This is a genomic window from Mesorhizobium sp. M7A.F.Ce.TU.012.03.2.1 (assembly GCF_004006095.1).
Lineage (GTDB): Bacteria > Pseudomonadota > Alphaproteobacteria > Rhizobiales > Rhizobiaceae > Mesorhizobium.
Genome location: NZ_CP034779.1, coordinates 5,440,330 through 5,495,098 on the forward strand (window position 1 = coordinate 5,440,330; position 54,769 = coordinate 5,495,098).

61 protein-coding genes and 1 pseudogene (2 of these 62 running past the window's edge) are annotated in these 54,769 nt (G+C 62.6%); 29 read left to right on the top strand and 33 right to left on the bottom strand.

Annotated elements, in window-relative coordinates:
- Positions 1-172 carry the 3' end of a DUF1176 domain-containing protein gene (locus tag EJ079_RS26980; protein ID WP_127810632.1) on the top strand. The gene continues 881 nt to the left of window position 1, outside the view, so only the last 172 of its 1,053 coding nucleotides appear in the window; the start codon falls outside the window, past its left edge; the stop codon is at positions 170-172.
- A gap of 29 nt (positions 173-201) precedes the next feature.
- On the opposite strand, the gene EJ079_RS26985 is transcribed toward EJ079_RS26980, so the two are convergent.
- The 7 genes from EJ079_RS26985 to EJ079_RS27015 all read right to left on the bottom strand — a co-directional run bounded on the left by EJ079_RS26985 (position 202) and on the right by EJ079_RS27015 (position 6,645).
- Entirely contained in the window at positions 202-1,092 is an 891-nt protein-coding gene (locus EJ079_RS26985) for an alpha/beta fold hydrolase (RefSeq protein ID WP_127396332.1), read from the bottom strand.
- Between the two features lie 32 nt (positions 1,093-1,124).
- On the bottom strand, positions 1,125-2,735 hold the full coding sequence (locus EJ079_RS26990; protein WP_127396331.1) for a molybdopterin-binding/glycosyltransferase family 2 protein: 1,611 nt from the start codon (positions 2,733-2,735) through the stop codon (positions 1,125-1,127).
- Positions 2,736-2,801: 66 nt separating this feature from the next.
- Complete coding sequence (locus EJ079_RS26995) at positions 2,802-3,539, bottom strand: XdhC family protein (RefSeq protein ID WP_127396330.1); 738 nt, start codon at positions 3,537-3,539, stop codon at positions 2,802-2,804.
- Positions 3,540-3,545: 6 nt separating this feature from the next.
- On the bottom strand, positions 3,546-3,884 hold the full coding sequence (locus EJ079_RS27000) for an XdhC family protein (protein WP_013532112.1): 339 nt from the start codon (positions 3,882-3,884) through the stop codon (positions 3,546-3,548).
- A 59-nt stretch (positions 3,885-3,943) separates the two neighbouring features.
- A complete protein-coding gene (locus EJ079_RS27005; RefSeq protein WP_127810633.1) occupies positions 3,944-5,188 on the bottom strand; it encodes a VWA domain-containing protein in 1,245 nt (414 codons plus the stop codon).
- A 3-nt stretch (positions 5,189-5,191) separates the two neighbouring features.
- Positions 5,192-6,121 carry a MoxR family ATPase gene (locus tag EJ079_RS27010; protein ID WP_023810354.1) on the bottom strand — a complete coding sequence of 310 codons (930 nt, stop codon included), beginning with the start codon at positions 6,119-6,121 and terminating at the stop codon, positions 5,192-5,194.
- Positions 6,118-6,645, bottom strand: coding sequence for a flavin reductase (locus EJ079_RS27015; RefSeq protein WP_095791541.1), 528 nt, complete (start codon positions 6,643-6,645; stop codon positions 6,118-6,120). Before EJ079_RS27015 ends, EJ079_RS27010 begins: the two co-directional genes overlap by 4 nt.
- A gap of 178 nt (positions 6,646-6,823) precedes the next feature.
- On the opposite strand from EJ079_RS27015, the gene EJ079_RS27020 reads away from it, so the two are divergent.
- Positions 6,824-7,897: an ABC transporter substrate-binding protein gene (locus EJ079_RS27020; protein WP_127810634.1), complete on the top strand. Its 1,074-nt coding sequence runs from the start codon at positions 6,824-6,826 to the stop codon at positions 7,895-7,897.
- Entirely contained in the window at positions 7,897-8,922 is a 1,026-nt protein-coding gene (locus EJ079_RS27025; protein WP_127810635.1) for a P1 family peptidase, read from the top strand. The genes EJ079_RS27020 and EJ079_RS27025 overlap by 1 nt, the downstream gene beginning before the upstream one ends.
- Positions 8,923-8,930: 8 nt before the next feature.
- On the opposite strand, the gene EJ079_RS27030 is transcribed toward EJ079_RS27025, so the two are convergent.
- A complete protein-coding gene (locus EJ079_RS27030) occupies positions 8,931-9,185 on the bottom strand; it encodes a DUF2171 domain-containing protein (RefSeq protein WP_127810636.1) in 255 nt (84 codons plus the stop codon).
- Positions 9,186-9,313: 128 nt separating this feature from the next.
- On the opposite strand from EJ079_RS27030, the gene EJ079_RS27035 reads away from it, so the two are divergent.
- From EJ079_RS27035 to purB, 3 genes are all read left to right on the top strand, one after another.
- Positions 9,314-10,039 (top strand): DUF2259 domain-containing protein, encoded by a 726-nt coding sequence (locus EJ079_RS27035; RefSeq protein WP_127810637.1) that lies wholly within the window; start codon positions 9,314-9,316, stop codon positions 10,037-10,039.
- Between the two features lie 107 nt (positions 10,040-10,146).
- Positions 10,147-10,560, top strand: a complete 414-nt coding sequence (locus EJ079_RS27040) for a hypothetical protein (RefSeq protein WP_127810638.1) — start codon at positions 10,147-10,149, stop codon at positions 10,558-10,560.
- A gap of 59 nt (positions 10,561-10,619) precedes the next feature.
- Positions 10,620-11,927: an adenylosuccinate lyase gene (gene purB / locus EJ079_RS27045; protein ID WP_127810639.1), complete on the top strand. Its 1,308-nt coding sequence runs from the start codon at positions 10,620-10,622 to the stop codon at positions 11,925-11,927.
- A gap of 379 nt (positions 11,928-12,306) precedes the next feature.
- On the opposite strand, the gene EJ079_RS27050 is transcribed toward purB, so the two are convergent.
- Complete coding sequence (locus EJ079_RS27050) at positions 12,307-13,119, bottom strand: VOC family protein (RefSeq protein WP_127810640.1); 813 nt, start codon at positions 13,117-13,119, stop codon at positions 12,307-12,309.
- Positions 13,120-13,368: 249 nt separating this feature from the next.
- On the opposite strand from EJ079_RS27050, the gene EJ079_RS27055 reads away from it, so the two are divergent.
- On the top strand, positions 13,369-13,923 hold the full coding sequence (locus EJ079_RS27055) for an alpha/beta hydrolase (protein ID WP_127810641.1): 555 nt from the start codon (positions 13,369-13,371) through the stop codon (positions 13,921-13,923).
- A gap of 6 nt (positions 13,924-13,929) precedes the next feature.
- Here EJ079_RS27055 and EJ079_RS27060 read toward each other — a convergent pair whose 3' ends face one another.
- Positions 13,930-14,703, bottom strand: a complete 774-nt coding sequence (locus tag EJ079_RS27060; RefSeq protein ID WP_127322704.1) for an HpcH/HpaI aldolase/citrate lyase family protein — start codon at positions 14,701-14,703, stop codon at positions 13,930-13,932.
- A gap of 126 nt (positions 14,704-14,829) precedes the next feature.
- On the bottom strand, positions 14,830-15,150 hold the full coding sequence (locus EJ079_RS27065; RefSeq protein WP_013532126.1) for a DUF1476 domain-containing protein: 321 nt from the start codon (positions 15,148-15,150) through the stop codon (positions 14,830-14,832).
- Positions 15,151-15,425: 275 nt separating this feature from the next.
- On the opposite strand from EJ079_RS27065, the gene purC reads away from it, so the two are divergent.
- The 7 genes from purC (at position 15,426) to EJ079_RS27100 (ending at position 19,244) form a co-directional block, all read left to right on the top strand.
- A complete protein-coding gene (gene purC / locus EJ079_RS27070; RefSeq protein WP_013532127.1) occupies positions 15,426-16,220 on the top strand; it encodes a phosphoribosylaminoimidazolesuccinocarboxamide synthase in 795 nt (264 codons plus the stop codon).
- Positions 16,221-16,263: 43 nt separating this feature from the next.
- Positions 16,264-16,506, top strand: coding sequence for a phosphoribosylformylglycinamidine synthase subunit PurS (gene purS, locus EJ079_RS27075; protein WP_013532128.1), 243 nt, complete (start codon positions 16,264-16,266; stop codon positions 16,504-16,506).
- A gap of 19 nt (positions 16,507-16,525) precedes the next feature.
- Positions 16,526-16,735 carry a hypothetical protein gene (locus EJ079_RS27080; protein WP_127810642.1) on the top strand — a complete coding sequence of 70 codons (210 nt, stop codon included), beginning with the start codon at positions 16,526-16,528 and terminating at the stop codon, positions 16,733-16,735.
- Positions 16,736-16,776: 41 nt separating this feature from the next.
- Entirely contained in the window at positions 16,777-17,445 is a 669-nt protein-coding gene (gene purQ, locus EJ079_RS27085) for a phosphoribosylformylglycinamidine synthase subunit PurQ (protein ID WP_027036974.1), read from the top strand.
- A gap of 84 nt (positions 17,446-17,529) precedes the next feature.
- The gene (locus EJ079_RS27090; RefSeq protein ID WP_127810643.1) at positions 17,530-18,195 is read left to right on the top strand and encodes a glutathione S-transferase family protein; all 666 of its coding nucleotides are present in this window, start codon (positions 17,530-17,532) and stop codon (positions 18,193-18,195) included.
- Complete coding sequence (locus EJ079_RS27095) at positions 18,192-18,599, top strand: hypothetical protein (protein WP_023810339.1); 408 nt, start codon at positions 18,192-18,194, stop codon at positions 18,597-18,599. Before EJ079_RS27090 ends, EJ079_RS27095 begins: the two co-directional genes overlap by 4 nt.
- A gap of 3 nt (positions 18,600-18,602) precedes the next feature.
- Positions 18,603-19,244, top strand: coding sequence for a Pr6Pr family membrane protein (locus EJ079_RS27100; RefSeq protein WP_127332056.1), 642 nt, complete (start codon positions 18,603-18,605; stop codon positions 19,242-19,244).
- Positions 19,245-19,320: 76 nt separating this feature from the next.
- On the opposite strand, the gene EJ079_RS27105 is transcribed toward EJ079_RS27100, so the two are convergent.
- Entirely contained in the window at positions 19,321-19,572 is a 252-nt protein-coding gene (locus EJ079_RS27105) for a DUF1127 domain-containing protein (RefSeq protein ID WP_127398766.1), read from the bottom strand.
- Positions 19,573-19,665: 93 nt separating this feature from the next.
- Between EJ079_RS27105 and EJ079_RS27110 the strand changes: the two genes are divergently transcribed.
- The 6 genes from EJ079_RS27110 (at position 19,666) to EJ079_RS27135 (ending at position 26,314) form a co-directional block, all read left to right on the top strand.
- Complete coding sequence (locus tag EJ079_RS27110) at positions 19,666-21,075, top strand: PLP-dependent aminotransferase family protein (protein WP_127810644.1); 1,410 nt, start codon at positions 19,666-19,668, stop codon at positions 21,073-21,075.
- Between the two features lie 119 nt (positions 21,076-21,194).
- Positions 21,195-23,426, top strand: coding sequence for a phosphoribosylformylglycinamidine synthase subunit PurL (purL, locus tag EJ079_RS27115; RefSeq protein WP_127810645.1), 2,232 nt, complete (start codon positions 21,195-21,197; stop codon positions 23,424-23,426).
- A gap of 45 nt (positions 23,427-23,471) precedes the next feature.
- On the top strand, positions 23,472-23,993 hold the full coding sequence (locus tag EJ079_RS27120; RefSeq protein ID WP_127810646.1) for a hypothetical protein: 522 nt from the start codon (positions 23,472-23,474) through the stop codon (positions 23,991-23,993).
- Positions 23,994-24,126: 133 nt separating this feature from the next.
- On the top strand, positions 24,127-24,360 hold the full coding sequence (locus tag EJ079_RS27125; RefSeq protein ID WP_010909092.1) for a BolA family transcriptional regulator: 234 nt from the start codon (positions 24,127-24,129) through the stop codon (positions 24,358-24,360).
- Positions 24,361-24,546: 186 nt separating this feature from the next.
- Positions 24,547-24,882 carry a Grx4 family monothiol glutaredoxin gene (gene grxD, locus EJ079_RS27130; RefSeq protein ID WP_006332883.1) on the top strand — a complete coding sequence of 112 codons (336 nt, stop codon included), beginning with the start codon at positions 24,547-24,549 and terminating at the stop codon, positions 24,880-24,882.
- A 208-nt stretch (positions 24,883-25,090) separates the two neighbouring features.
- Positions 25,091-26,314 (top strand): multidrug effflux MFS transporter, encoded by a 1,224-nt coding sequence (locus EJ079_RS27135; protein ID WP_164873997.1) that lies wholly within the window; start codon positions 25,091-25,093, stop codon positions 26,312-26,314.
- Here the strand turns inward: EJ079_RS27135 and EJ079_RS34035 are convergent.
- The 4 genes from EJ079_RS34035 to rpsD form a co-directional block, all read right to left on the bottom strand.
- Positions 26,311-26,544, bottom strand: coding sequence for a hypothetical protein (locus EJ079_RS34035; RefSeq protein ID WP_245469670.1), 234 nt, complete (start codon positions 26,542-26,544; stop codon positions 26,311-26,313). The genes EJ079_RS27135 and EJ079_RS34035 overlap by 4 nt on opposite strands.
- Before the next feature lie 235 nt (positions 26,545-26,779).
- The gene (locus EJ079_RS27145; RefSeq protein WP_127810649.1) at positions 26,780-27,607 is read right to left on the bottom strand and encodes an inositol monophosphatase family protein; all 828 of its coding nucleotides are present in this window, start codon (positions 27,605-27,607) and stop codon (positions 26,780-26,782) included.
- Positions 27,597-28,481, bottom strand: coding sequence for a tRNA 2-thiocytidine(32) synthetase TtcA (gene ttcA, locus EJ079_RS27150; RefSeq protein WP_127810650.1), 885 nt, complete (start codon positions 28,479-28,481; stop codon positions 27,597-27,599). Before ttcA ends, EJ079_RS27145 begins: the two co-directional genes overlap by 11 nt.
- Before the next feature lie 107 nt (positions 28,482-28,588).
- Positions 28,589-29,206 (bottom strand): 30S ribosomal protein S4, encoded by a 618-nt coding sequence (gene rpsD, locus EJ079_RS27155; RefSeq protein WP_023759539.1) that lies wholly within the window; start codon positions 29,204-29,206, stop codon positions 28,589-28,591.
- Positions 29,207-29,581: 375 nt separating this feature from the next.
- Between rpsD and EJ079_RS27160 the strand changes: the two genes are divergently transcribed.
- A complete protein-coding gene (locus EJ079_RS27160) occupies positions 29,582-29,791 on the top strand; it encodes a hypothetical protein (protein ID WP_127810651.1) in 210 nt (69 codons plus the stop codon).
- 84 nt (positions 29,792-29,875) lie between these two features.
- On the opposite strand, the pseudogene EJ079_RS27165 reads toward EJ079_RS27160, so the two are convergent.
- The 3 genes and pseudogenes from EJ079_RS27165 to EJ079_RS27175 form a co-directional block, all read right to left on the bottom strand.
- A pseudogene (locus tag EJ079_RS27165) lies at positions 29,876-30,064 on the bottom strand (DUF3008 family protein).
- A gap of 64 nt (positions 30,065-30,128) precedes the next feature.
- Positions 30,129-30,929 carry a glutamate racemase gene (gene murI / locus EJ079_RS27170; protein WP_127810652.1) on the bottom strand — a complete coding sequence of 267 codons (801 nt, stop codon included), beginning with the start codon at positions 30,927-30,929 and terminating at the stop codon, positions 30,129-30,131.
- Positions 30,922-31,836 carry an RNA methyltransferase gene (locus EJ079_RS27175; protein WP_127810653.1) on the bottom strand — a complete coding sequence of 305 codons (915 nt, stop codon included), beginning with the start codon at positions 31,834-31,836 and terminating at the stop codon, positions 30,922-30,924. The genes murI and EJ079_RS27175 overlap by 8 nt, the downstream gene beginning before the upstream one ends.
- 214 nt (positions 31,837-32,050) lie before the next feature.
- On the opposite strand from EJ079_RS27175, the gene EJ079_RS27180 reads away from it, so the two are divergent.
- Entirely contained in the window at positions 32,051-33,262 is a 1,212-nt protein-coding gene (locus tag EJ079_RS27180) for an NADP-dependent isocitrate dehydrogenase (RefSeq protein ID WP_127810654.1), read from the top strand.
- A gap of 12 nt (positions 33,263-33,274) precedes the next feature.
- On the top strand, positions 33,275-33,892 hold the full coding sequence (locus EJ079_RS27185; RefSeq protein WP_127810655.1) for a glutathione S-transferase family protein: 618 nt from the start codon (positions 33,275-33,277) through the stop codon (positions 33,890-33,892).
- 45 nt (positions 33,893-33,937) lie between these two features.
- Here EJ079_RS27185 and alaS read toward each other — a convergent pair whose 3' ends face one another.
- Together alaS and recA are read right to left on the bottom strand one after the other, a co-directional pair.
- On the bottom strand, positions 33,938-36,604 hold the full coding sequence (alaS, locus tag EJ079_RS27190; protein ID WP_127810656.1) for an alanine--tRNA ligase: 2,667 nt from the start codon (positions 36,602-36,604) through the stop codon (positions 33,938-33,940).
- Between the two features lie 297 nt (positions 36,605-36,901).
- The gene (gene recA / locus EJ079_RS27195) at positions 36,902-38,002 is read right to left on the bottom strand and encodes a recombinase RecA (RefSeq protein ID WP_027036993.1); all 1,101 of its coding nucleotides are present in this window, start codon (positions 38,000-38,002) and stop codon (positions 36,902-36,904) included.
- Positions 38,003-38,279: 277 nt separating this feature from the next.
- Here recA and EJ079_RS27200 point away from each other — a divergent pair, with 277 nt between their 5' ends.
- Positions 38,280-39,224 carry a carbohydrate kinase family protein gene (locus tag EJ079_RS27200; RefSeq protein WP_127810657.1) on the top strand — a complete coding sequence of 315 codons (945 nt, stop codon included), beginning with the start codon at positions 38,280-38,282 and terminating at the stop codon, positions 39,222-39,224.
- A 75-nt stretch (positions 39,225-39,299) separates the two neighbouring features.
- Positions 39,300-40,217 (top strand): pseudouridine-5'-phosphate glycosidase, encoded by a 918-nt coding sequence (locus EJ079_RS27205; protein WP_127810658.1) that lies wholly within the window; start codon positions 39,300-39,302, stop codon positions 40,215-40,217.
- Between the two features lie 199 nt (positions 40,218-40,416).
- Here EJ079_RS27205 and EJ079_RS27210 read toward each other — a convergent pair whose 3' ends face one another.
- Positions 40,417-40,740 carry a TfoX/Sxy family protein gene (locus EJ079_RS27210; RefSeq protein WP_127810659.1) on the bottom strand — a complete coding sequence of 108 codons (324 nt, stop codon included), beginning with the start codon at positions 40,738-40,740 and terminating at the stop codon, positions 40,417-40,419.
- 90 nt (positions 40,741-40,830) lie between these two features.
- Here EJ079_RS27210 and EJ079_RS27215 point away from each other — a divergent pair, with 90 nt between their 5' ends.
- Entirely contained in the window at positions 40,831-41,328 is a 498-nt protein-coding gene (locus EJ079_RS27215; RefSeq protein ID WP_127810660.1) for a GFA family protein, read from the top strand.
- Between the two features lie 183 nt (positions 41,329-41,511).
- On the opposite strand, the gene sufA is transcribed toward EJ079_RS27215, so the two are convergent.
- The 8 genes from sufA to EJ079_RS27255 form a co-directional block, all read right to left on the bottom strand.
- The gene (sufA, locus tag EJ079_RS27220; protein ID WP_127329621.1) at positions 41,512-41,889 is read right to left on the bottom strand and encodes a Fe-S cluster assembly scaffold SufA; all 378 of its coding nucleotides are present in this window, start codon (positions 41,887-41,889) and stop codon (positions 41,512-41,514) included.
- A gap of 103 nt (positions 41,890-41,992) precedes the next feature.
- Positions 41,993-42,385, bottom strand: coding sequence for an SUF system Fe-S cluster assembly protein (locus EJ079_RS27225; RefSeq protein ID WP_127396620.1), 393 nt, complete (start codon positions 42,383-42,385; stop codon positions 41,993-41,995).
- Positions 42,386-42,406: 21 nt separating this feature from the next.
- A complete protein-coding gene (locus tag EJ079_RS27230; RefSeq protein WP_127811406.1) occupies positions 42,407-43,651 on the bottom strand; it encodes a cysteine desulfurase in 1,245 nt (414 codons plus the stop codon).
- Positions 43,652-43,655: 4 nt separating this feature from the next.
- Positions 43,656-44,924 carry a Fe-S cluster assembly protein SufD gene (gene sufD / locus EJ079_RS27235; RefSeq protein WP_127810661.1) on the bottom strand — a complete coding sequence of 423 codons (1,269 nt, stop codon included), beginning with the start codon at positions 44,922-44,924 and terminating at the stop codon, positions 43,656-43,658.
- Positions 44,925-44,943: 19 nt separating this feature from the next.
- Positions 44,944-45,699, bottom strand: coding sequence for a Fe-S cluster assembly ATPase SufC (gene sufC, locus EJ079_RS27240; RefSeq protein ID WP_056562278.1), 756 nt, complete (start codon positions 45,697-45,699; stop codon positions 44,944-44,946).
- A complete protein-coding gene (locus EJ079_RS27245; protein ID WP_127395584.1) occupies positions 45,692-45,982 on the bottom strand; it encodes a hypothetical protein in 291 nt (96 codons plus the stop codon). Before EJ079_RS27245 ends, sufC begins: the two co-directional genes overlap by 8 nt.
- A 4-nt stretch (positions 45,983-45,986) precedes the next feature.
- Positions 45,987-47,504 carry a Fe-S cluster assembly protein SufB gene (gene sufB / locus EJ079_RS27250; RefSeq protein ID WP_127319478.1) on the bottom strand — a complete coding sequence of 506 codons (1,518 nt, stop codon included), beginning with the start codon at positions 47,502-47,504 and terminating at the stop codon, positions 45,987-45,989.
- 187 nt (positions 47,505-47,691) lie between these two features.
- A complete protein-coding gene (locus EJ079_RS27255) occupies positions 47,692-48,855 on the bottom strand; it encodes a cysteine desulfurase family protein (protein WP_127395583.1) in 1,164 nt (387 codons plus the stop codon).
- A gap of 236 nt (positions 48,856-49,091) precedes the next feature.
- On the opposite strand from EJ079_RS27255, the gene EJ079_RS27260 reads away from it, so the two are divergent.
- The gene (locus tag EJ079_RS27260) at positions 49,092-49,766 is read left to right on the top strand and encodes an alpha/beta hydrolase (protein WP_023669128.1); all 675 of its coding nucleotides are present in this window, start codon (positions 49,092-49,094) and stop codon (positions 49,764-49,766) included.
- A gap of 21 nt (positions 49,767-49,787) precedes the next feature.
- On the top strand, positions 49,788-50,438 hold the full coding sequence (locus tag EJ079_RS27265) for an FMN-binding negative transcriptional regulator (protein WP_127810662.1): 651 nt from the start codon (positions 49,788-49,790) through the stop codon (positions 50,436-50,438).
- Positions 50,439-50,449: 11 nt separating this feature from the next.
- On the opposite strand, the gene EJ079_RS27270 is transcribed toward EJ079_RS27265, so the two are convergent.
- Together EJ079_RS27270 and EJ079_RS27275 are read right to left on the bottom strand one after the other, a co-directional pair.
- The gene (locus EJ079_RS27270; RefSeq protein ID WP_127810663.1) at positions 50,450-51,280 is read right to left on the bottom strand and encodes a phosphatase PAP2 family protein; all 831 of its coding nucleotides are present in this window, start codon (positions 51,278-51,280) and stop codon (positions 50,450-50,452) included.
- A gap of 45 nt (positions 51,281-51,325) precedes the next feature.
- Entirely contained in the window at positions 51,326-52,969 is a 1,644-nt protein-coding gene (locus EJ079_RS27275; RefSeq protein WP_127810664.1) for a glycosyltransferase family 39 protein, read from the bottom strand.
- A gap of 229 nt (positions 52,970-53,198) precedes the next feature.
- On the opposite strand from EJ079_RS27275, the gene tyrS reads away from it, so the two are divergent.
- On the top strand, positions 53,199-54,452 hold the full coding sequence (tyrS, locus tag EJ079_RS27280; RefSeq protein ID WP_127810665.1) for a tyrosine--tRNA ligase: 1,254 nt from the start codon (positions 53,199-53,201) through the stop codon (positions 54,450-54,452).
- 6 nt (positions 54,453-54,458) lie between these two features.
- Here the strand turns inward: tyrS and EJ079_RS27285 are convergent, their stop codons facing one another.
- On the bottom strand, positions 54,459-54,769 hold the end of the coding sequence (locus EJ079_RS27285) for a DUF3971 domain-containing protein (protein ID WP_127810666.1). It continues 3,070 nt past the right edge of the window; the window shows 311 of its 3,381 coding nt (coding positions 3,071-3,381); its start codon lies off the right edge, out of view; its stop codon occupies positions 54,459-54,461.

Here is a 54,769-nt window from a genome sequence, read left to right on the forward strand (position 1 = left end):
TGCCCACACGATCACAACATTCAACAAGTGGCGCGGCATCGGCGATGCGTCCGACGCAGGGACGTATCTGTTCCGCAACGGCAATTTTTCGCTGGTCCAGTATGACGTCGATGCGTCCTATGACGGCGAGCAAAATCCGGAGACGGTTGTCGACTACAACACCGCGCCCTGAGCATCACACGAGCTTGCAGGCTGCGTCGATCAGGGCGCCTTCGACAGCATCCAGTTGAGCGTGCCGCGCCAGTCGGTCATGCGGATCGGAGTGCCATGGGTGCCGGTCTCGAAGCGGACGAAGCGGGTCGGATAGGTCTTCGATTTGGTCAGGATCGAGCGAAAGAACGCCTCCTGCTTTGCCACGGGGTAGACCACGTCATGGCTGCCCTGGCCGAAGAAGACCGGCACGCGGCGCTTGAAGGCCGGGCTGGTGAAAAAGCTCTCATCCCACAGCGAACCGAGCAGCAGCAGGCCGTTGATGCGGCCGCCCATGTCCTTGCGCGTGGCCAGCTTCCAGCACAGCGCGCCGCCCATAGAGCCGCAGGCGACGAAGATCTTCGCGCCTGGCGACTGTTCGGCATAATGACCGATCAGCGCCGCCACCTGCGCCGCTCCCGTATCGCCGAAATCGGGGAAATCAGGACTGAGATAGAGGCCGCCATTGCCGGCCATCAGGTTCTTGAGCCGGTTGAAATTGCCGCCGAATGTGAAGTCGTCGACACCCTGCTTGCGGCTGCCGCCCTGCCCGTGCAGATAAAGCACGATGATGCCGGCGCCCTCGGTCTTGCCGACGGCGACATGCCTGACATCGCCGGCATCGGTCTTCAGCAACAGATCCTGCTGCATCTTGCGGACGCTGGTGTCGGTGTATTGGGCGTTCACCCGCCGCTCCGGCACCTGGTCACGCTGGTTGATGTCGCGCATCTCGCGGTAGTCGATGACCGTGTAGGTGCCGTTGATGTCAGACGACAGCGTGGGCGGATAGGCGAAGAGATCGTCCTTGAAGGGTTTTAGGGACAGCGTCTGGCTTTGCGCGGCCGAAGACAGCAACGCGGTCGCGACTGCAAAGGCACAGAAAATTTGGCAGCGAATAGACATGCCCAAGGCATGCGTAATTCGCCTTGGGTTTGTCAATCCTGCAGCACGCCGCCGGCGCCTTCCAGCGCCTCGCGTGTGTCGACATCGACTGACGCCGCCGCGCCGATCTCGACATCGATGACATCGAGCCCTTCCGTCTCGACCAGATGGCGCGCGCCGGTGTCGCCTTCGAGATGGGCGATCGCCGGAAACAGCGAGCGCGGCAAAAGCACCGGGTTGCCGCGCTTGCCATCATGCGAGGCGCGGACCACCGCATTGCCGCCGGCCTTGCGGAAAGCATCGATCAATCTGTCGAGGTCATCGGACGTGATATCAGGCATGTCACCGAGAACGATCATCACGCCGGCGGAATCTTCCGGCAGATAGGCGATGCCGGCTTTCAGCGAGGTGGACAGGCCCTCGGCAAAATCGGGATTGTCGGCGAAGGTCACGTCGAGGCCCACCAGCGCAGCGCGCACCCGCTCGCGCTGGTGGCCGGTGACGATGACAGTGCCGGACGCCTTCGAGCCGAGCGCCCGCTTGGCGGTGCGGCGCACAAGCGGCTTGCCGTCGAACAGCGCCAAAAGCTTGTTCGGCCCGCCCATGCGGCTTGAGCGGCCAGCGGCCAGCAGCACGATGCCGACCTTGAGCTGGCTTTTGGCCGGCAGCGGTTCGCGCGGCTGCGGCCGTGTCGGGATTTCCATCAGCAGCCCGCCGACCCCCATGGCGGCAATATCCCTGGCCGTCACGTCGAGGCCAGCGATCAACCGGTCCAGCACCCAGTCGAAACCATTCTCCTTGGGGCTGCGGGCGCAGCCGGGCGCGCCGATGACGTGCTTGCCGCCGAGCGTTCCGAGCACCAGCAGATTGCCGGGATCGACCGGCATGCCCGCGCGGATGACTGCACCACCCGCCTTCTCGATCGCCGCGGGAATGACATCGGCAAAATCGCTCATCGCCGAAGCGCCGAAGATCACCACCATGTCATTGTCGCGCGCCAGCGAAGCCGTGGCCTCCGCCACCGGCGCGATCTCATGCGGCGTGCGGCGCTCCGCAGTCAGCCTGCCCCCGGTGCGCGCCAGCCGCGCTTCGGTGACGCGCAGCGTCTTGTCAAGCACGGAAGGCTTGATGCCCGGCAGAACCGTCTGGATGACGCCGACACGCACGGGCCGGTAGGCATTGACGGCAAATACCTCGCCCGCGGCGCAGATTTCTGTCGCAGCGCCGACCAGCGCTGAACTGACCGCGAAGGGAATGATCTTCACGGTCGCGACCATCTGGCCTTTCTCGACCGGCGCATGCTGCGCCAGCGTCGCAATGGTGATGGCGGGATCGATGGCATTGATGGCGTCGATGATAGCGGCATCGACCGTGAAGATGCCCGGCGCCTTGGCATGGAGGTTGACCCGCCCGGTCGCGGCAGGCCTGGCTTCGATCCCGCGAAAGGCCATGCTCTCGGCAATCGTTTGCGCGGCGGCATCCTCGCTGAGGTCGTCCTCAGCCAGAACAGCCGCAACGACCTCGGAAACACCGGCGGCCCGCAGCAGCGCCACATCTTCGGCGCTGAGCCTGTGCGCCTTGCGGAAGCGGCGTTCACCAGCGGTGGTGGAGTGCGCCAGCACCGCGCCTTCCGCCGTCTCAATCGGGATCGGGCCGAATTTCACGCCGCCGCGCCCGCAGAGCGCCGCGCGTCCTTTTGGACGCGCAACGGACGCTCTGCTATTTTGAATCTACGCATCGTGCTTTTCCAAAGTCGATTTCGATTTTGGAGCCGATGCGGAGGCATCAAGACCGCGCGAGCGGAAGGCGTGGATCGCCTGGGCCAACACCGCAACGGCGATCTCTCCCGGGCTGGCAGCACCGATGTCGAGCCCGATCGGCGCTTGGATACGGGCGATCTGATCGGCGCTCGCGCCCAGCGCCAGCAGGCGTTCGACCCGCTTGGCATGCGTCTTCCTGCTACCGAGCGCCCCGACATAGAAACAGTTGGCGTCGAGCGCGGCCTTCAGCGCGAAATCATCGACCTTCGGATCATGGGTGACGGCGGCAAGTGCGGTGTAGCTGTCGAGCGGTTGGCGCTTCAGCACATCCTCCGGCCATTCGGCATGAAGCGCCACGTCGGGAAAGCGGTCCGGCGTGGCGAAAGCGGTGCGGGGGTCGATGATCTCCACGGGATAGCCGGCGATCTTCGCCATCGGCGCCAGCGCCTGGCTGATATGGACAGCGCCAATCACGACCAGACGCGGCTGCGGCAAATGCGCGTTGAGAAAGAAGGTTCGCCCCTCTGCCTCGACCGAACCGGAATTGCCGGTGCGGAACGCCTTGGCAATGGCAGCGCCGAGATCGCCGGCGACCTGATCGCCTTCGCGCACGATGCGGTCGCGGCCGTCACCGAGATCGGTGACAAGGATCGCCGCACGGCGAGCTCGTCGTTCGGCGTTCAAAATTTTTAAGGCGTAGGGATCCATCCGAGATCAGCCCAGTCTTTCCACGTACACCTTGATGCGGCCGCCACAGGACAGGCCGACCTGCCATGCGGTTTCATCGGCAACACCGAACTCCAGCATCCTGGCCTTGCCGCTGTCGATGACGTCGATGGCCTCACTGACCACAGCGCCTTCGACGCAGCCGCCCGAGACGGAGCCGTGGAAATTGCCGTCGGCGTCGATGACCAGATGGCTGCCTACAGGTCGGGGCGCCGAACCCCAGGTCTCGACCACAGTCGCGATGGCCACGTCCTTGCCGTCCTTCATCCAGCCCTCCGCGATGATCAGCGGGTCGCGGGCCTCATCCAGATAAATGCTGTTTTCCATGACCGTTTCTCCAGAAGTCTGTTTTTCTCGGGATCTGTTTCTGGGTGGGAAAGATATGGTTATGCGGCGTGCCTCGCGCCAGCGTCCAGCCATCGGCGCGGATCGACGGATTGTGCCGACTTCTTGTCCAATGACGCGCAGAGATCGGCCAGCGCATCGAGATTGTGCACCGAGCGGAACTCGTCGACATGCGGCAGCATCGCCTTGACGCCACGGGCGCGCGCCTGAAAACCGTCGAAGCGCAGCAACGGGTTCAGCCAGATCAGCCGCCGGCAGGATTTGTGCAGGCGCTCCATTTCCTCCGACAGGCCGTCGACATCGTCGCGCTCCAACCCGTCGGTGATCAGAAGCACGACCGCCCCCTGCCCCAGCACGCGCCGCGACCATATCAGGTTGAACTCGGCAAGTGTGTCGCCGATGCGGGTGCCGCCCGACCAGTCCTTGACCGCCGCAGAACAGTCGGCAAGTGCTGCATCGGGATCGCGGTGGCGCATCTGCCGGGTCAGATTGGTCAGCCTTGTGCCAAAAACGAACGTGTGCACGCGACGCCTTTTTTCCGTGAGCGCATGCAGGAAATGCAGGAAGATGCGCGTGTACTGGCTCATCGAGCCTGAAATGTCGGCCAGAACCACCAAAGGCGGATGAACTTCGCGGGCTGAGCGGAATTTCGGCAGGATCAGTTCGCCGCCGGTGCGCGCGGCCGAACGCATCATGGCTCGCGGATCGATGCGGCGGCCATGCGCATCGGCCTTGAAGCGCCGGGTCCGCACCATGTTGAAAGGCAGCCGCAGTTCGGCGATCGCCTTCTTGGCGTCGGCCATCTCGGCGGCGTTCATCTGGGCAAAATCCTTGGCCCGCAGCACCTCGTTGCCGGAAAAAGTGAAGCGGGCGTCGACCTCGATCTCGGGAATTTCCTGTGGCGGCTGGTTCTTCTGGTGGCCCTCGAACATCGCCTGGCTGACCCGGTTTTCAGCGGCGCGTGGCTTCTGCTTTTCCCTGGTGTCGGGTGCCACCGGCGAAAACATAGCCAGCATCTTCTCGATCAGTTCACGCGATTTCCAGAACAGCCGGAAGGCTTCGTCGAAAGTGGCGTGATCCTCATGCCGCGACACCAGCACGGCGTGCAGCGTCCAGTAGAAATCGTCGCGCGAACCAATGCCGGCGGCGAGCACCGCCTCGATGGCGTCCTTGACCGAGGCCGGCCCGACCCGCATGCCGGCCTTGCGTAAGGTGCGGGCAAAATAGACGATGTTGTCGGCAATCCGCCCGTGCGGCATGGCCTCTTTCGGTTCGGGGCGCGGCATCGCCTACTCCGCCGCCGAAAGCTCGGCCTTCACCTCGTTGAGGATGCGCCGGCCTTCGCCCTGTTCGATGCGGGCAATGTCGTCCTGGTATTTCAACAGCACGCCGATCGTGTCGGAGACGGTTTCCGGATCGAGCGCCACCTTGTCGAGTTCGGTCAGCGCGCCGGCCCAGTCGATGGTTTCGGCGACGCCAGGCACCTTGAACAATTCGATCTGGCGCAGCTTCTGGATGAAGGAGACCACTTCGGCCGAAAGCCGCTGGTTGGCCTGCGGCACCTTACGGCGCACGATCTCGAGTTCGCGCTCGGCGTTGGGATAGTCGACCCAGTGATAGAGGCAGCGCCGCTTCAGCGCATCGTGGATTTCGCGGGTGCGATTGGTGGTGATGATGACGATCGGCGGTTCTTCCGCCTTTATGGTGCCGAGTTCGGGCACCGTCACCTGGAAGTCGGACAGGATTTCGAGCAGAAAGGCCTCGAAGGCCTCGTCGGTGCGGTCGAGCTCATCGATCAGGAAAACCGGGGCAGCGCCCGTCTTTCCGGTCAGCGCATCGAGCACCGGGCGGCGGATCAGGTATTTTTCGGAAAAGACGTTGCGCTCCATGGCGGAGCGCTCGACCTTGCCGGCCGCCTCCTCCATGCGGATCTCGATCATCTGCGCGGCGTAGTTCCACTCATAGACGGCGGACGAAACGTCGAGGCCTTCATAGCACTGCAGGCGGATCAGCCGGCGACCGAGCGCCTGTGCCAACACCTTGGCGATCTCGGTCTTGCCGACGCCGGCCTCGCCCTCGAGGAAAAGCGGCCGCTTCATACGCAACGACAGGAACAGCACGGTCGCCAGCGACCGGTCCGCCACATAGTCTGCACCGGTCAGGAGATCGAGCGTCTCGTCGATCGTCCGTGGCGCGGCGCGCGGTTTCAGCTCGGTCATTCTTTCTCCGTGAACGCCGCCGCTCCGCTGTCCAGAACGTGGTAGCCGCGGGCGTGGTAAATCAGCGGCCGCAAATTATCGCCCATACGCAGACCTGTCACCTTGCCAAAAAGCACACGATGGGTGGCCAGATCCTTGGTGTCGATCAATTCGCAGTCGAACACGGCAAGCGCGCCTTTCAGGGTCGGCGCGCCGGTGGAGATCACATCCCATTCGCCAAGCGCGAAACGTTCCTCGACCGGCAGGCCGGTGATGCCGGAAAAGCCGACCGACAGCGGCTCCTGGTGCGAGGCCAGCGTGTTCAGGGCAAACCTGCCGTTTTTCACGAACAACTCATTCTTGGCATTTTCGCGGTTGAGACAGACCAGGATGGTCGGCGGCGTGTCCGACACCGAACAGGCGGCGATTACCGTCGTGCCGCGCTTGCCGGCCGGCCCGTCGGTGGTGACCACATGGACGTGGCCGGCAAAGTGGCTCATCGCGTCGCGATAGGCCTGCGGCCCAATGTCGTTCTTCTTCAGCACCGGAATTTTTCCATGGTCAGGATCCTACCGACATATATGGCCAGACATAGCCCGCCACAAGCGAAGTGCCTGAGCCATATCCCGAAATTCGCGTGTTGCACCAAGGCCGTGCAGCCTTTAGGTCTTGGCGGCATAGTGCCGGGAGCATAGAGCCGGCACGGAGGGACCCATCGCTCGAATGCGACCCAGGACAAGAACAATAGCGGCGCTGTTCTGGCTGTTTCTGGCCAGTGCCGCGAATGCCCAGACGCTGCTCGTCGGCGTCGCGGCACCGCTATCGGGACCATCTGCCATTCTCGGCAAGCAGATCGAGGCCGGGACCGGCCTGGCGGCCGACGCGAACGGCATCGAACTGAAGACCGTGGATGACGCCTGCACCGCCGATGGTGGCGCTGTCGCGGCCAGGGAATTCGCCGCTGCCAAGGTCAATATCGTGGTCGGCTTTCTCTGCACCGAGGCGATCGAGGCGGCGATGCCGATCCTGAAGGACGCCGGCATTCCGGTCATCACCATTGGCGTACGGACCGAAAGCCTGACCGACCGCCGCGCCAAGACCGGCTGGCCGGTCTATCGCCTCGGGCAACGCGGCGACGATGAGCGCAACGCCATCGCGTCCGCCCTCACCCATCTATGGCAGAACGAGCTGTTCGCCATTATCGACGACGGCACCATCTACGGACGTGAGATCGTCGAGACGTTGCGGGCAGCGGCCGAACAGGCAGCGCTGAAACCGGTATTCGTCGACACGTTCCGGCCACAGCTCGACAACCAGATCGGCATGATCGGCCGGCTGAAGAAGGCTGGCGCGACGCATGTCTTTGCCGGTGGCGACGGCGACGACATCGCCATCATGGGCCGCGATGCCGCACAGCTTCAGGCGGGCATCGTCTTTGCCGGCGGCGAAAATCTCCGCACACCGCCGGGCGATGTACCCTATGCCGTGGGCACGCTGATGATCGCACTGCCTGAATGGGCCGATGTCGCCGATCCAAAAGTGCTGGCGGCATTTGACGCTAAGAAGATCGTGCCTGACGGCTATGCGCTGCCGGCCTTTGCGGCGGTCGAAATCGCCAAGGCAGCATCAGGCTTGTCCGAAAGCTCGGGCAAGCCGCTGACGGAGGCCCTGACCGGACAGGATTTCACCACGGCGATCGGGCCGATCCGCTTTGATGCAAAAGGCGACCTCAGCCAGAGTCCCTACCGCGTCTTCCGTTTCGACGGCACGCGCTTCGCGCCCTTGGAAAGCAACTGATGTTTCGCACCGGCCCACGCAACCTGATCACCGACGTTGCCGGCCTGCGCGTCGGCAATGCGTCCGACGCCAGCCTGAAGTCCGGCGTCACGACCGTGCTTTGCGACACGCCGACAGTGGCCGGCGTTCAGATCCTGGGCGGCGCGCCGGGCACCCGCGAGACAGACCTGCTCGAACCGCACAATTCCGTCGATGTGGTGCACGCCGTCGTGCTTTCAGGCGGTTCGGCTTTCGGCCTCGACGCGGCGTCCGGCGTGCAGGCGGCATTGCGCGAACGCGGCATCGGCCTGGAGGTCGGTGGCTTTCGCGTGCCGATCGTGCCGTCGGCGATCCTGTTCGACCTGCGCAATGGCGGCGACAAGGATTGGGGCCGTTATCCGCCCTACCGCGAGCTTGGCTATGAAGCCGCGCAAACCGCCACCGCCGATTTCCAGCTTGGCACGATTGGGGCCGGCACCGGCGCGCTGACCTCGGGGCTAAAAGGCGGCCTCGGCTCCGCCTCGACGCTGCTGGATAGCGGCGTCACCGTCGGTGCGCTGGCCGCCGTCAACCCGACCGGTTCGGTGACAACAGGCCGAACCCGCCATTTCTGGGCGGCACCATTCGAAATCGGCGACGAATTCGGCGGGCTTGGTTACCCCTCGCCGATGCCGGCCGATGCGAAACGGATTCTTTTGAAACACCGCGACAAGCATGTTGGCAGGCAGATGGAGATCGGCGGCAACACCACCATCGCCGTCATTGCCACCGATGCGGTGCTCACAAAAGCTGCCGCCAAGCGCCTGGCGATATCGGCGCATGACGGGTTCGTGCGCGCGATATGGCCGACGCACACACCGGCCGATGGCGACCTTGTGTTCGCGCTGGCGACCGGCACGAGCGGTATCGAACTCTCCGCCGATGCGGCGATCGATCTCTACGCCGCAGCCGGCGCCACCATGGCGCGCGCCATCAGCCGCGGCGTCTATGCGGCAACGCCTGCCGAAAACGATCTGTTTCCGGTCTGGTCGTCACGCCTGAGGTGAAGCGATAATCAGACCCGATCGGACTTTTCTTCCTCGAACGTCACCGCGACATCGGAATTCGCCGACAGCCAGACCTTCTTGCCGTCGACTTCGGCAATCAGGCTCAGGGGAATATAGTGATGATGGCCCTTGTGAGCGCCCTCGCCGCTATCGGTCTTGGTCAGCTTGATGCGCTGGCCATCGACCTTGTCGACAGTGCCGACATGCACGCCGTCGGCGCCGACGACTTCCATATGCTCGCGAATTTTGCTGGTGTCGGTCATGGTGGTTCTCCATTGGGACTGCCGACCATAACAAATGACGGGCCGATTGGATGCATCGGCTTTCGCACCGCACGACGTTTTGATTTCGGCGTGCTAGGGGATTGAGACGATCACGGGGGTGAAGACCGATGCGAATGCTCTTTCTGTTTGCCGTTGGCCTGCTTGCACAGTTTGCCACCTCGATCGCGGCCCATGCCGGCGATGTCGCCGAACTTGAAATCCTCGGCTTCACCAAGGACGGCAGCGTCTTTGCTTTCGAGGAATATGGCGTGCAGGATGGATCGGGTTTTCCCTATGCCAACCGCTACTACATCGACACCGGCACCGACAGCTTTCTCAAAGGCACGCCGATCCGGGTCCGGCTTGAGAACGAGAATGCCAAACTGGATGCGGCGCGCCTTCAGGCCCTGCAAAAAGGCGAAGCCATTGTCAGTCAGGCCGAGTTGGACGCCAATCGCGGCATCACCGCCGGTTTCAACCCGGTGACCGAACTTTCGGCCGATCCGCACCGGATGGCAGTCAACCCGCGCCCGATCTTTTCGCCGGTCGACCCACCGCTCGAGTTTCGGCTCGACGAGCTCGGCATGAACAACACCGAGGGCTGCGAGAGCCAGGGCGAGATCAACGGCTTCCGGCTGCTGCGTATCGAGGCGCAGGATGGCGGCACGACCAAGCTGCTGCACGAGGACAAGTCGATACCGAGAAGCCGGGGTTGCCCGAACGGCTACCGCATCGGCGCTGTGCAGACCTTTTCGATGGACAGTCTCAGCGCCTATGCCGTGCTGATCGCGGTGCGCCAATACGGCTTTGAAGGCCCGGACTTTCGCTGGATCGCGGTGACCGGCCGCCTGTGACACCGCTTGTCCCACCCGCCCCGCGCGATCGTTCGCTGAACCGCCTTCGCCGCGCGATACCGACGCCGCGCACTGCGTTTTATGGCGCCTTGCTATGGGCCACGACGATGGGCGCCAGCGCGCTCGTCAGCCTGTCGTTGGACGACTGGGAGACGCCGGCGAAAATCCGCATTGTCACCGCGCTGTTTGCGGTGGGAGCTGCGCTGGCTTTTCCCATCGGCCTGTTCGCGGCGCGGCTGGTCTCGCAGGGAAGACGCTGGGAAGTCGCCTTTGCCGCGGCCTTCGTGTGCCTAGCCGCGGCGACGATCGGCCTGACCGCCGGGCTGTTTGCCCTGCAGTACCGCTCCTACTACGCCGAGTGGCATGCCCCTGCTTTCACCCACACCTGGGTCCTGCAGTTCATCTTCACGACGCTGATTGCGCTCTACCAGTTCGTGGTGCTGGGCATCCGGCTCTATTTTCCAGTTGGTTTCATCGCTCTGTTTGCCGCGGGCGTCTGGTTTGCGCGCCAGCAGCGTTGAGCATTTTGCTCGCCTCTGTTAGGACGCGGGCAAACTTCTCGATATGTCAGGACTGACCGATGATCCCTCGCTATTCCCGGCCGGAAATGGTCGCCATCTGGTCGCCAGAAACCCGGTTCCGCATCTGGTTCGAGATCGAAGCCTATGCCTGCGACGCGCTGGCCGAACTCGGCGTCATCCCCAGGGAAGCGGCAAAAACCATCTGGGAAAAGGGCGGGGCGGCAAAATTCGATGTCAAGGCGATCGACGAGATCGAGCGCGTCACCAAGCATGACGTCATCGCCTTCCTCACCCATCTCGCCGAATTCGTCGGCCCGGACGCCCGCTTCATCCACCAGGGGATGACCTCGTCCGATGTTCTCGACACCTGCTTTGCGGTGCAGCTTACCCGCGCCAGCGATATCCTGCTCGCCGATATCGATGGCCTGCTTGCTGCCCTCAAGCGCCGTGCCTTCGAGCACAAGGACACCGTCACCATCGGCCGCAGCCATGGCATCCATGCCGAGCCGACGACCTTTGGCGTCAAGCTGGCGCAGGCCTATGCCGAATTCTCGCGCTGCCGCGAGCGGTTGGTGCACGCGCGCGAAGACATCGCCACCTGCGCGATTTCGGGCGCGGTCGGCACCTTCGCCAACATCGACCCCTATGTCGAGGAACACGTCGCGGCGAAGCTCGGCCTGAAACCCGAGCCGGTGTCGACGCAAGTGATCCCGCGCGACCGCCATGCCATGTTCTTTGCCACGCTCGGCGTCATCGCGTCGTCGGTCGAGCGGCTGTCGATCGAAATCCGGCATTTGCAGCGCACCGAAGTGCTGGAGGCGGAAGAGTATTTTTCGCCGGGCCAGAAGGGCTCGTCGGCCATGCCGCACAAGCGCAACCCGGTGCTGACCGAAAACCTCACCGGCCTCGCCCGCATGGTGCGGTCGATGGCGCTACCGGCGATGGAGAATGTGGCGCTCTGGCACGAGCGCGACATCTCGCACTCCTCGGTCGAGCGCATGATCGGCCCGGATGCCACCGTGACGCTCGATTTCGCACTGTCACGGCTGACCGGCGTCATCGACAAGCTGCTCGTCTATCCCGACAACATGCTGAAGAACATGAACAAGTTCCGCGGCCTCGTGCATTCGCAGCGCGTCATGCTGGCGCTGACCCAAGCCGGCCTGTCGCGCGAAGACTCCTACCGGCTGGTGCAGCGCAACGCCATGAGAGTGTGGGAGCAAGGCGCTGATTTCCTTGAGGAACTTTTGGCCGACAAGGAAGTGACCGCAGCGCTGCCGGAAGCCGAAATCCGCGAGAAATTCGACCTGGGCTATCACACCAAGCATGTCGACACGATCTTCAAGCGGGTGTTTGGGGAAGCCTGAGCTTCCTTCTCCCCGTCACTATACGGGGAGAAGGTGCCGGCAGGCGGATGAGGGGCGGTGCCGACTTCGGCGACGATCGCACCTATTCACGCTTTGACAAATTCACGACTTTGGCGCTGCCCCTCATTGCCCTGCCGGGCATTTCTCCCCGTATAGTGACGGGGAGAGAGGGGCCGGTGTCCGAACCGGATAGATAGGTAACAGAATGGACTGATTAGATGGGTGACAGTTTTCTTGTCCGCCGGGAGGACCGGCGATGGTTTGGCGAGAGACTGGCATCACCCAACCGCTTGGCGCTGCCGCGAACCCATCATAAGGGGGAAAACTGTTACCTATGTATCCGGTTCAAACTGTTACCCATCTATCGGCTGGACAGCTCTCAAGCGTTGCCGGGAACAATCCTGATCACCGTGCCCCACGGGTCTTCGCGGGTTACCGGGCTCGTCACCTTGTCCGAACGCATCTCGACCCAGGCAAGGCCCGACCGGCTCGAATCGCGGCGGCCGGCGCCTGAACTCTGCCAGGCGTTGGCGCCGATGTGGTGGTGATAGCCGCCCGACGACAGGAACACCGCCTGGCCGCCGTATTTGGCCATGGTGTCGAAGCCAAATTCCTGGTTCCACCAGGCTTCGGCGTCTTCCGGCCTACCGACACGCAGGTGGACATGGCCGACGATGCTGTTTTCCGGCGTACCCTGCCAGCCGGCATCACCCGCCGGCACTTCGGCAACGACGGACGGAATGTTCAGCCGTTCTGTCGCCATGGCAATCTTGTCGCCATTCCACTTCCAGTCTTGCGCACGGCGGTCGGCATAGATCTCGATGCCATTGCCTTCGGGATCGGTCAGGTACAGAGCTTCGCTGACCAGATGGTCGGAAGCGCCCTCGATCGCGATCTTGTTTGATATGGCGTGGTTGATCCAGCGGCCGAGGTCGGCGCGGCTGGGCAGCAGGAAGGCGGTGTGGAACAGCCCGGCGCTGCGCGGATCATCCGGCTTGGCTGAAGCGTCCTGCTCAAGCACCAACAAGGGACGGTTGGCGGCGCCCAGGGTGATCGCGCCATCGGCACGGCTCAACTCCTGCAGACCGACAATTTCGCGGTAATAGGCGGCAAGGCTTTCCGCGTCGCGCGCCTTCAGCCCGACGCGGGCAACGCTGACCGGGGTGGTGGCGGCAAAAGGCAACTCGCTCATCGAATGCTCCGTTCGACCGGCCTGCGATGAAGCTCCCAAAGCGAGAAGCCCCACTCCGCCGATCATTGTACGTCGTGTCAGTTCCAAAGTCAGGGTTCCCGCGCACGGCTGTTTCTTTTCCTGACCACAGATCGTCCATCGGCATCGTTCACACAAGACGCGAAGAAGCGAACATGGTGTTCACTATTGTGAGCAAAAGCGGCGTTCCTGCCGGTTGCACGAAGCGATGCCGCTCGCTATCTCAGCGCCATGAAGGTCAAGGAAGCAGATATTCTCATCGTACCGGGCTACACCAATTCCGGCCCCGACCATTGGCAGAGCCGCTGGCAGTCGAAACTGTCGACGGCGCGCCGCGTCGAACAGGCCGAGTGGTCGAAGCCGGTTCGCGAGGACTGGACGGCGAGCGTTGCCGAGGCGGTCAACGAGGCCGAGCGGCCGGTCGTCCTGGTGGCGCACTCGCTCGGTGTCGCCGCTGCAGTGCAAGCCATTACGCAGTTCCGCAAGCCGGTTGCCGGGGCCTTCTTCGTGGCACCTCCCGACGTCGCCAATCCCGAGATCAGGCCCAGGCACCTGATGACCTTCGGCCCCTATCCGCGTGAGCCGCTGCCCTTTCCCTCGATCGTGATCGCCAGCCGCAACGATCCGTTCTGCGCCTTCGATGTCGCGGAGGACATCGCCGGCGCCTGGGGTTCGCTGTTCATCGATGCCGGTGAGACCGGTCATCTCAACCCGGATTCAGGTTTTGGTCCTTGGCCCGAAGGTTCAATGACCTTCGCCAAATTCCTGACGGATCTGAAACCTTGAGCGTCTTCAGGACCCGATCGAATCGCGGACGCTCTTGATCAGCGTTTTTGCCCCAAGCCCGATCAGCGAATGCTCGGAGCCCATGGCCAGCAGGCGATAGCCCATCGACACGACCCGGCCGGCAATTGCCGGCTCGACAACGTAGATCGCCGCATGTTTGCCGGCCTTGCGGGTGCGCTCGGCCACCGATGCCACCGTCTCCATCATGCTTTCCAGCGTCGAATTGACGGTCGCACCATTGCTCCAGGCGATCGAGAAATCCGACGGGCCGAGGAAGATGCCGTCGATGCCGGGCGTGTCGAGGATGCCGTCGAGCGCATCGAGGGCGGCGCGCGTCTCGACCATGGCGAAGGCCATTGTGCGCTGATTGGTGTCGCGCAGCCATTCGGCCTGGTCGCCTTTGCCGTGGCGTGGAAAAGCGTAGGTCGGACCCCAGGAGCGTTCGCCGAGCGGCGGGTATTTCATGGCGGCGGCGAACAGTTTTGCATCGGCAACCGAGTTCACCATCGGCGCGATGACCGCCTCGGCGCCGAAATCGAGCGCGCGGCTTGCCATGTCGAAACGGCCAACGGGAATGCGCACCAGCGCCGGCTTGCCGGCAGCGAGCACCGGCACCAGGCCACGCAGCACGCTGTCTTCGTGATGGCCGCCATGCTGCATGTCGAGCGTGACGGCATCGAAACCCTGCTTGGCGACGATTTCGACGGTCAAGGCATCCGGCACGCCGGACCATGCGGTGAACAGCGTTTCGTCGGCCGCGAGGCGGGACTTCAGGGACATGGATACTTTCCTTGTTAACTCCGGCAGTTTCAGCCGGAAACCGCGACAAAGGCAAAGAAAAACCGCCCGGATAGGCCGGGCGGTCGATTGGTCCAGCGTATGGCCGGGATCAGCGCATGGCCCGGATCAGGTGTTCTTGATCTGCTCGATCGCCTGCGCCATCAGTTCGTCCATGGTGCGGCGGATCTGGTGGTCCGACTGCTCGACGCCGGCCGCGTCGAAATCCCCGCGGATTTTGCGGAACACGTCGTGGTCGCCGGCTTCCTCGATGTCGGAGATAACCACTTCCTTGGCATAGGCGTCGGCATCAGCGCCGGATTTTCCGAGCTTTTCGGCGGCCCACAGGCCGAGCGCCTTGTTGCGGCGCGCCGAGGCCTTGAACCGAAGCTCCTCGTCGAATGCGAATTTACGCTCAAAGCCCTCTTCGCGGTCTTTCATGCTGCTCATGGCGTCCCTCCGGTCAAATTCGATTCGTTGGCGGTGAATATGTGCGTTGCCAAAGCACAAACCAAAAGGTCGCGGGTCGGTCAATACGCTTCATCGAATGCTGCGCTGCGGCATTTCAGTCCCGAAAGCGGTTGATTGGAAGGATTTGCCGATTGAGCAAACGATGTGATTGGGATAGACCCGGCATTGAACCCTACCGTAGCCGCACTATTTCAGGCAGACGGACAGGAAATGGTCTGATACCGCCCTGTCCGGAACCCCAGAGAAAAATCCAGATGAAAAATCGCCGCCGCATTTATGAAGGCAAGGCCAAGATACTCTATGAGGGACCCGAACCGGGCACGCTTATCCAGTTCTTCAAGGATGACGCCACCGCGTTCAACAAGAAGAAGCACGAGGTCATCGACGGCAAGGGTGTCCTCAACAACCGCATTTCCGAGTACATCTTCAACCATTTGAACCGCATGGGCATTCCGACCCATTTCATCCGCCGGCTGAACATGCGCGAGCAGCTGATCAAGGAAGTTGAGATTATTCCGCTCGAAGTGGTGGTGCGCAATGTCGCCGCCGGTTCGCTGTCCAAGCGGCTCGGCATCGAGGAAGGCACCGTTCTGCCGCGCTCGATCATCGAATTCTATTACAAGGCCGACGCGCTCGACGATCCGATGGTGTCGGAAGAGCACATCACCGCGTTCGGCTGGGCGAGCCCGCAGGAGATCGACGACGTCATGGCGCTGGCCATCCGCGTCAACGACTTCCTCTCTGGCTTGTTCATGGGCGTCGGCATCCAGCTCGTCGACTTCAAGATCGAATGCGGCCGGCTGTTCGAAGGCGACATGATGCGCATTGTCGTTGCCGACGAGATCTCGCCGGATTCCTGCCGCCTGTGGGACGTGGCGACGCAGGACAAGCTCGACAAGGACCGTTTCCGCCGCGACATGGGCGGCCTCGTCGAGGCTTACCAGGAAGTTGCCCGCCGCCTCGGCATCATGAACGAGAACGAACCGCCGCGCCCAACCGGCCCGGTGCTTGTCGCCTCGACCGACGGCCTCAAAGGCAAGCCGCACTGATCGCGGCTTGCCTCCCGATACTCAGAACAGGAGCATGTCCAGCGTGATCAAGGCCCGCATTACCGTCACCCTCAAGAACGGCGTGCTCGACCCGCAAGGCAAAGCGATAGAACACGCGCTGTCCGGCCTGGGCTTCGGCGGCGTCGGCACGGTGCGGCAGGGCAAGGTGTTCGACGTCGAGCTGGCGGAAAGCGACAAGGCCAAGGCCGAAGCGGACCTCAAGGCCATGTGCGACAAGCTGCTGGCGAACACGGTGATTGAGAATTATAGTGTGACGCTTACCTAAGGTTGTGCCGGAGGCACGTATGCCTGAAGTCACGAATGAACTGATGTACGAGCTTGTCAAGAAAATCCATTCACGAATGGATCGACTTGAGAGTGGCCTGGGCGAAGTCAAGCACGAGATTGTCGCGATCAGGTTGCAGGCGTTGAGCACGCAAACGGACGTCAACAATATCTACGCGATAACAGGCCGTATCGATCAACGTCTTGAACGGATTGAGCAGCGCCTCTAGTTGCGCGAACTCGCCGAAGCACAAAGGCCTTACGAACCAAAATGAAATCAGCCGTCGTCCTCCTGCCCGGCCTCAACCGCGACCGCGACATGATCGCGGCGTTGACCAAGATTTCGGGAACACCCCCGGTCACCGTCTGGCAGACCGATACCGAAATCCCCGATGTCGACCTGATCGCCATTCCGGGCGGCTTTTCCTTCGGCGACTATCTGCGCTGCGGCGCGATCGCCGCGCGCATGCCGGTCATGCGGGCGGTGGCCGAAAAAGCGGCCGCGGGCGTTACGGTCATCGGCGTCTGCAATGGTTTCCAGATCCTGGTCGAGGCCGGCCTGTTGCCGGGCGCCTTGATGCGCAACACCTCGCTGAAATTCGTCTGCCGGCAGGTGAAGCTCGAGATCACCAATGCCAACACCATGTTCACGCGCCGCTATCAGCCGGGCCAGATCATCCGCTCGCCGGTCGCGCATCATGACGGCAATTATTTCGCCGACGCCGACACGCTTGCCCGAATCGAAGGCGAAGGCCAGGTGGTGTTCCGCTATGCCGAGGGCACCAACCCCAACGGCTCGATCAACGACATTGCCGGCATCGTCAACAGCCAAGGCAATGTGCTCGGGCTGATGCCGCACCCGGAAAACCTGATCGAAGCAGCCCATGGCGGTACCGACGGCCGCGGACTGTTCGAGAGCGCCCTCGGCATCGCCGCCTGACGATATCGAAGCGAACAGCTTGAAAACAGCCGGACATTCCTGTCTCTTTGGAGCAAGTCTGGTTCATTGGGGAGAGAGACGGTCATGAAACTCTATTCGCGGCCGTTGTCGCCCTACTCGTCGATCGTGCGGGCACTGGCCTACATCAAGGACGTACCGCTCAAGATCATCGCGCCGCCGCCCGGTTTTCCCATCCCGGAAGAGTTTCGCGCCATCTCGCCGATGAACCGGATTCCGGTGCTGATCACCGGCTCGGGCGAGACGATCGTCGAATCGGTGGTCATCGCCGAATATCTCGAGGAACGGTTTCCGGAACCGGCCCTGCTGCCGCCCGATTCCAAGGACCGCGCGCTGGTGCGCATGTTCGCCCGCATCACCGATCTCGACGTGCTTACCCCGATGATGAAGCTTTTCGAGCTTCATTCCGTGCCGAAGCGCAACAATGCCGAGATCGACGCCCAGTTCGCCCGCCTGCATCATGGACTGGCGGCAATCGAGGCGCGCATGGCGCAAGGGCCCTTCGCACTCGGTGACGACATCAGTTTCGCCGATGCCTGGCTGACGCCGACCCGGTTCATCTTCAACAATTTCCGCGCCATGACGGGACGCCACGACCTGCTCGACGCCTATCCCAAATTCGACGCCTACCAGCAGATCGCCTCGCAACACCCGGCATTGTCGCGGGTGTGGGGCGAGATGACCGATGGTTTGAAGATTTTTCTGTCCGAGCTTGAGATGGGTGCCGCTTGATCAAGTCGAAGACGATCGCGCTGGTCGCCGCGGCGGGCTTTGTGCTGGCATCCTGCCAGTCGACGCCAAAGAGCACGCCTGTTCCCTCAGGCAAAAGTGCTGCGCTGCTGGCCATGGAACAAGTGGCGATCGCTGCCCACAAATGCTGGATCGCCAGCAAGGACCCAGCCTTCAAACCGTACCAGATGGCCAATGAGCTGAATTCGTTCAGCGGCACGCCGCGTTTCCTGCTGGTGCCGGCCAAGCACTATGGCGGCAAACCTTTGCTGGTCGTGCAGGCGCAAGGCAATTCTAGCCGCGTCGACGTCTTCGGACCGCTGATGAACGATCCGCTCGGCGCCCGCATCGGCTCGGACATCGCCCGTTGGCAGGCCGGCAATCCGGCCTGCGCCGCGACGGCCTAGCCCATGGGCCGGTTCCTGCAGATCGCGGGTCTGGTCATCGGTCTGGCCGGGCTCATCCTGCAGTTCTGCATCAGCATTCCGGCATCGATGGAAGCCGGCCGCAGCCTGCTTGGCTCAATCATTTTCGTCTTCAGCTTCTTCACCATCCTGACAAACATCGGCGCGGTGCTGGTGTACACGTCGCTGCTGTCACCCACCTTCTATGCCTGGCTGCCGGCCTTTGCAGGCGCGCGGATGCGCACCGGCGTTGCGGTTTCGATCGCGCTGGTCTTCATCATCTACGCAACGGTCCTGGCACAACTCTGGCAGCCGCAGGGGCTGTTCCTGCTCTGCGACGTCCTGCTGCATTATGTGACGCCGGTGCTCTTCGTGCTGTGGTGGTTGATATCGGGCGCTGACGGCAGGACGCGCTGGAGCGACATTTCCTGGTGGGTGATCTATCCCATCGCTTATCTGGTCTATGCGCTGATGCGGGCGCCGTTTGCCGGCGAGGTGCCCTACCCTTTCCTGGACATCGCCAAGAACGGCGCGACCAGCGTCCTCATCTCGGCCGCAGCCATCACCGGACTTTTCCTCGTGCTGTGCGTGGTCGCCGTCCTTGCGGACCATGCCGTTGCACGCACCAGGGCATCGAGCGTCCGTTAGAACTGTACGGACGTCCTGTCCGCATTTCCCAGGACCATTATCTCCCAAAACCCGGTTCCCGCTTTTGGGGTCACAGTCAGTCCCAGAACGGCCTGATGCCCTCGCGGTGGGCGTCGCAGCGCGTGACGCCGATATCCTTGAGCTGGTCGTCGGTCATCTCCAGCAGCGCCAACCGGCTGCGGCGGCGATCCAGCAGGTTGTCGATCCATCTTGCCATCGACCTCAGCACGCGCACAAGACGGCTGACAAAACCGCGCTGAGCCGATGGACGTGTGGATTGGCCCGATAATGCAGCGCTCGAATGACGTATTGTCGCGATTGTATTCATTTTCTTTCTGCCAACGTTCTAGATTGTACCCTTTTTTGCACGCGACTGGTATGTATTGACTCATCTATCGGTGCAATATAGAAAATTGTCACCATGACAACTTGGCTTCCCGATCTCACCACCGGCTCCGGGCCGCTGTATCAGCGCCTGGCGGATTCCATCGAGACGGACATCGATCGGGGCGTGATCGATGCCGGCGCAAAGCTGCCGCCGCAGCGCGACCTCGCCTACGACATCGGCACCACCGTCGGCACGGTCGGCCGGGCCTATCAATTGCTGCGCGAGCGTGGGCTGGTGAGCGGCGAAGTCGGGCGTGGGACCTATGTGCTCGGCCAGCGCGCGAAGCCGGATTTTCCGGCTCCGGACGTCGGCGGCGAAGGCACGCGCTATATCGATGCGCCTAAGGGCAAGCTGCGTTTCGACAGCACCGCAGCACCTGATATCGGCCAGGGCGACATTGTCGCCGGAGTCCTGTCGCGCACGGCGCAGGACCATCCGCATGAGATTTCGAGCTACACGCGGGACTTCCCCGACCGATGGTACGAAGCCGGCGCCCGCTGGTTAGCGCGCAATTCGTTTCGTCCGAGTGCCGACACCATCGTTCCCACGCTCGGCACCCATGCGGCGGTGATGGCGGCGATCGCGGCGCTCACCATGCCTGGCGACTATATTGCCTTCGAGCACCTCACCTACTCGCAGATTTCCCGCAGCGCCGGCCTGATCGGCAGGCGCACCGCGCTGGTGGCATCGGACGAGGAAGGCATCGATCCGCAGGATTTCGAGCGCGTCTGCGCGCAAAAGCATCCCAAGATGATCTTCCTGATGCCGACGGCGCAGAATCCGACGCTGGCCACCTTGTCGGCGGCGCGCCGCGAGGCGATCGCCCATGTCGCACGCGAATACAACGTCCTCCTCATCGAGGATGATCTCTATGGCAATCTGACCGACGATCCGACACCATTGCTGGCCGAGTATGCGCCTGAACGCACCATTGTCGCGGGCGGCCTGTCGAAGTCGGTCGCAGCCGGTGTGCGCGGCGGCTGGCTTTCCTGCCCGCCCGCCTACCGCCACCGCATCCGTGTCGCCCACAAGATGATGACCGGCGGCATGCCCTTCCTGCTGGCGGAGGTGAATACAAGGCTGGTGCTGTCAGGTCAGGCGGATGAGATACGCAAGCGCAGCATCGCCGAAATCGGCGCCCGCATCGCCATCGTGCGCGAGACTTTGGCCGGCTTCGCGGTCAAGTCGCATGACAGGGTGCCCTTTGTCTGGCTGACCCTGCCCGACCCCTGGCTTTCCGGCACCTTCAAGAACGCCTGCCTGGAGCACGGCGTGCTGATCGACGACGAGGACGAATTCAAGGCCGGCCGTTCCGAGCAGGTTTTCCATGGCGTCCGCTTTGGCGTTTCGCAGCCGAGACAGCGCGGGGATATCGCTGAAGGCGTCGCGGCGATCCGGCGACTTCTCGATGAAGGCCGCGCCGGCTACGACAGCTTCTCCTGACACTGCGTGGCTTTGTCCGGTTTTCCGTCGTTTTTCGTCAATCCATGGGTGTATCGGCCGCAAGGCTTGCGATAAGACGGGACTCAAAATCCCAACGTCCCGGATATAAATCGCCGCCCATGACCATTTCCAATTCCGTGCCGATCACCCCCGAGCTCATTGCCTCACACGGGCTCAAGCCCGACGAGTATCAGCGCATCCTCGATCTTGTCGGGCGCGAGCCGAGCTTCACCGAACTCGGCATCTTCTCGGCGATGTGGAATGAGCACTGCTCCTACAAATCCTCGAAGAAATGGTTGCGCACGCTGCCGACCACCGGACCTCAGGTCATCCAGGGGCCGGGCGAGAATGCCGGCGTGGTCGACATCGGCGATGGCGACTGCGTCGTCTTCAAGATGGAGAGCCATAACCACCCGTCCTATATCGAGCCCTACCAGGGCGCGGCGACCGGGGTCGGCGGCATATTGCGCGACGTCTTCACCATGGGCGCGCGGCCGATCGCGGCGATGAATGCGCTGCGCTTCGGCTCGCCTGACCATCCCAAGACCCGGCACCTTGTTTCAGGCGTGGTTTCCGGCGTCGGCGGCTATGGCAACGCCTTCGGCGTGCCGACAGTCGGTGGCGAGGTCAATTTCGACGCCCGCTACAATGGCAACATCCTGGTCAACGCCTTCGCGGCGGGCCTTGCCAAGACCGATGCGATCTTCCTGTCGGAAGCCAAGGGTGTCGGCCTGCCGGTCGTCTATCTCGGCGCCAAGACCGGCCGCGACGGTGTCGGCGGCGCCACCATGGCCTCGGCCGAATTCGACGACAAGATCGATGAGAAGCGCCCGACAGTGCAGGTCGGCGATCCCTTCACCGAAAAGTGCCTGCTGGAAGCCAGCCTCGAACTGATGGCCTCGGGCGCAGTCATCGCCATCCAGGACATGGGTGCCGCCGGCCTTACCTGCTCGGCGGTGGAAATGGGCGCCAAGGGTGACCTCGGCATCGAGCTCTATCTCGACAAGGTGCCGGTGCGCGAAGAGCGCATGAGCGCCTACGAGATGATGCTGTCGGAAAGCCAGGAGCGCATGCTGATGGTGCTGCGCCCCGAAAAGGAGAAGGAAGCCGAGGCGATCTTCCACAAATGGGGGCTCGACTTCGCCATCGTCGGCAAGACCACCGACGATCTGCGCTTCCGCGTGCTGCACCAGGGGGATCAGGTCGCCGATCTGCCGATCAAGGATCTCGGCGACAAGGCTCCGGAATATGACCGGCCGTGGGTCGAGCCGAAAAAGCCGGCGCCGCTGGCCGCCAATGACATTCCGCAAGCCGACGTTGCCGACGCGCTGCTGAAGCTGCTCGGCGGGCCCGACCTGTCTTCGCGCCGCTGGGTGTGGGAACAGTATGACACGTTGATCCAGGGCAATTCGCTGCAGCTTCCAGGCGGCGATGCCGGCGTGGTCCGGGTCGAAGGCCATGCGACCAAGGCGCTCGCCTTCTCCTCCGACGTGACGCCGCGCTATTGCGAGGCCGACCCTTATGAGGGCGGCAAGCAGGCGGTGGCCGAATGCTGGCGCAACTTGACCGCCACCGGCGCTCTGCCGCTGGCCGCCACCGACAACCTCAATTTCGGCAACCCGGAACGGCCCGAGATCATGGGCCAGCTGGTCGGCGCGGTGAAAGGCATAGGCGACGCCTGCCGTGCGCTCGGATTCCCGATCGTCTCCGGCAATGTCTCGCTCTACAACGAGACCAACGGCCAGGGCATCCTGCCAACCCCGACCATCGGCGGCGTCGGGCTGATCGCCGATTGGTCGAAGATGGTGCGGATCGGCTTTGCGGCCGAGGGCCAGATGATCCTGCTGGTCGGCGCGCCGGCGTCCTGGGGAACGCATCTTGGCCAATCGGTCTATTTCAGGGACATCCACGGCCGCACGGACGGCCCGCCGCCGCCGGTAGACCTCGATCACGAAAAGCGCGTCGGCGACCATGTGCGCGCGCTCATCGCATCCGGTGTCGTCACGGCGGCGCATGACGTTTCCGATGGCGGCGTCGCCGTTGCGCTTGCCGAAATGGCGATGGCGTCCGGCATCGGCGCCACCGTTCCCGGGCTTGTCGGCACCGACCCGATCCCGGTCTGGTTCGGCGAGGACCAGGGCCGTTATCTCCTGACGTTGTCGATCGATCCGCACGGTGACGAATGGGACGCCATTCGCAAGCAGCAGGGCGAGCTTGGCATCTTCGCGCCGTGGATCGGCTCCACAGGTGGCAGCGCGCTGAAGCTTGGTGACGCCAGGGCAATCCCGGTCAGCGAATTGAGCGGAGCCCACGAAGGCTGGTTCCCGCGCTTTATGGACCAGGCCAGTTGACGAGAGCATGATCCCGAAAAGTGGGAACGGTTTTTCGGGAGACTCATGATCAATCACAGGAAACTGGCTGCCCGGGCGCTGCTTGCAGTCGTCTTCTGGCCGTCACTGTTCTTCTTCTGGTTCCTGGGACCGTTCGTCTTTTTCCTGCTGTCGACAACCTCGAGCGAGGTGTGCATGCGGCTGGAAACGCGTGCGGGGTTTCTTGCCGCGGCCAACGGCGCCATCCCGATGCTGGCGCTGCAGAACCTCCTCTATGCAATTCCGATCATCTGCCTGGTGCTTTGGGGCCGCCTTGCGCCGGATCCGGCACGGGCAAGGCATATCGTCACCTGCATTAAGCTTTTTGCCAGCACGGTGGTCTTAGGCGCGTTGTGGGAGTACGGCTCGTCGCTCATCTGCGACGGCTACGGCCAGGGGTTCTTCTCACCGGCTTGGCAAATGACGAGCTATCTCCCCATTGTCAGCCTCGTGCTCAACGTGCCGCTCTATGTGCTGGCCTTCAGCCTTGGCCGCGCTTTCTCGACACGCGAGGACGTTGCCGAGGATGAAGCAAGCCCACCGGCCTAGTCTTTCTCTGAAGCCACCGGACCGTCTTGTCGTTGGTGGGTCAGAACGGCTTCAATCCGGACCGGAAAGGCTTTAGGCTCGCCCGACTCTCATCTTATGGCCTGACACCGGTCGCTCGAAACAGGATTTTGCCATGGCAATGGACGCCCACGACATCGAAAAACTGATCAAGGACGGCATTCCGGACGCCAAGGTCACGATCCGCGATCTCGCCGGCGACGGCGACCACTATGCGGCCGAGGTGGTGGCCGAGAGCTTTCGGGGGAAAAGCCGCGTCCAGCAGCACCAGATGGTCTATGACGCGCTGAAAGGGAATATGGGCGGCGTGCTGCACGCACTCGCCTTGCAGACCAGCGTTCCCGACTGACTCGCGCCGGAATATAGACCGCAACCTCACGATCGGTGTCGAGGGATGGTCTGCTTGGCCCAACACGGCCCATCCTTTGCGCCATTTCAGCCGCGGCGCGGCTAACGTCTTGTTTCGAGCAATCGTTGGGTTTATTTGAAGGGATATGTTTCGAGCCTGACTCCCACAGGCGGGAAAGGATATTCCATGAGCGGCATCAACGACTACATCGACAATGAAGTGAAGGGCAACGACGTCGTCCTTTTCATGAAGGGCACGCCCGGTTTCCCGCAATGCGGATTTTCCGGCCAGGTCGTCCAGATCCTCGACTATATCGGCGCCGACTACAAAGGCGTGAACGTCCTGGACTCGGCCGAACTGCGCCAGGGCATCAAGGAATACTCCAACTGGCCGACGATCCCGCAGCTCTACGTCAAGGGCGAATTCGTCGGCGGCTGCGATATCATCCGCGAGATGTTCCAGGCCGGTGAGTTGCAGACATTCCTCGTCGAGAAGGGCGTCAGCGTCAAAGGCGCCGCCTGATTTCTGTTTTGTGCATGCCCGAAAATCGACGTTGATTTTGGGCATCGAGCACCAGGCACCCGGGGCAGCCCACCTCGGCAATTTTCATGTCCTGAACCCAGGACCAGGACGAGCCAATGCGCCGGCCCGCCGGCGCATTTTCGTTCGAAAGATCGGACTTGCCGTGGACCAGCCAAAACCAGCGCCGCAATCGGCAAGCAAACTGCCCATTCCGCGCTGGGAGTTCATCGCCCTGTGCGCGGCGCTGATGGCGCTGAACTCGCTGGCCATCGACATCATGCTGCCCGCGCTGCAGCAGATCGGCGCCACGCTCGGTGTCGAAAATGAAAACCACCGGCAGTACGTCATAACGGCCTACATTCTGGGCTTCGGCGGCGGACAGTTGTTCTTCGGGCCGATCTCGGATCGCTTCGGGCGTCGCGCACCACTGGTCGCCGGGCTGGTGATCTATGTCGCCGCGGCCGCGGCTGCCGCCATTGCGCCAAGCTTTGAGACACTTCTGCTGTGCCGGGCCGTGCAAGGCATTGGTGCGGCCGCCACCCGCGTCATCGCCGTATCGATCGTGCGCGATACGTTCGACGGCCGGCGCATGGCCGAGGTGATGTCGCTGATCTTCATGGTGTTCATGGCGATACCGGTCATTGCTCCCGGCATCGGCCAGTTCATCATGCTGTTTGCGACCTGGCATTGGATCTTCGTCACCATGGCCGTCGGTGCGCTCCTCGTCTCGGCTTGGTCGCTGCTGCGCCTTCCTGAAACGCTGCATCCCGAACATCGCCGGCCGCTGACCGTGAACTCGATTGTCGGTGGGTTCCGCATCGTGCTCACCAACCGCATTGCGATCTGCTATGCCTTCGCCAGCACCTTCATCTTCGGCGCCATGTTCGGCTTCATCGCTTCGGCGCAGCAGATCTATGTCGACATCTTCCATGTCGGCGAGATGTTCCCGGTCATCTTCGCAGGCGTCGCGGGCGTGCTCGCCTTCTCCAACTTTCTGAATTCGCGCCTTGTCGGCCGCATCGGCATGCGCCGCCTGTCGCAGAGCGCGCTGCTGCTGTTCCTGGTCATCAGCCTTGCCTGGCTGATCGTTTCGCTGGAAATGAAGATGCCGCTCTGGCTGTTCATCACCTTCTTTGCCTGCGCCATGCTTCCGTTCGGTGCGCTGGGCGCGAACTTCAACGCGCTGGCCATGGAGCCGCTCGGGCAACTGGCCGGCACGGCGTCGTCGATCCTCGGTTTCATGCAGACGTTTCTCGGCGGCATTCTCGGCACGCTGATCGGCCAGGCCTTCAATGGCACGGTGACGCCGCTGGCCGCCGGCTTCTGCAGCGTCTCGGTCGCGGCGCTGCTGATGATCTTCATCGCCGAGCGCGGCAAGATGTTCCAGCCACAGAACGCGCCCGTTTCAGGGCACATCACCGACTTGCACTAGGATGCACCCTCAAGAGCTGCCGTGAACCGAGGGGCAAGCATACGCCCCGCAATTGCTTCACCCATGCTGTCCGAAAAGGGCAATGGCAGAGCATCATCGAGTGCCCTGAGAATGGATGCCACGAAGGCCCGGCTGCGCTGGGCATCGGTTCCCAGATCGGAATACGTGGCGCGAGGCTTGCCGATCAGTGTGCCGTTGCGGCGAAGCGAGAACCGCAGGGTCAGGGACATGCCCGCGGTTCCGGGTGGCGGTTTCCAGCAGGCATAGATAGCGTCCGACATCTCCTTTATCGTGTCGACGGGATCGGAACTGCGACAACTGCGTTCCTGCGATCTTGCTTCCTGGGAACTGGTAGACAGAGCGGCGGCAAGAGCCGCGGCGACAAATGCGAACCGAGGTTTCATTCGAGAGCCTCCGGATTTGCGTGAAATTGCACCGCTCCTTCGGCTAACGCAGGAATCGTTCCTATTGCGCCCAGAGTTCGCGGCGCAATTCGTGCCAGCTTTCGCGATCGGGCGCGACAAGCAGGCCGCCGCCGAGATGCGAGGGCAGATAGGTGCTGCCGTCGAAGCGCGCCGCGTGGCCGCCGGCCTCGGCATGGATCAGCACGCCGGCCAGATGGTCCCACGGCATCAGCTTGTTGTAGACGACGAAATGGGCATGGCCGCTCGCCAAGAGGCGGTATTCGTGCGCGGCGCAGCGATAGGCGAATTGCGACAGGATCTTTGTCTGGTTGCGCGCCAGCCGCGACCGCTCCGGCTCGGGCATATATTGCCAGGAGACCGAGCCGGTCATCTCCGAGATCGGCGCGGGTGCCGCTACATGCACCTTCTCGATGCTGCCATGCGCATGCCGGATATGGCTGCCGGCGCCCCTGGCGCCGATCAGCCAGTCCTTGCCGACGGGATCGTGGATGATGCCGGCAACCGTCTCGCCCTGGACCACGACCGCCAGCATGACGCCGAACAGCGGCACGCCGGAGGCGAAGTTGAAAGTGCCGTCGACCGGATCGATGACGAAGGCCAGATCGGCATCGCCCAGACCATCGAGCAGTGCCGGATTGTCGGAACAGGCCTCCTCGCCGACGATCATCGCCTGGGGATAGCGTTCGCGCAGCCGCGCGGTGATCAGCCGCTCGGCATTGACGTCGGCTTCGGTCACAAGGTCGGCGGCCGAGGTCTTCTGCCTGACATCGCCATCGCCCAGCCGGCGAAAGCGCGGCATGATCTCGGTCAGCGCCGCCTCGGCCAGAATGCCGGCCAGCCAATCGATCGCGGTATCGTCAAATGTCATCGGAAAGGTCTTGCCTTGTGGTGAGGGTGTCGTTGAGGGCAGCGAAGTCGAACAGTTTCCTGTCGAGCAGGTGCGATGGCCTGCTGTTCGACAGCGCGCGCAGCATCGTATCCTTGCGGCCGGGCATACGCTTTTCCAGGTCCTCGAGCATCGCCTTCATGGCGTTGCGCTGAAGGCCTTCCTGGCTACCGCAGAGATCGCAGGGAATGATCGGGAAATGCATGGCGGCGGCGAATCTTTCCAGATCGGCCTCGGCGCAGTAGCTCAATGGCCGCAGCACCATGACGTCGCCGTCGTCGTTGAGCAGTTTAGGCGGCATGGCGGCGAGACGGCCGCCATGGAAGAGGTTCATGAAGAAGGTTTCGAGAATGTCCTCACGATGGTGGCCGAGCACCAGTGCCGAGCAACCCTCCTCGCGCGCAATGCGGTAGAGATGGCCGCGCCTGAGGCGCGAGCAGAGCGAGCAATAGGTGCTGCCCGCCGGCAGCTTGTCGGTGACGACGGAATAGGTGTCCTGATACTCGATCCGGTGCGCAATGCCGTGACTGTCGAGATAGTCCGGCAGGATATGTTTAGGGAAATTCGGCTGGCCCTGGTCGAGATTGCAGGCCAGAAGATCGACCGGCAAGAGCCCGCGCCATTTGAGATCGAGCAGCACCGCGAGCAGGCCGTAGGAATCCTTGCCGCCCGACAGGGCAACGAGCCAGCGCTGGCCGGGCTTGACCATCGAGAAATCCTCGATCGCCTGTCGGGTCAGCCGCAGCAGCCGTTTGCGCAATTTGTTGAACTCGACCGAGGACGGCACGTCGGCGAACAGCGGATGGAAGCCGCCTTCGCTGTCGGCGATCGGTTCGATGTCTGGAAGCATGTTCATGGCATGTCGCTTTCAGTGGCCCAGAGCGCCGGATTAGCGGACATGACCGACAAAGAAAAGGCCGCCTCGACGGGCGGCCTTTGCTTGGTATCGCAGAATGCGCTCGTTTAGCGCGAATAGAATTCGACGACCAGGTTCGGTTCCATCTGCACGGCGAACGGAACGTCCGCCAGGCCGGGGATGCGCGAGAAGGTCGCGACCATCTTGTTGTGATCGGCTTCGATGTAGTCCGGCACGTCGCGCTCGGCGAGACCTACCGCTTCCAGAACGATGACCAGTTGCTTGGACTTTTCGCGCACTTCGACGACATCGCCCGGCTTGCAGCGATACGAGCCGATGTTGACGCGCTTGCCGTTGACGTTGACATGGCCGTGGTTGACGAACTGACGGGCGGCGAAAATAGTCGGCACGAACTTGGCGCGGTAGACGACCGCGTCGAGACGCGATTCGAGCAGGCCGATCAGGTTCTCCGAGGTGTCGCCCTTGCGGCGGTCAGCCTCTTCATAAACCTTGCGGAACTGCTTTTCCGAAACGTCGCCATAGTGACCCTTCAGCTTCTGCTTGGCGCGCAGCTGCAGGCCGAAATCGGAAAGCTTGCCCTTGCGGCGCTGGCCATGCTGGCCGGGACCGTATTCACGCTTGTTGACCGGGGACTTCGGGCGGCCCCAGATGTTTTCGCCGAGACGGCGGTCGATCTTGTACTTCGCGGATTCGCGCTTGCTCATCGCATTCCCTTTTCAAAACAATACACCCGGAACCTCATGGTCCGGGTGAAGGAAACGCGCCCTCCTCTGGCCTCCGTTTTCGAGACCTGACAGGGTTTTCCCACGCAACGCGGCGGAAAACCCACGGGACACGTCAGTTCAAACAAGATAGTAGAATTGGATTTCCACGCATCTTGCGCACATAAAGAAAACCACCGGGCATTGCGGCCCGGTGTTGGCGCGCTGATTAAACGGAGATTTAACCGGTGTCAAGCTTGTGGCTGGCGTAGGCCATGGCGACGATATAGCGTCTCTGGGTTGAGTACAGTGCCGGATGTGGCGGGAGGTTGCGCCAGCGGCATCAGGAAGGGACCGGAGCAGAGGAGCTACATTCGCATGAAGAAATTCTTCCTTACCCTGACAGGAGCCGCTGTGTTGGCGGGATCCATGGCGGTCCTGACACCGGAGCCGGCGGAGGCCAGGCATTGGCACGGACACCGACATCACCAGGCTTGCCGCATCGTGATCAAGAAGAACGTTATCTGGCGGCACGGCCACAAGAAGGTCATACGCTACAAGATCAAGCGCTGCAGCGGGCGCTGGTAGGCTCCTATCCGGTCTCAGGCGGCCGACATCAATTCAAAGCCCGCGGTTTTGGCCGCGGGCTCTTTGATTCCGGATGCTTAATCCTTAGTCTTTCGACTTCCTCTCCGGCAGGCCCTTGCGCTTCGTCTCGGCGAATTCCTCGAGCTGCTTTTCGCTCATCGATTCGTACATTCCCTTGGAAGCGCCCTGGAGTTCGCTCTTCTAGGTCTCGCCGCGCTTGGCCGACAGAGCCGCGCCGGCGGCTTTCTGCTGGGCTTTCGAGGTGGCTGGCATGGTTCTTTCTCCCGTTGGAATCTGGAGAAAAACGCAATGACTGCCGTGATGTTCCGCTTCGCAATCACGACATAGCCAGCCCGAAGCCCTGTATCAGGCGACGGGTCGGGAAATCGGCTCTTTTCGATGTGAAGACGGCAAGGTCGGGGCCTTCAGGCAGCATCTCGCCACGACCGCTCGGATCGATGTCGGCGAGAAGCGACAGCGCCCGGCGCGCAATCGCTTCAGCGGGGTCGAGCCAATCGACCGGCCAGGGCGCCGTCTTGCGCATGCGATTGGCCAGAAAGGGGTAGTGTGTGCAGGCGAGCACGACGATATCCGTACGCAACGCATCATGTTCGACGAAGCACGGCGTGATCTCGGTGCGTACGGCCTCCTCATCGACGAAGCCCTCACGCATGTAGATCTCAGCCAGTCCCGCCAGCCTGTCGCTGCCGACCAGGCGGACATGGCATTTCTGTGCCCATTTGCTGATCAGGTCGCGCGTGTATTGGCGCTTGACGGTGCCAGGCGTCGCCAGCACCGAAACCAGCCCTGAGCGCGTACGTTCCGCCGCCGGTTTGATCGCAGGCACCATGCCGACGAAAGGATGCGCGGGAAATCTATCGCGCAACGCATCGATCACCAACGTCGAGGCGGTGTTGCAGGCGATGACGGAAATGGCCGGCGCAAAGCGCTCAAGCAGTTTGCCGAACAATTCGAGTATATGCGCCCTCAGCGCCGGCTCTTCCCAAGCGCCGTAGGGAAACGCAGCGTCGTCGGCGACATAGATGAAGCGGCGGTCGGGCATCAGCACGCGCGCCTCGCGCAGCACGGTAAGCCCGCCGATGCCCGAATCGAACATCAGGATCGGCCGCTCAGTCATTGTCGGTTCCTTTTCCGCCAAGCGGCGGTATGTCATCGTCCTTGCCGGTGTCGGCAAGGCGCGCCGCTTCCGCCTTGCGGGCCCGCGCGGCGGCCGCGGGCAAGCGCCGCGGGTCGTCGCCAGGGGACCCGTCGCCGCGCGGCATCGCCGGAGAAAACCTGTCGAGCGACGAAATAATGCCGCGCAGCACCTTCAGCTCCGGTTCGGCAAAACCGGGGCGTGTCAGCACCGCGCGCAGATTGTCGATCATTTTCGGCTTCTTCGGCGCCGGCCGGAAATAGCCGCGCGCTTCCAGCGCGCCTTCGAGATAGGCGAACAGGCCGTGCAATTCTTCCTTGCTTGCCGGTTTCATGTCCGGGCCGGAAAAATTGGTCCTGGTCTCGTCCTCCAGGCCGGACTTCATCCATTCGTAGGACATCAGAAGTGCTGCCTGGGCGATGTTGAGCGAGGAGAAATCGGGATCGACCGGGAAAGTGACGATCTCGTCGGCAAGGCCGACCTCGTCATTGTAGAGGCCGAAGCGTTCGCGTCCGAACAGGATGCCGGTGCGCTGGCCCATCACGTGGCGCGCCCGCAGCAGCCTGCCCGCCTCCACCGGCCCGCGCACGGATTTGAAGCCGTCGCGCTGCCTGGCCGTGGTGGCGAAGACAAAGTTCAGGTCGGCGAGCGCCGAGGCCAGATCGTCGAAGACGGTGACAGCGTCGATGACATGATCGGCGCGGCTGGCCGTAGCACGCGCCTTCTCGCTCGGCCAACCATCACGCGGGTTGACCAGGCGCAGCTCCGACAGGCCGAAATTGGCCATGGCGCGCGCGACCATGCCAATGTTCTCGCCAAGCTGAGGCTCGACGAGGATGATCGCCGGGCCGGCGACTGCAATGCTATCGGGATCTTTGATGACGGGCATGATTGTCAATGAACTGCTGTTTGCGGCATTTCAGCGTCCCTGCCACATTCGGCCGGGAAAATGAAGCATTCGCAAATGACGACGGCTCTGGCCTCCAATTCGTGACCGATCGCCGTTTGCGTGGCCAAAAGCGCTTTGATATACGGGCGACATCTCCCGGCCCAACGCCGCGCGGGCAAGGCCGTCCCATATCCAGCAACGAGGCATTCTTTCCATGGCGAAGATCAAGGTGGCGAACCCGGTCGTCGAACTCGACGGCGACGAGATGACCCGCATCATCTGGCAGTTCATCAAGGACAAGCTGATCCACCCTTATCTCGACCTCAAGCTTGAATATTACGACCTCGGCATCGAGCACCGCGACGCCACCAACGACCAGGTGACCATCGATTCGGCCAACGCCATCAAAAAACACGGCGTCGGCGTAAAATGCGCGACGATCACCCCCGACGAACAGCGCGTCGAGGAGTTCAAGCTGAAGAAGATGTGGAAGTCGCCGAACGGCACCATCCGCAACATCCTCGGCGGCACCATCTTCCGCGAGCCGATCATCATGAAGAACGTGCCGCGCCTGGTGCCCGGCTGGACCAAGCCGATCATCGTCGGCCGCCATGCCTTCGGCGACCAGTACCGCGCCACCGATTTCCGCTTCCCCGGCAAGGGCAAGCTGACCATCAAATTCGTCGGCGAGGACGGCCAGGTGATCGAGCACGATGTGTACGACGCGCCCGGCGCCGGTGTCGCCATGGCCATGTACAATCTCGACGAGTCGATCCGCGAGTTCGCCCGCGCCTCGCTGAACTACGGCTTGCTGCGCAACTATCCGGTCTATCTGTCGACCAAGAACACCATCCTCAAGGCCTATGACGGTCGCTTCAAGGACATCTTCCAGGAAGTCTACGAGGCCGAGTTCGCGGCCGAGTTCAAGTCGAAGAAGCTGTGGTACGAGCACCGCCTGATCGACGACATGGTGGCCTCCGCCCTGAAATGGTCGGGCGGCTATGTCTGGGCCTGCAAGAACTATGATGGCGACGTGCAGTCCGACACGGTCGCGCAAGGTTTCGGCTCGCTCGGCCTGATGACATCGGTGCTGATGACGCCGGACGGCAAGACGGTGGAAGCCGAAGCCGCGCATGGCACCGTCACCCGCCATTATCGCCAGCACCAGAAGGGAGAGGAAACCTCGACCAATTCGATCGCCTCGATCTTCGCCTGGACGCGTGGCCTCACCCACCGCGCCAAGCTCGACGACAATGCCGATCTGAAGCGTTTTTCCGAAACGCTGGAAAAGGTCTGCATCCAGACGGTCGAGTCAGGCTTCATGACCAAGGACCTGTCGCTGCTGATCGGCCCCGACCAGCCCTGGCTGTCGACCACCGGTTTCCTCGACAAGATCGACGAGAACCTGCAGAAGGCGATGGCCTGACAAGTAAGCAAGATGGGCAAGCCCATCGTCTACGGGGCGGAGTACAGCGTCTATGTACGCATCGTCCGCCTCGTACTCGCGGAAAAAGGCATCGACTACGAGCTTGTGCCGGTCGATGTCTTTGCCGCCGAGGGCGTTCCCGCCTGGTATTTCGAGCATCATCCGTTCGGCCGCATCCCGGCCTTCTGTTATGACGGGTTTCGCCTCTTCGAGACCAATGCGATTGCTCGCTATATCGACGAGGCCTTCGACGGACCGGCGCTGCAGCCTGCCGACGCGCGCGGCCGCGCCAGGATGGGCCAAATCATAGGCATGCTCGACGCCTATGGCTATCGCGCGATGGTCTGGGATGTTGCCGTCGAGCGGCTGGAAAAGGCTGAGCCGGATGAGGAATTGATCGCCGGCGGCCTTGCTCAGGCTGAGACGGTGCTGAGATCGCTGAAGCCACAAGGTCCGTGGCTGCTTGGCGAGCAACTGACACTGGCCGACCTGCACGCGGCGCCGATCATTGCCTATTTCGTCAAGGTCAGCGAGGGGCAAGATTTGCTTGCGCGCTTTGCGGATATCCAGGATTGGTATGCACGCATCGTCGCCCGGCCGACCTTTGCGCAGACTGAAAAAGTCGGCTGATAAGGGACGTCCCGCCAACTGTTGCTTTAAATTCAGCCCACTAGCCTACGCCGCTTCGAGTGCCGCCCTCACTGCTGCAATCGCATCATCGGCCTTGGAAGCGTCGGGGCCACCGGCCTGGGCCATGTCGGGCCGCCCGCCGCCGCCCTGCCCGCCCAATGCGGCGGAGGCCACGCGGACAAGGTCGACGGCGCTGAAGCGGCCGATGAGGTCGTCGGTGACGGCCACCACGACGCTTGCCTTGTTGTCTTCGCCGGCGCCGACGAAGACGACGACGCCGGAGCCGAGCGAGCTCTTGCCGGCATCGGCCAGCGGCTTCAAATCCTTCGGCGAGACACCGGAGACCGTCTTGCCGAGGAAGCCGATACCGGCGACCGTCTCATTGGCGGCTGGAGCATCGGCTGACGATCCCCCGCCCAGCGCCAGCTTCTTGCGCGCCTCGGTCAGTTCCTTCTCAAGCTTTTTGCGCTCTTCGAGCAGCGTCTCGACGCGCGCCGGCACATCGGCCGGCGAAATCTTGAGCACGGCCGCCGTCGCCTTCAAACGCCGGTCCTGCTCGTCGAGATGTTTGCGCGCGGCTTCGCCGGTCAGCGCCTCGATGCGGCGCACGCCGGCCGCGACCGCGCTGTCCGACACGACACGCACCAGGCCGATATCGCCGGTCGCCCGGACATGCGTGCCGCCGCAGAGCTCGACCGAATAGGGCCGGTTGGCCTTGGTGCCGTGAACGCCGGTGCCCATCGACACGACGCGCACTTCGTCGCCGTATTTCTCGCCGAACAGCGCCATGGCACCTTCGGCAATGGCATCGTCGACCGACATCAGGCGCGTGGACACCGGGCCGTTCTGGACGACGATCTCGTTGGCCATGCGCTCGACCTCTTCGAGATCCTCCGGTGAAATGGGCTTGTTGTGCGAGATGTCGAAGCGCAGGCGCTCGGGCGCCACCAGCGAGCCCTTCTGCGCGACATGGCTGCCCAGCACCTCGCGCAGCGCCTCATGGATCAGATGCGTCGCGGAATGGTTGGCGCGCAACCTCGAGCGTCTGGCATGGTCGACCTTCAGCTCGACGGCGGCGCCGGTCCTGACCGTGCCGCTGGCCACCTTGCCGACATGGACGAACAGCCCATCGGCCTTCTTCTGCGTATCCGAAACCTCGATCGAGAAGCCTTCGCCTGAGATGATGCCGGTGTCGCCCATCTGGCCGCCGGACTCGGCATAGAACGGCGTCTGGCTGACGACGATCGCCACGGCGTCGCCCTTGCCGGCGCTGTCGACAGCCTTGCCGTCCCGGACAAGCGCCTGGATGATGCCTTCGGCAGCTTCAGTCTCATAGCCGAGGAACTCGGTGGCGCCCGCCTTCTCGCGCACGGAGAACCAGATGGTCTCGGTCGCCGCGTCGCCGGAGCCTGCCCAATGCTTTCGCGCCTCGGCCTTCTGCTGCTCCATGGCGTTGGTGAAGCCGGCAAGATCGACCGAGATGCTGCGCTGGCGCAGCGCGTCCTGCGTCAGGTCGAGCGGGAAGCCATAGGTGTCGTAGAGCTTGAAGGCCGTTTCGCCGTCCAGCATGTCGCCGGCATGCAGCGTCTCCGTCGCCTCGGAGAGCAGGCCGAGGCCGCGCACCAGCGTCTTGCGAAACCTGGTCTCCTCGAGCTTCAGCGTCTCGGTGATCAACTGTTCGCCGCGCAGCAGCTCCGGATAGGCCTGGCCCATCTCGCGCACCAGCGCCGGCACCAGCTTCCACATCAGCGGTTCGTTGGCACCCAGCAGCTGCGCATGGCGCATGGCGCGGCGCATGATGCGGCGCAGGACATAGCCCCGGCCTTCATTCGAAGGCAGCACGCCGTCCGCCACCAGGAAGGAGGACGAACGCAGATGATCGGCAATGACCCGGTAGGACGCGACCGTCTCCTTGTCGGGACCATGCCCGATCGCGGACGAGGCCGCGTCGATCAGGTGACGGAACAGATCGGTCTCGAAGACGCTTTCCACCCCTTGCAGGATGGATGCCATGCGCTCCAGGCCCATGCCGGTGTCGATCGACGGACGCGGCAGGTCGATGCGCTCCTCCTTCGTCACCTGTTCATATTGCATGAACACCAGGTTCCAGAATTCCAGGAAACGGTCGCCATCTTCCTCCGGGCTGCCGGGAGGGCCGCCCCAGATGTGTTCGCCGCGGTCGATGAAGATTTCAGAGCACGGCCCGCACGGTCCGGTGTCGCCCATCGCCCAGAAATTGTCCGAGGTCGCGATGCGAATGATGCGGTCGTCGGAAAAACCGGCGATCTTCTTCCAGAAGCCGGCCGCCTCGTCGTCCGTGTGATAGACGGTGACCAGCAGCTTGTCCTTGTTCAGCCCGAACTCCCTGGTGATCAGGTTCCAGGCAAGCTCGATGGCGCGCTCCTTGAAATAGTCGCCGAAGGAGAAATTACCGAGCATCTCGAAGAAGGTCAGATGGCGCGCGGTGTAGCCGACATTGTCGAGATCGTTGTGCTTGCCGCCGGCGCGAACGCTCTTCTGGGCGGTCGAGGCGCGCGAATAGGGCCGCTTCTCCAGACCGGTGAAGACGTCCTTGAACTGCACCATGCCGGCGTTGGTGAACATCAGCGTCGGGTCGTTGCGCGGCACCAGCGGGCTCGACGCGACGATCTCGTGACCCTCCTTCCGGAAGTAGTCGAGAAATGTCGACCGGATTTCGTTCACGCCACTCATGATGCTGCCTTTTTGGAAAAGCCGCCGGGCCAACCGGCGGAAATGGGCTCTGCGTTTTAGAAGATTAGGACTTGGCCTTTTAGCCGCCGCGCTTCACCCTGTCCAGAAACACGGAATTGGTCCAATCCACGGCCTTTGCCGGCCATTCGACCCGGCCTGGTTTCGCCGCCGAAACGCAAAACCGCCGGCACTGGGCCGGCGGTTTCGAAACGCAATAACACGGAACTCGATTACATAAGCCTGAGATAATAGAACGCGATTATGGCCGAACTCCGGCCGGCATCGCGCACGAAACTGTTACATCGCGCCGGATTCTTCCTCGAAACCGTCATCATCGCCGCGCTCAGGGCCGCCATTCTCGAGGAATTTCTCGGCGATCAGCCCGGCATTCTGCCTGATCGACAACTCGATCTCGCGTGCCGTGTCGGGATTGTCACGCAGGAACAGCTTGGCATTTTCGCGGCCCTGGCCGAGACGCTGCGAGTTATAGGAAAACCAGGCGCCAGACTTCTCGACAATACCAGCCTTGACCCCGAGATCGACCAGTTCGCCGGTTTTGGAGACGCCCTCACCAAACATGATGTCGAATTCGACCACCTTGAAGGGCGGCGCCAGCTTGTTCTTGACCACCTTGACGCGGGTCTGGTTGCCGACAACCTCGTCGCGGTCCTTGATCGAGCCGATGCGGCGGATGTCGAGGCGCACCGAAGCGTAGAATTTCAGCGCATTGCCGCCGGTGGTGGTTTCAGGCGAGCCGAACATGACGCCGATCTTCATGCGGATCTGGTTGATGAAGATGACCATGGTGTTGGAGCGCGAGATCGACGCGGTCAGCTTGCGCAGCGCCTGGCTCATCAGGCGGGCCTGCAGGCCGGGCAGCGAATCGCCCATCTCACCTTCAATTTCGGCGCGTGGCGTCAGCGCCGCGACCGAATCGACCACCAGCACGTCGATGGCGCCGGAGCGCACCAGCGTGTCGCAGATTTCCAGCGCCTGCTCACCGGTGTCCGGCTGCGAGATCAGAAGATTTTCAAGATCGACACCAAGCTTGCGGGCATAGACCGGGTCAAGCGCGTGCTCGGCATCGACGAAGGCGCAGATGCCGCCCTTCTTCTGGGCTTCGGCAACGGTGTGCAGGGCAAGCGTCGTCTTGCCCGAGCTTTCCGGCCCGTAGATCTCGATGATGCGGCCGCGCGGCAGGCCACCGACGCCAAGCGCGATGTCGAGACCAAGCGAGCCGGTCGGCACCGTTTCAATCTCGACGACCTGATCGTTGGCGCCGAGCCGCATGATCGAGCCCTTGCCGAAAGCCCGCTCGATCTGCGACAGCGCCGCATCCAGAGCCTTTGATTTGTCCACTGCCTTGTCCTCTACCAGCCGCAAAGAATTCTGAGCCATGATACATCACCCCTTGGTCGTCAATGAAGGCCGGACAATCCGTAATCCCTGCCTATTTGTACCTTTTTTGTTCTCATTTGGCAAGAGGGGTCAAATATCTGAAAAACAAACAATATCCGGATTTGTTCTTTTTTTGTCCAAGGATTCGATCAGGAATGCACCGCACGTTGGGCCAGACGGCTCGGTTGTTTCGACCTGCCGAATCGCCGCCTCGCATGCGAAGCTCCGTCGCACCTAGCGCTTGTGCGGCTGGAATAACAAAGGTCATATCGCCGGCATGCTGAAATCCGTGAAAATACTGGCCATAGGCGGCGCCCATATCGACCGACGCGGCCAGGTGTCCGGCGCTTACGTGCCTGCCGCCTCCAATCCGGGCACAATGCGCGAGGATGTCGGCGGCGGCGTCTTCAATGCTTTGCGCAGCGCCGTGCGGCGCGGCGTCTCCGCGTCGCTGATGTCGGTTCGCGGCGGCGATGCCGCTGCCGAAACCGTTTCGCGAGCCATCGCCGAGACAGGCATTACCGACCTGTCGGCGGTCTTCCTCGACCGCACGACGCCGAGTTACACGGCGCTGATCGACAGCGAGGGCGAGCTGATCGTCGGCTTCGCCGACATGGCGCTCTATGAGTTGGCCTTTCCCAAACAGATTCGCCGCTCCAGGGTGCGCGAAGCAATCGCGGCCGCCGATGCCGTGTTCTGCGACGCCAACCTGCCGACGGCGGCGCTGGAACGGCTGGTCGCGCTCGCCGCGGGCAAGCCGGTTTTCGCCATTGCCATCTCGCCGGCCAAGGCGGTGCGGTTGATACCGGTGCTGAAGGAGCTCTCGCTCGTCTTCATGAACCGGCGCGAGGCCATGGTTCTGGCCGGCGTCGCCGCGAATGCCAGGGAGCGCGAGGTCGTCGACGGGTTGCGATGCAGCGGCCTCGTCAGTGGCGTGGTCACGGCGGGCGAGGCGCCCGTGCTGGGGTTCGATGAAACAGGCGCCTTTTCGATCATGCCGCCCAATCCCCGAAAGGTCGCTGACGTCACCGGGGCCGGTGATGCGCTGGCGGGCGCAACGGTCGCTGCCTTGCTGCGCGGACTGCCGCTGCGGGTGGCCCTGCGCGAAGGCATCGCCGCGGCGACGCTTGCCATCGAAAGCGCCAACGCCGTTCCCGAGTTCACCGCCTCAAGCTTCGCGGAAGCGCTGGCTCTTGTGCCGGATGCCAGGGAAGTGGCATGAGACCGGCGAATTCATAGTGCCGCGATGTTGCCTGGTGTCCCGACGGACGCGCCACATTCCGGATTGGAGACCCTGATGACCCCTGAGACCGCCCGCCCCCTCATCGACATCCACGCGCCGGTGGCGCAGGCTCTCGCTGCCGGCCGGCCGGTGGTGGCGCTGGAAAGCACCATCATCACCCATGGCATGCCCTACCCCGACAATGGCGCCATGGCGGCCGATGTCGAAAAGATCGTCACCGATGGCGGCGCCGTGCCGGCGACGATCGCCGTGGTTGGCGGCCGCATCAAGATCGGGCTTTCGGACGGCGAGCGCGAATCGCTGGCGATGACGGGCGACGCCATGAAGCTGTCGCGCGCCGATCTCGGTTTTGCCGTGGCGCAAGGGCGCACCGGTGGCACCACGGTCGCCGCCACGATGATCGCGGCGCATATGGTCGGCATAAAAGTGTTCGCCACCGGCGGCATCGGCGGCGTGCACAAGGGCGCCGAAAAGAGTTTTGACATTTCCGCCGATCTCGACGAGTTGGCGCGCACCCCGGTCATCGTCGTCTCGGCCGGCGCCAAGGCCATCCTCGACATCGAAAAGACGCTGGAGGTGCTGGAGACGCGCGGCGTGCCGGTGGTCGGCCTTGGCTGCGAGACGATGCCGGCCTTCTGGTCCAGGCATTCGCCGTTCCGCGCGCCGCTGACCTTGCACGAGCCGGAAGAGATCGCGCATTTCTACCAGACGAGGGCAGCGCTGGGGCTCGCCGGCGGCATGCTGATTGCCAATCCTGTGCCGGAAAACCATGAAATCCCGGCTGAGGAGATGGCGGGCTATATCGAGGCCGCGCAGAAGGCCGCCGAGGCGCTCAACGTGACCGGCAAGGCGGTGACGCCGTTCCTGCTGGGAAAGATTCTCGAACTGACTGGCGGCAGGAGCCTGAAGACGAACATCGCGCTGGTCGAGAATAATGCGCGGCTGGCGGCGAGGATTGCCAAGGCGCTTTAGGGTCACGCAGCGAAGGTCCCCCTCACCCGGATTGCCGAGACCGAATTGCAAAGAGCAATTCGGGGCAATCCGACCTCTCCCCGAGGGGTCCCCGAGGGGGGAGAGGAGCTTGCAGCGCCGACGTCGACCTCTTCTCCCCTCGGGGAGAAGGTGGCCGCGAAGCGGACGGATGAGGGGGTGGCCTCGCGCTTGCGGGAATCTACTTCCCCGCCCGACGCCCCGCCTCATACGCCCGCCGTGCCCACACCGTCATCTCGTCGGGATCATCGAAAGCGCTGTCTGGAACGCTCCAGTAGGGCATGGCGACCAGCTTGCCGTGGCGCGAGCCGGTATAGGTCCATTGCGTGCAGCCGGCGGCCTCGAACTCGGGCACGCTTTGCTCGTCGGCCTTCAACAGCAATTCGCCACGCAGCACGATGGCGACGATGACACCGTCGAAATAGATGCCCTTGCCGCCGAACAGTTTTCGGATGCTGACAGGGCCGAGGCCCTCGAACAGTTCGGCGATGCGTTCATTGTCCATGCCGCGATCATGTCACCGGCGTTTGGCCTTGTCATCGCGCAACCAAAATCATGCTGACAGGTTGTGTGAGGTCGATCGGAGTTTCCCGCTATGCCCGTTCTGCTCAAAGGCTCCTGCCGCTGCAATGCCGTCCGTTTCGAGGTGGAGAGCCACACGCCGGCGCCATTCATGCTGTGCTACTGCTCGATCTGCCGCAAGCAGCAGGGCGGCGGGGGGTTTGCCATCAATCTCGGTGCCGACAACGAAACACTGAACATCAGGGGCAAGCGCAGCCTCGGCGTCTTTCGGGCGGAGATCGAGGGCGACGAGCATCCGCATTGCGAAATCTCAACCGGCGAGCGCAATTTCTGCAAGAAATGCGGCTCAGCCCTTTGGCTCTACGACCCGACATGGCCGGAGTTGGTGCATCCCTTCGCTTCGGCGATCGACAGCGATTTACCCATTCCGCCAAGCAAGGTGCACCTCATGCTGAAATACAAGGCGAACTGGGTGGAGCCGGTGGTTGGCAAGCATGACAAGGTCTTCGACATCTATCCCGAGGAATCGATCGCCAACTGGCACAAGCGGACGGGCATGTGGGTGGAGTGAATTTCTTCGCGCCGTTTCGGAGAGGTGAGGAATGATCCGCGCAGCGGACGGAAAGCCAATTGCTTGGCCTCGAACGACGAACGCCGGCAGATGAGGGGCGGCGCTAACTTTGGAGAGGCCGGCGCTGCCTATCATCCGTCACTTCGTGACACCTTCTCCCCGTAAATGGGGCGAAGGAAAAACTCAGGAAGCGCGTGCCTCTGCCAGCGCCTTCAGGTCGGCCGGCTTCAGTTCGACGGATTCGCCGCAACCGCAGGCCGAGCTCTGGTTCGGATTGTGGAAGGTGAAACCGGTGCGCAGCGTCGTCTGCTCGAAATCCATCTCGGTGCCGAACAGGAAAAGTGCTGCTTCCGGTGCGACATAGACATGGGCGCCATCGCGCTCGATATGGTCGTCCTTGGTGTTGGGCTCGGTCACCAAATCGACCGTGTATTCCATGCCGGCGCAGCCGCCCTTCTTGATGCCGAGGCGGATGCCATGCGCATTCTCGCGGGTGGCGACAATCTCCCGCACCCGGTCGGCGGCCTTTTCGGTCATCGTGATGACGGCAAAGCGTCCCATTCTTTTTCCTTCCATTCCATGCAGGTTCAAGGCCTGCCGAATGATTCCTCACCTAAAATGGTGAAGTTTTATCCTTGGTGCAAGTGTGCCAGCCTCTGTCGGGCTAGTACCAACCCACCGCCACCTGCGCCTCTTCCGACATGCGATCGGCCGACCATGGCGGGTCGAAAGTCATGTTGACCTCGACGCCGGACACGCCTTCGACGGCGCCGACGGCATTCTCCACCCAGCCGGGCATTTCGCCGGCGACAGGGCAGCCCGGAGCGGTCAGCGTCATGTCGATCTTGACCGAGCGGTCGTCCTCGATGTCGATCTTGTAAATCAGGCCGAGCTCGTAGATATCGGCCGGGATTTCCGGATCGTAGACCGTCTTCAGCGCCGAAACGATGTCGTCGGTCAGCCGCGCCAGTTCGTCGGCTGGAATGGCCGATCCCGAAACCAGCGCATTGGGCGCGGTTTCCGCAGTGGTCTCGGCAGAGATGCTTGCATCATCCATGGTCGTCACCCAAAAAAATCGTCATCCGAAGAATTTGCGCGCTTTTTCAAGCGCCTCGGCCAAAGCGTCGACTTCGGCCCTGGTATTATACATGCCGAACGATGCCCTGCATGTGGAGGTTACGCCGAACCGTTTCAACAGCGGCTGGGCGCAATGGGTGCCGGCGCGGACAGCAACGCCCTGCCTGTCTATCACCATCGACACGTCATGCGCATGAATGCCTTGCAGTTCGAACGAGATGATGGCGCCCTTGCCGGGCGCATCGCCGAAGATGCGCAGCGAATTGATGGAGCGCAGCCGCTCATGCGCGTAGTTCTTGAGGTCTTCCTCATGGGCTGCAATGCGCTCGCGACCGACCGATTCCATGTAGTCGAGGGCAGCACCCAGCCCGATCGCCTGGACGATCGGCGGCGTGCCGGCCTCGAAGCGGTGCGGCGGCTCGTTGTAGGTGACGATGTCTTCCGTCACCTCCTCGATCATCTCGCCGCCGCCCATGAAGGGCCGCATGCCAGCGAGAATGTCCTTCTTGCCGTAGAGCACGCCGATGCCCGACGGGCCATAAACCTTGTGCCCGGTGAAGACGAAAAAGTCGCAGTCGAGATCCTGCACATCGATCGGCATGTGGACAGCGCTCTGGCTGCCGTCGACCAGCACGGGAATTCCACGCGAATGCGCGATGCGCACGATCTCCTTGATCGGCGTCACAGTGCCAAGCGCGTTCGACATGTGGGTAATGGCAACGAGCTTTGTCTTGCTGGTCAGCCGCTTTTCAAATTCCTCGATGTGGAAGACGCCGAGATCGTCGACCGGCACCCAGACCAGCTTGGCGCCCTGCCGCTCGCGGATGAAATGCCAGGGAACGATGTTGGAGTGGTGCTCCATGATCGACAGCACGATCTCGTCGCCCTCGCCGATGTTGGGCATGCCATAGCCATAGGCGACCGTGTTGATGGCCGAGGTTGTGTTCGACGTGAAGATGATGTTGTCGGTGCTCGGCGCGTTGAGGAAACGGCGCACCGTTTCTCGCGCCTTTTCGTAGGCATCGGTCGCGGCGTTCGACAGAAAATGCAGGCCGCGATGGACGTTGGCGTATTCTTGGCTATAGGCGTGCTGGATGGCGTCGAGCACCGCCTGCGGCTTTTGTGCCGAGGCGCCATTGTCGAGATAGACCAGCGGCTTGCCATAGACTTCCCGCGACAGGATCGGGAAATCGCGGCGGATCGCTTCGACGTCGTAGAAATCTCCGATCTTGCCCGGTGCGTTCATCAAATCACCCGTGCGCCGCGAACCAGCCGTCGAGCCGCGCTTCCAGCGCCTCGACGATCGCTTCATCGTCCAGTTCCTCGATCACCTCGGCGACGAACGCCTTCACGAGCAAGCCCCGCGCGCTTTTCTCGTCGACGCCACGCGCCATCAGGTAGAACAGATGGTTGTGGTCGATTTCGGTGACCGTCGCGCCATGGCCGCAAATCACGTCGTCGGCGAAGATTTCAAGCTCCGGCTTGGTCGAGAATTCGCCGTCATCCGACAGCAGCAGCGTGTTGCAGGCCATCTTGGCGTTGGTCTTCTGCGCATATTGATGGACGTTGATGCGACCCTGGAAGACGCCGCGCGCCTTGCCCGTCACCACGTTGCGGATAACTTCCGTCGAGGTCGTGTGCGGCACGGCGTGGTCGAGCACCATGGTCACGTCGGTATGGGTGTCGCCGGCCAGGAGGTTGATGCCGCGCAGTTTGAAATCGGCGCCTTCGCCAGTCGTCCTGACCATGATCTCCTGGCGCACCAGTCTGCCGCCGGCGTTCATGACGAACAACGTCAGTTTCGCATTCTTGCCGATATGGGCCTTGAACTGCGCCAGATGCGTCGCCGTTTCCGGCTGCTCCTGGACGATCAGCCACGTCACCTCGGCGCCCTCGCCGAGCACCAGCTGGCTGACCGAGCTGCCCAAGGCAGCGCCGTCACCCGTCTGACGTTCGACGATGACGGACTTGGCGCCGGCGCCGACACGAACGGCCAGGCGCACATGGGTCTGGCCGCCGGCCTGCAGGTTCTGCAGCTCGACCGGCTTTTCAAGTTCCACACCATCGGCGATGTCGACAAAATACCCGTCGGCGACGAAAGCCGTGTTCAGCGCGCCGATGGCGTCGTCGCTGCCATAGGGGTCGAGCCCAGCTGCTGCGCTGCCGTCGATCAGCTTTTCCGAAAGGCGCTGGAAAGAGACGCCTTCAAGAACCGGCACTTTGGCGTCGGACTTGCCGTTCAGGATCGACACCACGGTGGAACCGTCGACGATCGGCGCAATGGCTTTGGCCATGGCGGCTGGGTCGAAGTCCGGCACGGTATTCAGCAACCGGCGCAGGTCGGTGTAATGCCAGGATTCGACACGCCGCGTCGGCAGGCCGTGCTTGATCGTCTCGATGGCGTCGTCGCGCTTCAGCATCACCGCGCCGTCGCCGGGCAGCAGCGACAGCCGGTCGCCGAACGCGTCGATCAACGCTGTCTCGGCCGGTGTCCGCTGCGGTTGTGTGTGCATGTTCATCGGTATTACCTCTGGCATCTCACGCGGCTTCGCCGATCACGCCGGCATAGCCATTGGCTTCCAGGTCAAGCGCCAGCGACTTGTCGCCGGACTTGATGACCTGGCCCTTGTAGAGAACGTGCACGCTATCGGGCACGATGTGCTCAAGCAGGCGCTGGTAGTGGGTGATGACCAGGAACGCCCGGTCCGGCGCGCGCAGCGCGTTGACGCCGTCGGACACGATCTTCAGCGCATCGATATCGAGGCCGGAATCGGTCTCGTCGAGCACGCACAGTTTCGGCTCCAGCAGCTTCATCTGCAGGATCTCTGCCCGCTTCTTCTCGCCACCGGAGAAGCCGACATTGAGCGGCCGCTTGAGCATCGCCATGTCCATGCTGAGCGAGGCGGCGGCTTCCTTCACGCGCTTCAAAAATTCCGGGATCTTCAGCGGCTCCTCGCCACGCGCCTTGCGTTGCTCGTTCATCGCCACCTTCAGGAATTCCATGGTCGCGACGCCCGGTATCTCCATCGGGTACTGGAAAGCGAGGAAGATGCCTGATGTAGCGCGCTCGGCCGGATCCATTTCGAGGATCGACTGGCCGTTGTAGAGGATGTCGCCTTCGGTCACCTCATAGTCCTCGCGGCCGGCGAGGATGTAGGACAGCGTCGATTTTCCCGAGCCGTTCGGCCCCATGATCGCGGCGACCTCGCCGGCTTTCACCGTCAGGTTCAGGCCGCGGATGATTTCGGTGCCATCGTCGACGATGCGGGCGTGCAAATTTCTGATTTCAAGCATTCTTTTCTACTTTCGTGTTCTTGGTGTTCTCGACGCTCTGCCCTTGACGGGATCCCCTTGGAGACAAGCGCGCTAGTTTGCCCGCAACGAACATCCAGCCAAAAAACCCAGCCGCGCCTAGGCCCGCAATCGAACCACCAATATTCTTCACCGAACTCAAGCCAAACATTGCGCCAATTAGAGCCACCACGGCACCTCCAATAGCCAGCGTCAGCAAGAGCACCAGAACGACGACTATCAAGCTCTCGATTCGCGCGAAGAACTTCCAGGAGCGCCGTTCCATCTAATCAACCCACCGAACCTTCCAGCGAGATACCAATCAGCTTCTGTGCCTCGACCGCGAACTCCATCGGCAGTTGCTGGATGACGTCCTTGACGAAGCCGTTGACGATCAGCGCGATCGCTTCCTCTTCAGGGATACCGCGCTGCATGACATAGAATTTCTGGTCCTCGGAAATCTTCGACGTCGTCGCTTCGTGCTCGAACTGCGCCGTCGAGTTCTTGGCTTCCATGTAGGGCACGGTGTGCGCGCCGCACTGGTCGCCGATCAGCAGACTGTCGCAGTTGGTGAAGTTGCGGGCGTTGGTCGCCTTGCGGTGCGCCGAGACCTGGCCGCGATAGGTGTTCTGCGAGAAGCCGGCGGCGATGCCCTTGGAGATGATGCGGCTCGACGTGTTCTTGCCGAGATGGATCATCTTGGTGCCGCTGTCGACCTGCTGGTAGCCGTTCGACACCGCGATCGAATAGAACTCACCTTGGGAATCGTCACCGCGCAGGATGCAGCTCGGATATTTCCAGGTGATCGCCGAACCGGTCTCGACCTGCGTCCACGAAATCTTCGAGCGGTCGCCACGGCAGTCGCCGCGCTTGGTGACGAAGTTGTAGATGCCGCCCTTGCCCTCGGCGTCGCCGGGGTACCAGTTCTGCACCGTGGAATATTTGATCTCGGCATCGTCGAGCGCTACCAGTTCGACGACCGCCGCGTGCAACTGGTTCTCGTCGCGTTGCGGCGCCGTGCAGCCCTCGAGATAGGAGACGTAAGCCCCCTCCTCGGCAATGATCAGCGTGCGCTCGAACTGGCCGGTGTTCTTCTCGTTCATGCGGAAATAGGTCGACAGCTCCATCGGGCAGCGCACGCCCTTGGGCACGAAGACGAACGAGCCGTCGGTGAACACAGCCGAATTCAGCGTGGCGTAGTAATTGTCTGAGGTCGGCACGACCGAGCCGAGATATTTCTTCACCAGCTCCGGATGCTCGCGGATGGCTTCCGAGATCGAGCAGAAGATGACGCCGGCCTGCGCCAGTTCCTTCTTGAAGGTGGTGACGACGGAGACGGAATCGAACACGGCGTCGACAGCGACGCGGCCCGATTTGTAGACATTGTCGCTGACTTCCTCGAGCTCCGAGGCGTCGGTCTTCTGCACGCCGGCAAGGATTTCCTGCTCCCGCAGCGGAATGCCAAGCTTTTCGTAGACTTTCAACAGTTCGGGATCGACATCGCTGAGCGAGGTCGGGCCGGGCGTGCTCTTGGGCGCCGCATAGAAATAGATGTCCTGGAAATCGATCTTCGGATAGTGGACGCGCGCCCAGGTCGGCTCGTCAAGCGTCAGCCAGCGGCGATACGCTTCCAGACGCCATTCCAGCATCCAGGACGGTTCGTCCTTCTTGGCCGAAATGAAACGGATGATGTCTTCGCTGAGGCCCTTGGGGGCCTTGTCCATCGCGATTTCGGTCTGGAATCCGTATTTGTATTGGTCGACGTCGATCTTTCGGACCCGATCGATCGTGTCCTGCACAGCAGGCATATGCGTTCTCCATCCACGCCGGGGTCAAGGCCCGACAGTTTTCAAACTATGGCACCGCCAAAAACGAACCCCGAAGAGGTGCTCGCGGCAGCGTAAGTTTAATATAGTGCGCTTCGACCGGGAATTCACCCGGCCAGCATGAAACGCACGGCTCTACCAGGCCGAAAGGCCCAAATTCGTCCAACCGCTACGCGGCCCGTTCTCTATCCGCCCTACGTGCGGTAATTCCCGCCAGTGCGACGCGAAACAGCTCGATGTCTTCCGCGCCGGTCGCCGGTCCGATCGACACCCGCAAGGCGCCGAGACTGTCGCCGTACCCCATGGCTTTCAGCACATGGCTCGGTCCGACCTTGCCAGACGAACAGGCAGAGCCGGCCGACAGCGCTACACCGGCCAGATCGAAGGCGATCTGCGCGGTTTCGGCTTTGACGCCCGCAATAGCGAAGAATGCCGTATTGGCAAGCCTTGGCGCACCGGTTCCGAAGATTTCCGCGTCCGGCACCAGCGATTTGACGATGGCCTCGATCTCGTCGCGGCGCTGGCGCACCGCATCCATGGCCGGCAATCCGGCCAGGGCCTCGCGGGCGGCCGCGCCAAAACCGGCAATGGCAGCGAGGTTTTCGGTGCCGCCGCGATGGCCCTTCTCCTGGCCGCCGCCATTGATCAACGGCTTCGGCATCATCAGGTCAGAGGCGGCGACGATGGCGCCGACGCCCTTGGGACCACCGATCTTGTGCGACGACAGAATCAGATAATCGGCGTAACCCGCTGATAGATCGATGGAAACACGCCCAGCGGCCTGCACGGCGTCGACTGTAAGGATACCGCCCGCCGCCTTGACGATCCCGGCGATGCGATCGATCGGCTGGATGACGCCGGTTTCGTTGTTGGCGGCGTGGATGGCGACCAGCGGCAGGCCTTCGCTCTTGTCGTGACCGCCGAGCGCCGACGCCAAGGCGCCGAGGTCGGCGATGCCGTTGGCGTCGACGCCGATCCGCGTCACCTGCGCTGCGGGGAACCGTCCGCCGTTCAACAGGCAGGGATGATCGGCCTCCGACACGTAAAGCCGGCTCATACGCACCGTGCCGCGCCCCATCTGCCAGTCGGGTGACAGCAGCGTCGAGGCTGCTTCCGTGGCACCGGAGGTGAACACGACATGCTCCGCCTTGGCGTTGACTAGCGCCGCCACGTCACGCCTGGCGGTCTCGATCAGGCGGCGGGCCGCGCGCCCCTCGGCGTGAACCGATGACGGATTGGCCGCGACGTCAAGGGCCGCAACCATAGCCTCGCGGGCCACGGCAAGCAGCGGCGCACTGGCATTGTAGTCGAGATAGGCGCGTATTCCGGCCATTTTCGTCCGTCAAATCCCGTCAGAAGCCATTCCGCTGTCGTATGGCGTTATTTCCTTGAAATTCCAAGGCGAGCCGTCCTATTTACGCGGCTTGCGGCGCGGGTGGCCGGGCTCGATGTCTTGCCACTCAGTTTTGAACAATTCTAAACTAGCTTCTAAGAAGACGCTCGCCCTGCGTCAAGGCCAGAGGAAACGTTCCAGGCACCGCGCGTTCGTATTACCAAGTGGAGTATTTTATGCCTGAGGTCATTTTCACCGGTCCTGCCGGCCGCCTGGAGGGTCGCTATCAGCCTTCCAAGGAAAAGAGCGCGCCGATTGCCATCGTCCTGCACCCGCACCCGCAATTCGGCGGCACGATGAACAACAAGATCGTCTACGACCTCTTCTACATGTTCCAGAAGCGGGATTTCACCACGCTTCGCTTCAATTTCCGCGGCATCGGCCGCAGTCAGGGCGAATTCGACCATGGCACCGGCGAGCTGTCGGACGCCGCCGCCGCTTTGGACTGGGTGCAGTCGCTGCATCCCGATTCCAAGAGCTGCTGGGTCGCCGGCTACTCCTTCGGCTCCTGGATCGGCATGCAGCTTCTGATGCGCCGGCCGGAGATCGAAGGCTTCATTTCGATCGCGCCGCAGCCCAACACCTATGATTTCTCGTTCCTGGCGCCCTGCCCGTCATCGGGCCTGATCATCCATGGCGATGCCGACAAGGTGGCGCCGCCGAAGGATGTGCAGGGCCTTGTCGACAAGCTGCACACGCAGAAGGGCATCACCATCACGCAAAAGACCTTGCCCGGCGCCAACCATTTCTTCGCCAACGATGCCGACCTGCTGCTCGAGGAATGCGCCGACTATCTCGACCGCCGGCTGGCCGGCGAATTGTCGGATCCGCGTCCGAAGCGGCTGAGGTAAACAAGGCAAGAACGGACGGCGATGTACGAACCTCCTCATTTCAGGGAAACGCGGCCGGAAATCCTGCACGGGCTGATCCGGACGCATCCGCTGGGCCTGTTGGTTTCCAACGGGCCCGATGGGCCGGTCGCCAACGCTGTCCCGTTCCTGCTCGACGCGGAAATCGGGCCTAACGGCAGGCTGCGCGCCCATCTGGCGCGGGCCAACCCGCAATGGCGCCTGTTGGCCGACAACCCGGCATCCCCCGTGCTGATCGTCTTCCAGGGCAGCGATGCCTATGTGACGCCGTCCTGGTACGAGACCAAGCGCGAGACCGGCAAGGTGGTGCCGACCTGGAATTATGCCATCGTGCAGGTCCGCGGCACCGTCAAGGTGATGGATGACCAGGACTGGCTGGCGCAGCAGATCGCCGATCTGACCATATCCCAGGAAGGCGCCCGCGCCGCGCCTTGGGCGGTGACCGATGCGCCGGAGCCCTTCATCCAGTCGCAGATCAAGGGCATTATCGGGCTGGAAATCGAGATCAGCGAAATCCACGGCAAGTGGAAGGTCAGCCAGAACCGGCCGGTCGCCGATCGCATCGGCGTTGCACAGGGGCTGGAAAGCGAAGACCACCAGTCGCCCGGCATGGCCGGCCTGGTCAGATCCTATGGCGGACTGGACGGCAACTGAACTTCGAATGCTCAGGCAGCCTTCCTTGTCGGTCCGATCAGCCGAAACGTTCTCTTGCGGACCGGCAGTCCCGACGGCATCGGCCGGAAAATGAAGCCGAGCCGGGCAAAGACCAGCCCGCAGGCGAGCGCGAAGCCGCAGCCAAGGCCGAAGCCGGCGACGGTGTCGCTGGGATAGTGCGCGCCAACGAAGATACGGGTCGAGGCGATGCAGGCGGTGATCGCCAGGGCGATGTACCAGCGCCGCGGAAACAACAGCAAAGCGACCCCGAACACCGCGCCCATCGTCGTACCATGGCCGGACGGAAAGCCGGCGAAGCGCGCATCGAAAGCGAAGGGGTGCAGGGTCAGCACGCCAAAGTCCTCGTAATAGAGGGGGCGAGCCCGGCCAATGGCATATTTCAGCACATTGACGGCGGTCCCCGACAGGCCGGTGGCGCACAGCACCAGAAAAGCCAGGCAGGTCCAGTTGTAGAGCAGCATCAGCGAGCGCCGCGAGAGGCTTCGCCAATCCGTCAGGTTGGCGGCGACAAGCAGAAGCACTGAGGGAATGAGATACCAGCCACCCAGGCCGAACTGGGTGAAAAAGTCGGCAGTCCGGGCAAATCCCGCCGACCACTTGCCGTGAAGCATTCCGGCCGGGGTGTCGAGACGAACAAACGCTGCCGCCGTCAGCAAAACCCAGACCAGCACCCAGACCGACCACAAAACGTTCGGGTATCTCGCCGGGCGGGTGGCAAGGCGGCTTTTGGCGATCTGCATCGTATCGCGAAAATTGTCGAGCGACCGGCGCCCTACCCCAAGGAGCAGGCTCGAAACGGGCGGGCGTGATTTCACCAGCATAGGAAATTCGACCCCATTGTCGCCGTCATGGGCATCGGCGAGCCGTCACTGGGTTACACGATAGAGGCCGAGCGACAGCTTGTCTCCCGACGAATAGTTGAGGCCGTCGACCTCGGCAACGCGGTTCGCCGACTTGCCTTGCGCCGCCAGCAACCCATTCAGTTTCTGCTCGTCGCCGACCTGCGCCAGCGCCAGGGCGCAGGCAGGATCGCCGAGCAGATGCTTGGCGACGCCATCGACATCGGTCAGGACGGTCTTGGTGCCGACCAGGAACACCAGGCTCGGCTCGTGATATTCCGCCGAAGCGAGCACCGTGGTGGCGCAAGGCCTGTTGGCCTGGAACGCCGCCTCGATCGCCGGGCTCAGCCAGATCGGTTTCAGCGAAGGCGCGATGACGCCGAACAACAGCCCATAGGTGATGCCCGCGCAGACAGCGATTGTGCCGATGCGCAAGAGCGGCACTTGCAGTTGTCGGGAAAAAGCAAAATATCCCGCCGCCAGCGCTGCCGCGGCGGCCGGGATGCTCCACCAGGAGAAGGCGCCGGTGAGATAGATCGGCGCTCCCACGCAGACCACCGCCAGGCCAAGGCTGACCACGGCAAGACCGAATGCGGTCGACCACCACAACCAATCCTGCCAGCGCCTGAGCGGCGCATTCGCCTCCTGCGGCGGCAAGGTCAGCAGCCAGCCGATCAGCAGCGCCATGCCGGGATAGGCCGGCAAGACATAGTGCGGCAGCTTGGTCGGGATCAGTTCGAACACCAGCCAGAACGGAATGTACCAGGCGAGGCAGAAACGCAGCCGGGGATCGTCGCGCAGACGGTTGAGGGCCTGCAGCCCGGCGCCGACCGCGATCAGACCGAACGGCCACATGAACAAGGAATAGGTCAGCATGTAGAAACCGGGCGGCAGACCGTGCGATTCCTCCCCCGAGGCGACCTTGGCCATCATGTCCTTGCCGACGGCATCACTGAGAAAGGCGCCGCCGCTCTTCCAGGTGATGAGGGCGACCCAGGGCAGCACGATGAGCAGCACCAGGGCGGCACCGCGCACGAGCTTCAGCTTCAGGAGCCAGCGCCAGTCGCGCTCGAAGGCAAACAAGGCGGCGACCGTCAGCACCGACAGGAGCGGAGCCACCGGCCCCTTGATGAGGATTCCAAGGCCTTGAGCAGCCCAGAAAATCCACGGCAGGTGGGCGGCTACCGGTTCGTTCCGGCGCGCTGCCAGATAGATCTGGGCGAGCGCGCCTTGCGCCGCCACGCAGCAGGCCAGCAGCATGGCGTCAGTCTTGGCGTCACGGCCCTCGAAGCCGGTGGCGAAGATAGCCGCCATCATCAGGCCGGCGGCGAGACCGGCATTGGCCCCGAACAGCTTGGTGCCTGTCCAGGCAATGCCGACGACGGCCAAGGCAATGCCAAGCATGGAGACGAGGCGGTAGACCCAGATCGGCGCCGCCGCCCCCTCGCCGCTCAGCGCCACGGCCGCCGATTGCAGCCAGTAGATGCCGATCGGCTTCTTGTAGCGCGAGGCATCCTGAAAACGGATGTCGACATAGTCGGAGGTTTCGACCATCTGCTTGGTGGCCTGGACAAAACGGGATTCGTCCCGGTCGACGGGTGGAAGGCTCGCCAGTCCGCTGAAAGTCATCAGCACGCTGAACAGAAAGAGAAAAAGATAGTTCCTGTTCATCGCGGAGCTTTCCGGATCTGATCTGCGGGATGGCCCCGTCGCGGCGCCTCAGGCCCTGCCCTGCGCGGCGCCTCAATACGCCAGCCAAATGCATGAGGCAAGAAGTGGCCTTGCCATCCACGCGGGCCGCAAAATCGGAAACCACTTTTGCTGACCGCGGTTGGATGCTAAACGCGCGCGTTCATACACGTCCGCGCCACGCTGGCCGGGCGCTTTCGGGAAAGAAACAATGTCCGTCTTCAAATCCGATTTCCTGCGCACGATGAGCGAGCGCGGTTTCATTCACCAGACTTCGGATGATGCCGGCCTCGACGCTATCTTCGCCAAGGAGACGGTGACCGCCTATATCGGCTTCGACGCGACCGCCAAGAGCTTGCACGCCGGCTCGCTGATCCAGATCATGATGCTGCACTGGCTGCAGCAGACGGGTCACCGGCCGATCGCGCTGATGGGCGGCGGCACCTCGATGATCGGCGACCCGTCCTTCAAGGACGAGGCGCGCAAGCTTTTGACCCCGCAGGACATCGAGGACAATCTGGCTGGCATCCGCCGCAACTTCATGCCCTACCTCAAATTCGGCAGCGGTCCCAACGACGCCATCATGGTCAACAACGCCGATTGGCTGATGGAGATCAACTACGTCAATTTCCTGCGCGATGTCGGCCGTCACTTTTCCGTCAACCGCATGCTGGCGTTCGATTCCGTCAAGCTGCGGCTCGATCGCGAGCAGTCGCTGTCGTTCCTCGAATTCAACTACATGATCCTGCAGGCCTATGATTTCGTCGAGCTCTACAAGCGTCTCGGCTGCCGCCTGCAGATGGGCGGCTCCGACCAATGGGGCAACATCATCAACGGTATCGACCTCGGCCGCCGCATGGAGGATGCGCAGCTCTATGCGCTGACCACGCCGCTGCTCACCACCTCGTCGGGCGCCAAGATGGGCAAGTCGGCTTCGGGCGCGGTCTGGCTCGATGCGGAGATGCTGAGCCCCTACGAATTCTGGCAGTATTGGCGCAACACCGAGGATGCCGATGTCGGCCGCTTCCTGAAGCTCTACACGACGCTGCCGCTGGACGAGGTGGCGCGGCTCGAGCGGCTCGGCGGATCCGAGATCAATGAGGCCAAGAAGATCCTCGCCACCGAGATCACCGCCCTGCTGCACGGCCGTGCAGCCGCCGAACAAGCCAGCGATACAGCGCGCAAGACGTTCGAGGAAGGCGCGCTCGCGGAGTCGCTGCCGACTGTCGAGGTCGACAAGAAAGCGCTCGAAACCGGCGTCGGCATCCTGTCGCTGCTGGTCACTGCTGGACTGGCGGCATCGAACGGCGAAGCGCGGCGGCATGTGCAGGGCGGCGCCGTGCGCCTGAACGACGAGCCGGTGAGCGACGAGCGCCGGCTGGTGACTTCAAAGGATTTGAGTCCGGAAAACGTCGTAAAGCTTTCTCTGGGAAAGAAAAAACACATTCTGGTACGGCCGATCTGAACTCGATCACCGATACTCAAAAATCGACCTGAATATTCCGGGCGCGATCACCGACAGCGGATTGATGTCCAGCAGCGGCTTGTTGGCATTGCCTTTGAGCCGGTAGGTGACGCCGATCAGGCCACGGTCGCGGCCATTGCCGAGCAGCGCGCCAACGATGGGCAATTCGCCGAAGATGCGGTTGAGGCCATAGACCGGCATGAAGGTGCCGGTCATGTCCATGTTGTTGTTCTGATCGTAGAGCGTGCCCTGGAACGTCGTGCCGATGCGCGGTCCGCGCAGCACGCCATTGGCCAGTTTCAGATAGCCGCTGCCCT

Coding starts and splice junctions, on each gene's coding strand:
- EJ079_RS27145 (WP_127810649.1), bottom strand. CDS start 27,607: ATGACATTTGACGATACCGCGATCGATTGGCTGGCCGGCATTCTGGCC.
- EJ079_RS27055 (WP_127810641.1), top strand. CDS start 13,369: ATGAAGGTCAAGGAAGCAGATATTCTCATCGTACCGGGCTACACCAAT.
- EJ079_RS27025 (WP_127810635.1), top strand. CDS start 7,897: ATGTTTCGCACCGGCCCACGCAACCTGATCACCGACGTTGCCGGCCTG.
- purQ (WP_027036974.1), top strand. CDS start 16,777: ATGAAATCAGCCGTCGTCCTCCTGCCCGGCCTCAACCGCGACCGCGAC.
- sufA (WP_127329621.1), bottom strand. CDS start 41,889: ATGGGACGCTTTGCCGTCATCACGATGACCGAAAAGGCCGCCGACCGG.
- EJ079_RS27000 (WP_013532112.1), bottom strand. CDS start 3,884: ATGGAAAACAGCATTTATCTGGATGAGGCCCGCGACCCGCTGATCATC.
- EJ079_RS27230 (WP_127811406.1), bottom strand. CDS start 43,651: ATGAACGCACCGGGCAAGATCGGAGATTTCTACGACGTCGAAGCGATC.
- EJ079_RS27205 (WP_127810658.1), top strand. CDS start 39,300: ATGACCCCTGAGACCGCCCGCCCCCTCATCGACATCCACGCGCCGGTG.
- EJ079_RS27180 (WP_127810654.1), top strand. CDS start 32,051: ATGGCGAAGATCAAGGTGGCGAACCCGGTCGTCGAACTCGACGGCGAC.
- EJ079_RS27110 (WP_127810644.1), top strand. CDS start 19,666: ATGACAACTTGGCTTCCCGATCTCACCACCGGCTCCGGGCCGCTGTAT.
- EJ079_RS27120 (WP_127810646.1), top strand. CDS start 23,472: ATGATCAATCACAGGAAACTGGCTGCCCGGGCGCTGCTTGCAGTCGTC.
- EJ079_RS26985 (WP_127396332.1), bottom strand. CDS start 1,092: ATGTCTATTCGCTGCCAAATTTTCTGTGCCTTTGCAGTCGCGACCGCG.
- EJ079_RS26995 (WP_127396330.1), bottom strand. CDS start 3,539: ATGGATCCCTACGCCTTAAAAATTTTGAACGCCGAACGACGAGCTCGC.
- EJ079_RS27200 (WP_127810657.1), top strand. CDS start 38,280: ATGCTGAAATCCGTGAAAATACTGGCCATAGGCGGCGCCCATATCGAC.
- EJ079_RS27160 (WP_127810651.1), top strand. CDS start 29,582: ATGAAGAAATTCTTCCTTACCCTGACAGGAGCCGCTGTGTTGGCGGGA.
- EJ079_RS27270 (WP_127810663.1), bottom strand. CDS start 51,280: ATGCTGGTGAAATCACGCCCGCCCGTTTCGAGCCTGCTCCTTGGGGTA.
- EJ079_RS34035 (WP_245469670.1), bottom strand. CDS start 26,544: ATGTCCCTGACCCTGCGGTTCTCGCTTCGCCGCAACGGCACACTGATC.
- EJ079_RS27275 (WP_127810664.1), bottom strand. CDS start 52,969: ATGAACAGGAACTATCTTTTTCTCTTTCTGTTCAGCGTGCTGATGACT.
- EJ079_RS27255 (WP_127395583.1), bottom strand. CDS start 48,855: ATGGCCGGAATACGCGCCTATCTCGACTACAATGCCAGTGCGCCGCTG.
- sufB (WP_127319478.1), bottom strand. CDS start 47,504: ATGCCTGCTGTGCAGGACACGATCGATCGGGTCCGAAAGATCGACGTC.
- EJ079_RS27260 (WP_023669128.1), top strand. CDS start 49,092: ATGCCTGAGGTCATTTTCACCGGTCCTGCCGGCCGCCTGGAGGGTCGC.
- EJ079_RS27125 (WP_010909092.1), top strand. CDS start 24,127: ATGGCAATGGACGCCCACGACATCGAAAAACTGATCAAGGACGGCATT.
- EJ079_RS27035 (WP_127810637.1), top strand. CDS start 9,314: ATGCGAATGCTCTTTCTGTTTGCCGTTGGCCTGCTTGCACAGTTTGCC.
- EJ079_RS27005 (WP_127810633.1), bottom strand. CDS start 5,188: ATGCCGCGCCCCGAACCGAAAGAGGCCATGCCGCACGGGCGGATTGCC.
- ttcA (WP_127810650.1), bottom strand. CDS start 28,481: ATGAACATGCTTCCAGACATCGAACCGATCGCCGACAGCGAAGGCGGC.
- alaS (WP_127810656.1), bottom strand. CDS start 36,604: ATGAGTGGCGTGAACGAAATCCGGTCGACATTTCTCGACTACTTCCGG.
- recA (WP_027036993.1), bottom strand. CDS start 38,002: ATGGCTCAGAATTCTTTGCGGCTGGTAGAGGACAAGGCAGTGGACAAA.
- EJ079_RS27030 (WP_127810636.1), bottom strand. CDS start 9,185: ATGACCGACACCAGCAAAATTCGCGAGCATATGGAAGTCGTCGGCGCC.
- EJ079_RS27105 (WP_127398766.1), bottom strand. CDS start 19,572: ATGAATACAATCGCGACAATACGTCATTCGAGCGCTGCATTATCGGGC.
- tyrS (WP_127810665.1), top strand. CDS start 53,199: ATGTCCGTCTTCAAATCCGATTTCCTGCGCACGATGAGCGAGCGCGGT.
- EJ079_RS27215 (WP_127810660.1), top strand. CDS start 40,831: ATGCCCGTTCTGCTCAAAGGCTCCTGCCGCTGCAATGCCGTCCGTTTC.
- EJ079_RS27245 (WP_127395584.1), bottom strand. CDS start 45,982: ATGGAACGGCGCTCCTGGAAGTTCTTCGCGCGAATCGAGAGCTTGATA.
- EJ079_RS27090 (WP_127810643.1), top strand. CDS start 17,530: ATGAAACTCTATTCGCGGCCGTTGTCGCCCTACTCGTCGATCGTGCGG.
- EJ079_RS27040 (WP_127810638.1), top strand. CDS start 10,147: ATGGGCGCCAGCGCGCTCGTCAGCCTGTCGTTGGACGACTGGGAGACG.
- murI (WP_127810652.1), bottom strand. CDS start 30,929: ATGACTGAGCGGCCGATCCTGATGTTCGATTCGGGCATCGGCGGGCTT.
- purB (WP_127810639.1), top strand. CDS start 10,620: ATGATCCCTCGCTATTCCCGGCCGGAAATGGTCGCCATCTGGTCGCCA.
- sufC (WP_056562278.1), bottom strand. CDS start 45,699: ATGCTTGAAATCAGAAATTTGCACGCCCGCATCGTCGACGATGGCACC.
- purC (WP_013532127.1), top strand. CDS start 15,426: ATGAAAAATCGCCGCCGCATTTATGAAGGCAAGGCCAAGATACTCTAT.
- EJ079_RS27060 (WP_127322704.1), bottom strand. CDS start 14,703: ATGTCCCTGAAGTCCCGCCTCGCGGCCGACGAAACGCTGTTCACCGCA.
- EJ079_RS27050 (WP_127810640.1), bottom strand. CDS start 13,119: ATGAGCGAGTTGCCTTTTGCCGCCACCACCCCGGTCAGCGTTGCCCGC.
- purL (WP_127810645.1), top strand. CDS start 21,195: ATGACCATTTCCAATTCCGTGCCGATCACCCCCGAGCTCATTGCCTCA.
- EJ079_RS27065 (WP_013532126.1), bottom strand. CDS start 15,150: ATGAGCAGCATGAAAGACCGCGAAGAGGGCTTTGAGCGTAAATTCGCA.
- EJ079_RS27020 (WP_127810634.1), top strand. CDS start 6,824: ATGCGACCCAGGACAAGAACAATAGCGGCGCTGTTCTGGCTGTTTCTG.
- EJ079_RS27265 (WP_127810662.1), top strand. CDS start 49,788: ATGTACGAACCTCCTCATTTCAGGGAAACGCGGCCGGAAATCCTGCAC.
- rpsD (WP_023759539.1), bottom strand. CDS start 29,206: ATGAGCAAGCGCGAATCCGCGAAGTACAAGATCGACCGCCGTCTCGGC.
- EJ079_RS27100 (WP_127332056.1), top strand. CDS start 18,603: ATGGGCCGGTTCCTGCAGATCGCGGGTCTGGTCATCGGTCTGGCCGGG.
- EJ079_RS27210 (WP_127810659.1), bottom strand. CDS start 40,740: ATGGACAATGAACGCATCGCCGAACTGTTCGAGGGCCTCGGCCCTGTC.
- EJ079_RS27010 (WP_023810354.1), bottom strand. CDS start 6,121: ATGACCGAGCTGAAACCGCGCGCCGCGCCACGGACGATCGACGAGACG.
- EJ079_RS27080 (WP_127810642.1), top strand. CDS start 16,526: ATGCCTGAAGTCACGAATGAACTGATGTACGAGCTTGTCAAGAAAATC.
- EJ079_RS27175 (WP_127810653.1), bottom strand. CDS start 31,836: ATGCCCGTCATCAAAGATCCCGATAGCATTGCAGTCGCCGGCCCGGCG.
- sufD (WP_127810661.1), bottom strand. CDS start 44,924: ATGAACATGCACACACAACCGCAGCGGACACCGGCCGAGACAGCGTTG.
- EJ079_RS27185 (WP_127810655.1), top strand. CDS start 33,275: ATGGGCAAGCCCATCGTCTACGGGGCGGAGTACAGCGTCTATGTACGC.
- grxD (WP_006332883.1), top strand. CDS start 24,547: ATGAGCGGCATCAACGACTACATCGACAATGAAGTGAAGGGCAACGAC.
- EJ079_RS27225 (WP_127396620.1), bottom strand. CDS start 42,385: ATGGATGATGCAAGCATCTCTGCCGAGACCACTGCGGAAACCGCGCCC.